Source organism: Burkholderia sp. AU30280, from assembly GCF_020420125.1.
In the GTDB taxonomy this organism is placed as follows: domain Bacteria; phylum Pseudomonadota; class Gammaproteobacteria; order Burkholderiales; family Burkholderiaceae; genus Burkholderia.
In genome coordinates, this window is sequence record NZ_JAIZRY010000002.1 from 1 (window position 1) to 57,671 (window position 57,671).

General features: G+C 64.9%; 48 protein-coding genes, 1 tRNA gene and 2 rRNA genes (1 of these 51 running past the window's edge). 36 read left to right on the forward strand and 15 right to left on the reverse strand.

The features are described 5' to 3' along the window. The first annotated feature begins 18 nt into the window (after positions 1-18). From LGN17_RS04120 to LGN17_RS04135, 4 genes are all read left to right on the forward strand, one after another. A 23S ribosomal RNA gene (locus LGN17_RS04120) occupies positions 19-2,900 on the forward strand. Positions 2,901-3,053: 153 nt separating this feature from the next. Continuing rightward, positions 3,054-3,166, forward strand: a 5S ribosomal RNA gene (gene rrf / locus LGN17_RS04125). A 446-nt stretch (positions 3,167-3,612) separates the two neighbouring features. Beyond that, positions 3,613-5,688 carry a molybdopterin-dependent oxidoreductase gene (locus tag LGN17_RS04130; RefSeq protein WP_226195289.1) on the forward strand — a complete coding sequence of 692 codons (2,076 nt, stop codon included), beginning with the start codon at positions 3,613-3,615 and terminating at the stop codon, positions 5,686-5,688. A gap of 136 nt (positions 5,689-5,824) precedes the next feature. Next, a complete protein-coding gene (locus LGN17_RS04135) occupies positions 5,825-7,498 on the forward strand; it encodes a long-chain fatty acid--CoA ligase (protein WP_226195290.1) in 1,674 nt (557 codons plus the stop codon). Positions 7,499-7,771: 273 nt separating this feature from the next. On the opposite strand, the gene LGN17_RS04140 is transcribed toward LGN17_RS04135, so the two are convergent. Continuing rightward, positions 7,772-8,923 carry a porin gene (locus LGN17_RS04140; RefSeq protein ID WP_226195291.1) on the reverse strand — a complete coding sequence of 384 codons (1,152 nt, stop codon included), beginning with the start codon at positions 8,921-8,923 and terminating at the stop codon, positions 7,772-7,774. A 276-nt stretch (positions 8,924-9,199) separates the two neighbouring features. On the opposite strand from LGN17_RS04140, the gene coq7 reads away from it, so the two are divergent. From coq7 to lpxC, 18 genes are all read left to right on the forward strand, one after another. After that, complete coding sequence (coq7, locus tag LGN17_RS04145; RefSeq protein WP_226195292.1) at positions 9,200-9,826, forward strand: 2-polyprenyl-3-methyl-6-methoxy-1,4-benzoquinone monooxygenase; 627 nt, start codon at positions 9,200-9,202, stop codon at positions 9,824-9,826. Between the two features lie 386 nt (positions 9,827-10,212). Beyond that, complete coding sequence (mraZ, locus tag LGN17_RS04150; RefSeq protein ID WP_006487094.1) at positions 10,213-10,641, forward strand: division/cell wall cluster transcriptional repressor MraZ; 429 nt, start codon at positions 10,213-10,215, stop codon at positions 10,639-10,641. Between the two features lie 23 nt (positions 10,642-10,664). Beyond that, a complete protein-coding gene (rsmH, locus tag LGN17_RS04155; RefSeq protein WP_226195293.1) occupies positions 10,665-11,606 on the forward strand; it encodes a 16S rRNA (cytosine(1402)-N(4))-methyltransferase RsmH in 942 nt (313 codons plus the stop codon). Continuing rightward, entirely contained in the window at positions 11,603-11,944 is a 342-nt protein-coding gene (ftsL, locus tag LGN17_RS04160; RefSeq protein WP_226195294.1) for a cell division protein FtsL, read from the forward strand. The genes rsmH and ftsL overlap by 4 nt, the downstream gene beginning before the upstream one ends. After that, positions 11,941-13,788 (forward strand): peptidoglycan D,D-transpeptidase FtsI family protein, encoded by a 1,848-nt coding sequence (locus LGN17_RS04165; RefSeq protein WP_226195295.1) that lies wholly within the window; start codon positions 11,941-11,943, stop codon positions 13,786-13,788. The genes ftsL and LGN17_RS04165 overlap by 4 nt, the downstream gene beginning before the upstream one ends. After that, the gene (locus LGN17_RS04170; RefSeq protein WP_226195296.1) at positions 13,785-15,323 is read left to right on the forward strand and encodes a UDP-N-acetylmuramoyl-L-alanyl-D-glutamate--2,6-diaminopimelate ligase; all 1,539 of its coding nucleotides are present in this window, start codon (positions 13,785-13,787) and stop codon (positions 15,321-15,323) included. Before LGN17_RS04165 ends, LGN17_RS04170 begins: the two co-directional genes overlap by 4 nt. Then, positions 15,320-16,726, forward strand: a complete 1,407-nt coding sequence (locus LGN17_RS04175) for a UDP-N-acetylmuramoyl-tripeptide--D-alanyl-D-alanine ligase (RefSeq protein ID WP_226195297.1) — start codon at positions 15,320-15,322, stop codon at positions 16,724-16,726. Before LGN17_RS04170 ends, LGN17_RS04175 begins: the two co-directional genes overlap by 4 nt. A gap of 16 nt (positions 16,727-16,742) precedes the next feature. Further along, complete coding sequence (gene mraY / locus LGN17_RS04180; protein ID WP_006477019.1) at positions 16,743-17,912, forward strand: phospho-N-acetylmuramoyl-pentapeptide-transferase; 1,170 nt, start codon at positions 16,743-16,745, stop codon at positions 17,910-17,912. Between the two features lie 28 nt (positions 17,913-17,940). Beyond that, positions 17,941-19,455, forward strand: a complete 1,515-nt coding sequence (gene murD, locus LGN17_RS04185) for a UDP-N-acetylmuramoyl-L-alanine--D-glutamate ligase (RefSeq protein WP_226195298.1) — start codon at positions 17,941-17,943, stop codon at positions 19,453-19,455. Further along, positions 19,452-20,735 (forward strand): putative lipid II flippase FtsW, encoded by a 1,284-nt coding sequence (gene ftsW, locus LGN17_RS04190; RefSeq protein ID WP_175955527.1) that lies wholly within the window; start codon positions 19,452-19,454, stop codon positions 20,733-20,735. The genes murD and ftsW overlap by 4 nt, the downstream gene beginning before the upstream one ends. Next, positions 20,732-21,835, forward strand: coding sequence for an undecaprenyldiphospho-muramoylpentapeptide beta-N-acetylglucosaminyltransferase (murG, locus tag LGN17_RS04195; protein ID WP_226195299.1), 1,104 nt, complete (start codon positions 20,732-20,734; stop codon positions 21,833-21,835). The genes ftsW and murG overlap by 4 nt, the downstream gene beginning before the upstream one ends. Next, on the forward strand, positions 21,832-23,229 hold the full coding sequence (murC, locus tag LGN17_RS04200) for a UDP-N-acetylmuramate--L-alanine ligase (protein ID WP_226195300.1): 1,398 nt from the start codon (positions 21,832-21,834) through the stop codon (positions 23,227-23,229). Before murG ends, murC begins: the two co-directional genes overlap by 4 nt. Position 23,230: 1 nt before the next feature. Next, the gene (locus LGN17_RS04205) at positions 23,231-24,172 is read left to right on the forward strand and encodes a D-alanine--D-alanine ligase (RefSeq protein ID WP_011350841.1); all 942 of its coding nucleotides are present in this window, start codon (positions 23,231-23,233) and stop codon (positions 24,170-24,172) included. Positions 24,173-24,191: 19 nt separating this feature from the next. After that, positions 24,192-24,944, forward strand: coding sequence for a cell division protein FtsQ/DivIB (locus LGN17_RS04210; RefSeq protein ID WP_226195301.1), 753 nt, complete (start codon positions 24,192-24,194; stop codon positions 24,942-24,944). Between the two features lie 26 nt (positions 24,945-24,970). Then, entirely contained in the window at positions 24,971-26,203 is a 1,233-nt protein-coding gene (gene ftsA, locus LGN17_RS04215; RefSeq protein ID WP_006487138.1) for a cell division protein FtsA, read from the forward strand. Positions 26,204-26,394: 191 nt separating this feature from the next. Then, positions 26,395-27,591, forward strand: a complete 1,197-nt coding sequence (gene ftsZ, locus LGN17_RS04220; RefSeq protein ID WP_011350843.1) for a cell division protein FtsZ — start codon at positions 26,395-26,397, stop codon at positions 27,589-27,591. A gap of 188 nt (positions 27,592-27,779) precedes the next feature. Further along, positions 27,780-28,286 (forward strand): peroxiredoxin, encoded by a 507-nt coding sequence (locus tag LGN17_RS04225; protein WP_175955803.1) that lies wholly within the window; start codon positions 27,780-27,782, stop codon positions 28,284-28,286. Positions 28,287-28,526: 240 nt separating this feature from the next. Continuing rightward, entirely contained in the window at positions 28,527-29,444 is a 918-nt protein-coding gene (gene lpxC / locus LGN17_RS04230; RefSeq protein ID WP_011350845.1) for a UDP-3-O-acyl-N-acetylglucosamine deacetylase, read from the forward strand. A gap of 86 nt (positions 29,445-29,530) precedes the next feature. On the opposite strand, the gene LGN17_RS04235 is transcribed toward lpxC, so the two are convergent. Further along, a complete protein-coding gene (locus LGN17_RS04235) occupies positions 29,531-30,007 on the reverse strand; it encodes a DUF721 domain-containing protein (RefSeq protein ID WP_175955535.1) in 477 nt (158 codons plus the stop codon). A 256-nt stretch (positions 30,008-30,263) separates the two neighbouring features. Here LGN17_RS04235 and secA point away from each other — a divergent pair, with 256 nt between their 5' ends. From secA to LGN17_RS04255, 4 genes are all read left to right on the forward strand, one after another. Further along, positions 30,264-33,062, forward strand: a complete 2,799-nt coding sequence (gene secA, locus LGN17_RS04240; RefSeq protein ID WP_226195302.1) for a preprotein translocase subunit SecA — start codon at positions 30,264-30,266, stop codon at positions 33,060-33,062. A 144-nt stretch (positions 33,063-33,206) separates the two neighbouring features. Beyond that, a complete protein-coding gene (gene argJ, locus LGN17_RS04245) occupies positions 33,207-34,448 on the forward strand; it encodes a bifunctional glutamate N-acetyltransferase/amino-acid acetyltransferase ArgJ (protein WP_175971411.1) in 1,242 nt (413 codons plus the stop codon). A gap of 19 nt (positions 34,449-34,467) precedes the next feature. Continuing rightward, the gene (locus tag LGN17_RS04250) at positions 34,468-35,337 is read left to right on the forward strand and encodes an ATP-binding protein (protein ID WP_175955549.1); all 870 of its coding nucleotides are present in this window, start codon (positions 34,468-34,470) and stop codon (positions 35,335-35,337) included. Beyond that, complete coding sequence (locus LGN17_RS04255) at positions 35,334-35,792, forward strand: NUDIX domain-containing protein (RefSeq protein WP_175955551.1); 459 nt, start codon at positions 35,334-35,336, stop codon at positions 35,790-35,792. The genes LGN17_RS04250 and LGN17_RS04255 overlap by 4 nt, the downstream gene beginning before the upstream one ends. Positions 35,793-35,852: 60 nt before the next feature. On the opposite strand, the gene LGN17_RS04260 is transcribed toward LGN17_RS04255, so the two are convergent. The 9 genes from LGN17_RS04260 to LGN17_RS04300 form a co-directional block, all read right to left on the reverse strand. Continuing rightward, the gene (locus LGN17_RS04260) at positions 35,853-36,053 is read right to left on the reverse strand and encodes a DNA gyrase inhibitor YacG (RefSeq protein WP_226195303.1); all 201 of its coding nucleotides are present in this window, start codon (positions 36,051-36,053) and stop codon (positions 35,853-35,855) included. Between the two features lie 25 nt (positions 36,054-36,078). Then, positions 36,079-36,834 (reverse strand): cell division protein ZapD, encoded by a 756-nt coding sequence (gene zapD / locus LGN17_RS04265; protein ID WP_039353119.1) that lies wholly within the window; start codon positions 36,832-36,834, stop codon positions 36,079-36,081. Positions 36,835-36,941: 107 nt separating this feature from the next. After that, complete coding sequence (gene coaE / locus LGN17_RS04270) at positions 36,942-37,550, reverse strand: dephospho-CoA kinase (protein ID WP_226195304.1); 609 nt, start codon at positions 37,548-37,550, stop codon at positions 36,942-36,944. A 1-nt stretch (position 37,551) separates the two neighbouring features. Continuing rightward, positions 37,552-38,463 (reverse strand): prepilin peptidase, encoded by a 912-nt coding sequence (locus LGN17_RS04275; RefSeq protein ID WP_226195305.1) that lies wholly within the window; start codon positions 38,461-38,463, stop codon positions 37,552-37,554. Positions 38,464-38,508: 45 nt separating this feature from the next. Next, positions 38,509-39,720, reverse strand: coding sequence for a type II secretion system F family protein (locus LGN17_RS04280; RefSeq protein WP_226195306.1), 1,212 nt, complete (start codon positions 39,718-39,720; stop codon positions 38,509-38,511). Then, positions 39,717-40,994 carry a GspE/PulE family protein gene (locus LGN17_RS04285; protein WP_226195307.1) on the reverse strand — a complete coding sequence of 426 codons (1,278 nt, stop codon included), beginning with the start codon at positions 40,992-40,994 and terminating at the stop codon, positions 39,717-39,719. Before LGN17_RS04285 ends, LGN17_RS04280 begins: the two co-directional genes overlap by 4 nt. Positions 40,995-41,077: 83 nt before the next feature. Further along, complete coding sequence (locus tag LGN17_RS04290; RefSeq protein ID WP_226195308.1) at positions 41,078-42,370, reverse strand: HlyC/CorC family transporter; 1,293 nt, start codon at positions 42,368-42,370, stop codon at positions 41,078-41,080. A gap of 141 nt (positions 42,371-42,511) precedes the next feature. Next, positions 42,512-42,588 (reverse strand) — tRNA-Pro (locus tag LGN17_RS04295). Positions 42,589-42,766: 178 nt separating this feature from the next. Continuing rightward, positions 42,767-43,762 carry a polyprenyl synthetase family protein gene (locus tag LGN17_RS04300; protein WP_175955563.1) on the reverse strand — a complete coding sequence of 332 codons (996 nt, stop codon included), beginning with the start codon at positions 43,760-43,762 and terminating at the stop codon, positions 42,767-42,769. A gap of 210 nt (positions 43,763-43,972) precedes the next feature. Here LGN17_RS04300 and rplU point away from each other — a divergent pair, with 210 nt between their 5' ends. The 4 genes from rplU (at position 43,973) to proB (ending at position 47,080) form a co-directional block, all read left to right on the forward strand. Beyond that, positions 43,973-44,284, forward strand: a complete 312-nt coding sequence (gene rplU / locus LGN17_RS04305) for a 50S ribosomal protein L21 (RefSeq protein ID WP_006025184.1) — start codon at positions 43,973-43,975, stop codon at positions 44,282-44,284. A gap of 24 nt (positions 44,285-44,308) precedes the next feature. After that, positions 44,309-44,572: a 50S ribosomal protein L27 gene (gene rpmA / locus LGN17_RS04310; protein WP_006476999.1), complete on the forward strand. Its 264-nt coding sequence runs from the start codon at positions 44,309-44,311 to the stop codon at positions 44,570-44,572. 187 nt (positions 44,573-44,759) lie between these two features. Further along, positions 44,760-45,872, forward strand: coding sequence for a GTPase ObgE (gene obgE, locus LGN17_RS04315; protein ID WP_175955565.1), 1,113 nt, complete (start codon positions 44,760-44,762; stop codon positions 45,870-45,872). A gap of 89 nt (positions 45,873-45,961) precedes the next feature. Then, positions 45,962-47,080 (forward strand): glutamate 5-kinase, encoded by a 1,119-nt coding sequence (gene proB / locus LGN17_RS04320; protein WP_175971404.1) that lies wholly within the window; start codon positions 45,962-45,964, stop codon positions 47,078-47,080. A 95-nt stretch (positions 47,081-47,175) separates the two neighbouring features. On the opposite strand, the gene LGN17_RS04325 is transcribed toward proB, so the two are convergent. Beyond that, entirely contained in the window at positions 47,176-47,784 is a 609-nt protein-coding gene (locus LGN17_RS04325; RefSeq protein ID WP_226195309.1) for a CNP1-like family protein, read from the reverse strand. A gap of 13 nt (positions 47,785-47,797) precedes the next feature. Beyond that, positions 47,798-48,445, reverse strand: a complete 648-nt coding sequence (locus LGN17_RS04330) for an RNA pyrophosphohydrolase (protein ID WP_034182660.1) — start codon at positions 48,443-48,445, stop codon at positions 47,798-47,800. 218 nt (positions 48,446-48,663) lie between these two features. On the opposite strand from LGN17_RS04330, the gene LGN17_RS04335 reads away from it, so the two are divergent. Together LGN17_RS04335 and LGN17_RS04340 are read left to right on the forward strand one after the other, a co-directional pair. Beyond that, positions 48,664-50,400: a proline--tRNA ligase gene (locus LGN17_RS04335; RefSeq protein WP_226195310.1), complete on the forward strand. Its 1,737-nt coding sequence runs from the start codon at positions 48,664-48,666 to the stop codon at positions 50,398-50,400. Between the two features lie 21 nt (positions 50,401-50,421). Continuing rightward, entirely contained in the window at positions 50,422-51,024 is a 603-nt protein-coding gene (locus LGN17_RS04340; protein WP_009688453.1) for a MarC family protein, read from the forward strand. 93 nt (positions 51,025-51,117) lie between these two features. Here LGN17_RS04340 and LGN17_RS04345 read toward each other — a convergent pair whose 3' ends face one another. After that, complete coding sequence (locus LGN17_RS04345) at positions 51,118-51,669, reverse strand: hypoxanthine-guanine phosphoribosyltransferase (RefSeq protein WP_175955572.1); 552 nt, start codon at positions 51,667-51,669, stop codon at positions 51,118-51,120. 94 nt (positions 51,670-51,763) lie between these two features. Next, a complete protein-coding gene (ffh, locus tag LGN17_RS04350; RefSeq protein WP_124455327.1) occupies positions 51,764-53,131 on the reverse strand; it encodes a signal recognition particle protein in 1,368 nt (455 codons plus the stop codon). An 89-nt stretch (positions 53,132-53,220) separates the two neighbouring features. On the opposite strand from ffh, the gene LGN17_RS04355 reads away from it, so the two are divergent. The 4 genes from LGN17_RS04355 to LGN17_RS04370 form a co-directional block, all read left to right on the forward strand. Next, positions 53,221-54,114 carry an inner membrane protein YpjD gene (locus tag LGN17_RS04355; protein WP_085042265.1) on the forward strand — a complete coding sequence of 298 codons (894 nt, stop codon included), beginning with the start codon at positions 53,221-53,223 and terminating at the stop codon, positions 54,112-54,114. Positions 54,115-54,127: 13 nt separating this feature from the next. Then, positions 54,128-54,439, forward strand: coding sequence for a PP0621 family protein (locus tag LGN17_RS04360; protein WP_226195311.1), 312 nt, complete (start codon positions 54,128-54,130; stop codon positions 54,437-54,439). Next, positions 54,436-55,026, forward strand: a complete 591-nt coding sequence (ampD, locus tag LGN17_RS04365; RefSeq protein WP_175955586.1) for a 1,6-anhydro-N-acetylmuramyl-L-alanine amidase AmpD — start codon at positions 54,436-54,438, stop codon at positions 55,024-55,026. The genes LGN17_RS04360 and ampD overlap by 4 nt, the downstream gene beginning before the upstream one ends. A gap of 451 nt (positions 55,027-55,477) precedes the next feature. Next, positions 55,478-57,671: the 5' portion of a ribonucleoside-diphosphate reductase subunit alpha gene (locus LGN17_RS04370; protein WP_226195312.1), read on the forward strand. The gene runs 800 nt beyond the window's last position; the window shows 2,194 of its 2,994 coding nt (coding positions 1-2,194); the start codon lies at positions 55,478-55,480; its stop codon lies off the right edge, out of view.

Sequence of the window (57,671 nt, forward strand, 5' to 3'; positions counted from 1 at the left end):
GAGACAGACTCGTTATAGGGTCAAGCGAACAAGTGCATGTGGTGGATGCCTTGGCGATCACAGGCGATGAAGGACGCGGTAGCCTGCGAAAAGCTACGGGGAGCTGGCAAACGAGCTTTGATCCGTAGATGTCCGAATGGGGAAACCCGGCCCTTTTGGGTCATCCTAGACTGAATACATAGGTCTAGTGAAGCGAACGCGGTGAACTGAAACATCTAAGTAACCGCAGGAAAAGAAATCAACCGAGATTCCCAAAGTAGTGGCGAGCGAAATGGGATGAGCCTTGCACTCTTTATTTGTATTGTTAGCCGAACGCTCTGGAAAGTGCGGCCATAGCAGGTGATAGCCCTGTAGGCGAAAACAGTATGAAAGAACTAGGTGTGCGACAAGTAGGGCGGGACACGTGAAATCCTGTCTGAAGATGGGGGGACCATCCTCCAAGGCTAAATACTCGTGATCGACCGATAGTGAACCAGTACCGTGAGGGAAAGGCGAAAAGAACCCCGGGAGGGGAGTGAAATAGATCCTGAAACCGCATGCATACAAACAGTCGGAGCCTCGCAAGGGGTGACGGCGTACCTTTTGTATAATGGGTCAGCGACTTACGTTCAGTAGCAAGCTTAACCGTATAGGGCAGGCGTAGCGAAAGCGAGTCCGAATAGGGCGTTCAGTTGCTGGGCGTAGACCCGAAACCAAGTGATCTATCCATGGCCAGGATGAAGGTGCGGTAACACGTACTGGAGGTCCGAACCCACTAACGTTGAAAAGTTAGGGGATGAGCTGTGGATAGGGGTGAAAGGCTAAACAAACTTGGAAATAGCTGGTTCTCTCCGAAAACTATTTAGGTAGTGCCTCGTGTCTCACCTTCGGGGGTAGAGCACTGTCATGGTTGGGGGGTCTATTGCAGATTACCCCGCCATAGCAAACTCCGAATACCGAAGAGTGCAATCACGGGAGACAGACATCGGGTGCTAACGTCCGGTGTCAAGAGGGAAACAACCCAGACCGCCAGCTAAGGTCCCCAAATATAGCTAAGTGGGAAACGAAGTGGGAAGGCTAAAACAGTCAGGAGGTTGGCTTAGAAGCAGCCACCCTTTAAAGAAAGCGTAATAGCTCACTGATCGAGTCGTCCTGCGCGGAAGATGTAACGGGGCTAAGCTATATACCGAAGCTGCGGATGCGTGCTTTGCACGCATGGTAGGAGAGCGTTCCGTAAGCCTGCGAAGGTGCGTTGAAAAGCGTGCTGGAGGTATCGGAAGTGCGAATGCTGACATGAGTAGCGATAAAGGGGGTGAAAGGCCCCCTCGCCGTAAGCCCAAGGTTTCCTACGCAACGTTCATCGGCGTAGGGTGAGTCGGCCCCTAAGGCGAGGCAGAAATGCGTAGCTGATGGGAAGCAGGTCAATATTCCTGCACCATTGTTAGATGCGATGGGGGGACGGATCGCGGAAGGTTGTCCGGGTGTTGGAAGTCCCGGTCGCTGCATTGGAGAAGGCGCTTAGGCAAATCCGGGCGCAGGATTCAAGGGTGTGGCGCGAGCTCCTTAGGGAGCGAAGCAATTGGAAGTGGTTCCAAGAAAAGCCTCTAAGCTTCAGTCTAACGATGACCGTACCGCAAACCGACACAGGTGGGCGAGATGAGTATTCTAAGGCGCTTGAGAGAACTCGGGAGAAGGAACTCGGCAAATTGGTACCGTAACTTCGGGATAAGGTACGCCCTTGTAGCTTGACTGGCCTGCGCCAGGAGGGTGAAGGGGTTGCAATAAACTGGTGGCTGCGACTGTTTAATAAAAACACAGCACTCTGCAAACACGAAAGTGGACGTATAGGGTGTGACGCCTGCCCGGTGCCGGAAGATTAAATGATGGGGTGCAAGCTCTTGATTGAAGTCCCGGTAAACGGCGGCCGTAACTATAACGGTCCTAAGGTAGCGAAATTCCTTGTCGGGTAAGTTCCGACCTGCACGAATGGCGTAACGATGGCCACACTGTCTCCTCCCGAGACTCAGCGAAGTTGAAGTGTTTGTGATGATGCAATCTACCCGCGGCTAGACGGAAAGACCCCATGAACCTTTACTGTAGCTTTGCATTGGACTTTGAACCGATCTGTGTAGGATAGGTGGGAGGCTATGAAACCGGAACGCTAGTTTCGGTGGAGCCGTCCTTGAAATACCACCCTGGTTTGTTTGAGGTTCTAACCTTGGCCCGTGATCCGGGTCGGGGACAGTGCATGGTAGGCAGTTTGACTGGGGCGGTCTCCTCCCAAAGCGTAACGGAGGAGTACGAAGGTACGCTAGGTACGGTCGGAAATCGTGCTGATAGTGCAATGGCATAAGCGTGCTTAACTGCGAGACCGACAAGTCGAGCAGGTGCGAAAGCAGGTCATAGTGATCCGGTGGTTCTGTATGGAAGGGCCATCGCTCAACGGATAAAAGGTACTCTGGGGATAACAGGCTGATACCGCCCAAGAGTTCATATCGACGGCGGTGTTTGGCACCTCGATGTCGGCTCATCTCATCCTGGGGCTGTAGCCGGTCCCAAGGGTATGGCTGTTCGCCATTTAAAGAGGTACGTGAGCTGGGTTTAAAACGTCGTGAGACAGTTTGGTCCCTATCTGCCGTGGGCGTTGGATATTTGAAGGGGGCTGCTCCTAGTACGAGAGGACCGGAGTGGACGAACCTCTGGTGTACCGGTTGTCACGCCAGTGGCATCGCCGGGTAGCTATGTTCGGAAGAGATAACCGCTGAAAGCATCTAAGCGGGAAACTCGCCTTAAGATGAGATATCCCTGGGGACTAGATCCCCTTGAAGGGTCGTTCGAGACCAGGACGTTGATAGGTCAGGTGTGTAAGCGCAGTAATGCGTTCAGCTAACTGATACTAATTGCCCGTAAGGCTTGATCCTATAACAAGTCTGCCTTATAGATCTGCGCCGTGTGTAAGCACTGGCTGCGATCCAAAGCGACGAGTTGGATTCTCGTGTGTGATACACACAACCTAAATTACTGCTTCTTCCAAGATTGGTTGTGCTGCGAAGTCAGCACAACAACCCCCTTTGCCTGATGACCATAGCGAGTCGGTCCCACCCCTTCCCATCCCGAACAGGACCGTGAAACGACTCTACGCCGATGATAGTGCGGATTCCCGTGTGAAAGTAGGTAATCGTCAGGCTCCCTAAGCCAGAAACCCCCGCCCGAAAGGCGGGGGTTTTTGCATTGGCGCGAAGGAAATGCTCGGCGATCGGGATGGACGGCCTGGCTAGAGCTTCCACATTACCTCTCCCAAGAGTAACCACTCGTGGATCCCGGTTCGCCAATTGCCCCGTATCATTCGTGTTCCATTGGTCTATTGATCGTATCTCCGATCAAAGCTGCAATTTCTCCCCCTATTTATCGGTTACCGCGCATCGCGCGAGATCCGCTGTCCATCGCCGACAATGAATGTCCGGTCGGCCATGCAAGTCCCTGCAGGCGCCGCACCGAACCACCGAACCACCGAAACTCCCCCAATTCCTCCCATCGCCTTTCAGCCAAATACCTCAGAACCCGTACGAAATGAACGCTTTATTCGGCGTGTCCACGTAAAATTTGTGAATCCCCATCTCGGCACTTAAAACGATGAACGCCGCCATTCAGGTAGCCCGGGCCGTTTGCCCGCACGATTGTCCGGACACGTGCGCAATGCGCGTGACTGTCGAAAACGGCAAGGCGATCAAGGTCACGGGCGATCCCGACCATCCGCCGACACAAGGCGTGTTGTGCACGAAAGTCAGCCGATACGCCGATCGCGTTCATCACCCCGACCGCCTCACCGTCCCGCTCAAGCGCATCGGCGCGAAAGGGGAAGGGCATTTCGTACCGATCAGCTGGAACGAGGCATTCGATGAGATCGGCCTTCGTCTCGGCGAAATCGCGGCGCGCGCACCCGAAGCGATCGTGCCGTACAGCTATGCGGGGACGATGGGGCTTGTGCAGGGGGAGGGTATCGCCCAGCGGTTCTTTCACAAGCTTGGTGCCTCGCGGCTCGAGCGCACGATTTGTGCAGCGGCCGGTGCAGCAGGGTTGCGTTACACCTATGGCGGTAGTCTCGGCATGCATCTCGAGCATTTCGAGGAAAGCGAACTGATTCTGATTTGGGGAGCAAACCCGATCGCGTCGAGCCTGCACTTCTGGACGCGCGCGCAGGAAGCGAAGCGCCGAGGCGCACGCCTTGTCGCCATCGATCCGTACCGTTCGCTGACAGCGGAAAAGTGTCACCAGCACATCGCGTTGAAACCAGGCACCGACGGCGCATTCGCACTCGGCATGATGCATGTGCTGATTACCGAAGACCTGCTCGATCACGACTACATCGCCAGCCATACGCTCGGCTTCGACGCGCTCAAGGGGCGGGCGATGTCCTATCCGCCGGAACGCGTTGCGCAGATCTGCGGTATCGACGTGTCGGAACTGATCGACCTTGCGCGTCGCTACGGTGCTACCCGCAAGGCATCGATCCGCCTCAACTACGGCATGCAGCGCGTCCGCGGCGGCGGCAACGCCGTCCGCGCGATCGCAAGCCTGCCGGCGTTGACGGGCGCGTGGCGGGATCGGGCCGGCGGGCTGCTGCTGTCGTCGTCGGAATTCGCACCGGTCAACCAGGCGGCGCTGCTGCGTCCGGATTTGATGCCGGGTTGGCCTCACAAGCTGCCGCGCATCATCAACATGAACGCGATCGGCGACGCGCTTTTGCACCCGGGCGATGCAACGTTCGGGCCGAAGGTCGAAGCAGTGATCGTGTACAACTCGAACCCGGTGGCGGTCGCGCCGGACTCCTCGAAGGTCGCGGCGGGGTTCGCGCGTGACGATCTGTTCACGGTCGTTCTCGAGCATTTCAAGACGGATACCGTCGATTTCGCCGACATTGTGTTGCCGGCAACCACGCAGCTCGAGCATCTGGACATCCACAAGTCGTACGGCCACACCTACGTGATGGCGAACCTGCCGTCGATTCCTCCGGTGGGAGAGGCGCGGCCGAATACGGAGATCTTCCGCGGCATCGCGCGCAGCATCGGGCTGGAAGAACCCGCGCTTTATCACAGCGACGAAGAGGTCGCGCGTGCGGCGCTCCGCTGGGACGATCCGGTGCTCGACAGCGACTGGGACACGCTGAAGCGCGCCGGCTGGCTGAAGCTCAAGCTGCCGGAGGCGCCGTTCGCGAACGGCGGTTTCCGTACGCCGTCCGGCAAGTGTGAGTTCCACAGCCCGCGGCTCGAGCAGATGGGCGTGGATCCCGTGCCCGATTACCTGCCGCCGTTCGAATCGGCCGAGGCCGCACCCGAGCTCGCCGCACGCTATCCGCTCGCCATGATTTCTCCGCCGGCGCGCCACTTCCTGAACAGTACGTTCGTGAACGTCGACAGCCTGCGGCATACCGAAGGTGAGCCGCATCTCGACATGCACCCGTCTGACGCCGATGCACGCGGCATCGCTGAAGGTGACGTCGTTCGCATTTTCAACGACCGCGGATCGATGCAGGCGCGCGCGAGAATTACCGATCGCGCACGCGCAGGGCTCGTCGTCGGGCTATCGATCTGGTGGAAGAAGCTGTCACCGGACGGCAGAAACGCGAATGAAGTGACGAGCCAGGCGCTCACCGATCTTGGCAATTCGGCGACGTTCTACGATTGTCTTGTGGAAGTTGAACGCACTTGATCGGATATCACCGTATGATCGGACGATTTTCCACGGAAGTTCGAAGTGGACATCTAACCCTGTTGTCTCGGGACGAGCGAGCCGTTACGATGCGTTTTAGCACGACCATTCGAAAATCTGTGAGGAGACGGGCAGTATGGATAAAATTTGGCTGAAATCGTACCCGCCCGGCGTTCCAGCCGAAATTGACGCGTCTCCTTATCCCTCTGTCCCCGACCTGCTCGACGAAAGCTTCCGGCAGTACCGCGACCGTACGGCGTTCGTCTGCATGGGCAAGGGCATCACGTACGGCGAACTCGACACGCTGTCGCGCCGGTTCGGTGCGTGGCTGCAATCGCGCGGGCTCGCGCGCGGGGCGCGCGTCGCGATCATGATGCCGAACGTGCTGCAATACCCCGTGGCGATCGCCGCGGTACTGCGCGCGGGCTACACCGTCGTCAACGTCAACCCGCTCTATACGCCGCGCGAGCTCGAGCATCAGTTGAAGGACAGCGGTGCGGAGGCGATCGTCATCCTCGAGAATTTCGCGTCGACGCTGCAGGCCGTCATCGCGAATACGGGCGTCAAGCACGTCGTCGTCGCATCGATGGGCGATCTGCTGGGCATCAAGGGATGGCTCGTCAACTACGTCGTGCGCAACGTCAAGAAGATGGTGCCTGCCTGGCAGTTGCCGTCGTTCACGCGCTTCAAGGCCGCGCTGTCGGAAGGTGCACGCCAGGCATTCAAGGCGCAGAAGATCGGCCCCGATGACGTCGCGTTCCTGCAGTACACGGGCGGTACGACCGGCGTGGCCAAGGGGGCGACGCTGCTGCACCGGAACATCGTGTCGAACGTGTTGCAGGCGGGTGCCTGGCATCATCCGGCTCACGAGAAGTTTCCGGAGGTGAAACAGTTCGTGACCGTTGTCGCGCTGCCGCTGTATCACGTGTTCGCGCTGACCGTCTGCGGTTTCCTGACGCTGCGTACGGGCGGCATGGGCATCCTGATCCCGAATCCGCGCGACATCACCGGCATGATCAAGGAACTGAAGGGCTACCAGATCTCGACGATCCCGGCGGTCAACACGCTGTACAACGCACTGCTGAACCACCCCGAATTCAATCAGCTCGACCTGTCGAAGCTCGTGATCGCCAACGGCGGTGGCATGGCGATCCAGGAAGGTGTCGCGAAACGCTGGTACGAAAAGACCCATACGGCGATCATCGAAGGCTACGGGCTGTCCGAAACGTCGCCGGTGGCGACTTGCAACCCGGTGACGGCGACCGAGTACAGCGGGACGATCGGCTTGCCGCTGCCGTCGACCGAAGTGGCGATTCGCGACGATGCGGGCAACGATGTCGCGCTCGGCGAACCCGGCGAAATCTGCATCCGCGGGCCGCAGGTGATGGCCGGCTACTGGAACCGGCCGGACGAGACCGAGAAGGTCATGTTCGCGGACGGCTTCTTCAAGACGGGCGACGTCGGCGTGATGGATGCGCGAGGTTACGTGAAGATCGTCGACCGGAAGAAGGACATGATCCTCGTATCGGGCTTCAACGTGTATCCGAACGAAGTCGAGGACGTGGTCGCGTCGCATCCGGGCGTGTTCGAGGTGGCGGCGGTCGGCGTGCCCGACGAGCATTCCGGCGAAGCCGTGAAGCTGTTCATCGTGAAGAAGGACCCGGCGCTCACCGACAAGGACATCCTCGCCTACTGCAAGGAGCGGCTCACCGGCTACAAGCGGCCGAAGCTGGTCGAGTTCCGTACGGAACTGCCGAAAACGAACGTCGGCAAGATCCTGCGGCGCGAACTGCGCGACGGACGCGCATAACGGCGGTCGATCGGAACGAAAAGCCCGGCTTGTGCCGGGCTTTTCGTTTGCGGTGCGGCCCGGACGAGGCTGTTTCCGAACGAGTTCGCGTCCGGAATGGCCTTGTGGCGGTGGCAGTGCGTTTCGACGCAGCAGAGACGGCACGGTGCCCCGCGAACAGCGGGTCGCAGCCGGTACGATTCGCCGCGCGCCAGATTGGCAACGGCATCGACCGGAAAAGAAAAAGGCGCCCGAAGGCGCCTTCAATATGCAGCGGCTTGTCAGGCAAGCCGATTAGAACTTGTGACGGATGCCGACGCGTGCTGCGACCTGGTTGGCGGAGCTCGAACCCGCGAGACCGTTGATCGCTGCCGTTGCCTTCAGGACGTCGCCGTCCGAGTCGAGCACGTTGCCCGATGCATGCTGGTACACGCCGATCGCGTAGACGTCGGTGCGCTTCGACAGGAAGTAGTCGACACCCACCGAGCCTTGATGGTACTTGGCTGCCGAGTTGCCGTCGATCTTGCTGCCTTGCGTGTAGTCGTACGCTGCGCCCAGAATCAACGCCGGGGTCAACTGATACTTGAAGTTGATTTCGCCGTTGTTGAACGTCGCCGTCTGGTTCACGAACGGGCCTGCCGAGAAGCCCTTGAACTTGACGTTCGAGTACGTCGCGCCGATCGTCGCTGCGCCGAACGTGTAGGCGCCGCCGGCACCGATGACCTGGTACGTGTTCGCGTTGTTCGCGTACGCGCCGTAGACCGGCGACGAGACCGACGAAGACGTGGAACCGTTGTTGAACATGCCGCCGAACTGGTTCGGCGTACGTGCGTTCAAGTAACCGACACCCAAGACCAGCGGGCCGTTGTTGTAGCCTGCGCCGAGCGACCAGACCTGGTTCTTCGAGAACTGGCCTGCCTGACCGCCGAAGCTGTACAAGCCGCCGAACGTGAAGCCGCCGTAGCTCTGGCTCGTGAACTTGACCGCATTGTTCACGCGATAGGCGTTGTTGAAGTTGTCGAGGTCACCAGGGTGAGCGGCGATGTAGCCACCCCATTGGTCACCTGCCTCGAGCGGGCCGACGAAGTCGACGACGGAGTCGTACTGGCGACCCAGCGTGACGGTACCGTACTGACTCGACAGGCCGACGTAAGCCTGGCGACCGAACATCAGGCCGCCCTGACCGAGCTTGCCGCTGTTCACGTCGAAACCGTTTTCGAGGGTGAAGATCGCCTTCAGGCCGCCACCGAGGTCTTCGGTGCCGCGCATGCCGAAGCGGCTGCCTTGCATCACGCCGCTGGCCATGCTGTAGAGGTGCTTGCCGCCTGCGTTGTTGTTGAAGAGCAGGCCTTCATCGATGATGCCGTAAAGCGTCACGCTGCTTTGCGCATGGGCTGCGCCAGCGAACGCGCCCAGCGCGACGAGCGCGAGAAGCGACTTTTTCATTAACGGATCTCCAAAATTCACTGAATTTTTCTGGCGGGGCGGATAGTTATGTTCTGTCGACGGGCCCCAGCAACTTCGCAAGAAGTCGCACGTAATGTAGCAAAACCGTTTTTTGCCACAAAGCGAAATGCCGCAGCTCAAGGTCGCCATGTTTCCTTTATGCAACAATGGTTAAAATCACGGGTTAACCGCAATTTCCGCTGAATAATCAAGTCGGTTACGCAGCGGACTCGTGCCCTTGCCGCTCGCGGCAGCACCTGCAGCCAGGAGAACAGGATGGTGTTTGATGAACTGATCAGCGAATTCGATCGCGGCCTGCGATCGCTGACCGGCATTAGCCGGATGAGCCGGCCGGTGCCTGCGCCGGCAGAGGCGCCGACCGTCGAGCTGACGCCGGCGGAGCGTACGCATGCCGCCGGGCTGATGCGCGTGAACCACGTCGGCGAGGTGTGCGCGCAGGCGCTCTACCAGGCGCAGAAGCTCACTGCGCGCACGGCGTCGGCGAAGGCAATGTTCGAAGAGGCCGCGCGCGAGGAGGAGGACCACCTCGCGTGGACCGCACACCGCCTGAAGGAACTCGACTCGCGCCCGAGCCTGCTGAACCCGCTCTGGTATGCAGGTTCGCTCGCGATCGGCGTGGCGGCCGGCGCGCTCGGCGACAAAATCAGCCTCGGCTTCATGGCCGAGACCGAGCGGCAGGTCGAGAGCCATCTCGAAGGCCACATGTCCGAGTTGCCGGCGGCCGATACCGCGTCGCGTGCGATCGTCGACCAGATGCGTATCGACGAAGTGAAACACGGCAAGGCCGCGGCCGACGCTGGCGGGATCGAACTGCCGCTGCCCGCGCGAATGCTGATGCGCGCTGCGTCGAAAGTCATGACGAGCACTGCGTACTATCTGTAAGATTCGCACCGGGGCGATGCGTGACGTCGCCCCGGTTCCCCGCCGCTGATACCGCCCGTTTATTCCGCGTTTTCCCGCCCCCGAAAGCCCCGTCCGCACACCCGTCTGGCCCGTCTTTCTCACGTATCACCTTCACAAGTTGCACTAGCTCATTCATTTATAACGATTTTTGGAATGAGGGGGCGCATGAGCATGTGCGCGTAAGTCCTTGTTCTAACTAACAAAATTCGTCAAAAAAGCGGGCCGCTCCCTTGACCGTGCCACACCCTTCCTCTAAAGTGGGAAGCAGTGTGAGAAAGTGTATTTTTGTGTGATTTGGCGGGCTATTCCGGCTAAATTCTCAGCATGGAGCGGGTGCTTCGGTGCCCTGAACGGGAGAGCGGAAAGTGTTCCAAGGGGCGTCGGCGCTGACGCTCGATGCGAAAGGGCGGATGTCGGTGCCGGCTCGCTATCGCGAAGCGCTGCAAGGACAGGCAGAAGGACGGGTGACTGTGACCAAGCACCCGGACGGCTGCCTGTTGCTGTTTCCGCGCCCCGAATGGGAAGTATTCCGCGCCAAGATCGCCGCGCTGCCGATGGACGCGCACTGGTGGCGGCGCATTTTTCTCGGCAATGCGATGGATGTCGATCTCGACAGCGCGGGCCGGATTCTCGTATCGCCCGAGCTGCGCATGGCAGCCGGACTGGAAAAGGAAGTCATGTTGTTGGGAATGGGTAGTCACTTCGAGCTGTGGGATTCGCAGACCTACAACGCGAAGGAGCAGGCAGCGATGGCGCAGGGCATGCCCGATGCGCTGAAGAATTTCACGTTCTGATTGCGGTGACGGAGACGCCCGCGATGGGAAACGAATTGCAGCATCGGACCGTGTTGCTGGACGAAGCGGTCGAGTCGCTCGTGACGCGACCGGACGGCATCTATGTCGACGGCACGTTCGGGCGCGGCGGCCATAGTCGTGCGGTGCTCGCGCGGCTGGCGTCGGCCGGGCGGCTGATCGCGTTCGACAAGGATCCGAGGGCGATCGAGACGGCGCAGGGCATCGAGGATGCGCGCTTCTCGATCGTGCATGACAGCTTTGCATCGATGCGCGACGCGCTTGCGGCGCGCGGCGTCGAGAAGGTGTCGGGTGTGTTGCTTGACCTGGGCGTGTCCTCGCCGCAGGTGGACGATCCGGCGCGCGGCTTCAGCTTCCGCGCCGATGGTCCGCTGGACATGCGGATGGATCCGACGCGCGGCGAGTCGGCGGCGGAATGGCTCGCACGGGCTTCGGTGCAGGAATTGACGGAGGTGATACGGGATTATGGGGAAGAACGGTTTGCTTTTCAGATTGCAAAGGCGCTTGTTGCTCGCCGGGCAGAGTCCGACCGTCTTGGGCCTCTCGACACCACGGGCGAGCTTGCCCAAATCGTGGGTCACGTCGTCAAAACCCGTGAGAAGGGCAAGGATCCGGCAACCCGCACCTTTCAGGCTATACGGATTCACGTCAATCAAGAGCTTGCGGACCTGCAAGTCGTACTAGACGCGGCACTGTCGTTGCTGGAGCAAGGGGGGCGGCTGGTGGTCATCAGCTTTCATTCACTCGAGGACCGGATCGTCAAGCGATTCATGCAGGCGCACGCGAGTGCGCCCGCGGTCGATCGTCGCCTGCCGATCCGTGCGGTCGACCTCCCGAGCCCGCCGCTCAAGATCATCAGCCGCCAGTTTCCGAGTGAAGCGGAAGTTGCCGCGAATCCGCGCGCCCGCTCGGCCGTGATGCGCATTGCGGAGCGCGTCACGCCATGAGCCGCTTCAATATCTTCCTGCTGATCATCGTGATGGGTTGCGCGTTGTCGGTCGTCAATTCGACGAACCAGCAGCGCCAGATCTTCATCCAGCTGCAGCGTGCGCAGTCGCAGGAGCGTCAGCTCCAGCAGGACTACGCGCAGCTTCAATATCAGCAGAGCGCGCTGTCGAAGACGTCGCGCATCGAGCAGCTTGCGAACGATTCGCTGAAGATGCAGCCGATCACGACCGGCCGCACGCAATACCTGACGCTGCCGCCGGGCGCCGCGAAGGCGATCGATGCACCGATCCCGGCCTCGGCGGACACGGCTGGCAAGGGCAAGGGGGGCACGCGATGAAACCGTCCCAGAAGCGCCAGAACGTGAAGTTCTCGTCGAGCCCCGTGCTGGGCGTGCATCTGCCGATGTGGCGCTCGAAGCTCGTCGTGTTCCTGCTGTTCATGGCGTTCGTCGCGCTGGCCGCGCGTGCGTTCTGGATCCAGGGGCCCGGCAACGCGTTCTACCAGAAGCAGGGCGAAAGCCGCTACCAGCGCACGCTCGAGCTGCCGGCGACGCGCGGCAAGATTCTCGACCGTAACGGGCTCGTGCTCGCGACGAGCCTGCCCGTGCGCGCGATCTGGGCGATTCCCGACGCAGTGCCGGACGATCTCGACGCCGACAAGGTCAACCAGCTCGGCAAGCTCCTCGGCATGACGCCGAAGGAACTGCGCGTCAAGCTGTCGGAAGACAAGGGCTTCGTCTACGTCAAGCGCCAGGTGCCGATCGAAGTCGCGGACAAGGTCGCCGCGCTCGACATTCCCGGCATCTATCAGCGCAACGAATACAAGCGGTTCTATCCGGAAGGCGAGATCACCGCTCACCTGATCGGCTTCACGAACGTCGAGGACGAAGGGCAGGAGGGCGTCGAGCTGGGCGACCAGAAGATGCTGTCCGGCACGTCGGGCGTGCGTCGCGTGATCAAGGACCGGATGGGGCACATCGTCGAGGACGTCGCCGAGCAGATTCCGCCGCACAACGGCACGGACGTCGACCTGTCGATCGACAGCAAGATCCAGTACATCGCGTACGCGAACCTGAAGGCCGCCGTCGAGAAGTTCAAGGCGAAGGCCGGCGCGGCGATGGTCGTCGACGTGCGCACCGGCGAGGTGCTCGCACTCGTCAACTACCCGACGTACAACCCGAACGACCGCTCGCGCATGACGGGCGAACAGTTGCGCAACCGGATCATGACCGACGTGTTCGAGCCGGGCTCGATCATGAAGCCGTTCACGGTGTCGCTCGCACTCGACCTGCACCGCGTGACGCCGAACACGCTCGTCGAGACGGGCAACGGGCATTTCGTGCTCGACGGCGCACCGATCACCGACGACGCGGGCTTCGGCACGCTGACGGTCGGCGGCGTGATCCAGAAGTCGAGCAACATCGGCGCGACGAAGATCGCGATGACGATGCGGCCCGAGGAAATGTGGAATATGTATACGAGCATCGGCCTCGGCCAGGCGCCGAAGGTCGGATTCCCGGGCGCGGTGGCCGGCCGCCTGCGTCCGTGGAAGAGCTGGCGCCGCATCGAGCAGGCGACGATGTCGTACGGCTACGGCCTGTCGGTGTCGCTGTTCCAGCTCGCGCGCGCCTATACGGCGATCGCGCACGACGGCGAGCTCATGCCGGTGACCATTTTCAAGACCGACCCCAACCAGCCGGTCGTGGGTACGCAGGTGTTCAACCCGACCACCGCGCGCGAAGTGCGCGCGATGCTCGAAACGGTGGTGGCGCCGGGCGGCACGTCGCCCGATGCGGCCGTGCCGGGCTATCGCGTCGGCGGCAAGAGCGGTACCGCGTACAAGCATGAAGGTCACGGCTACACGCGCAAGTACCGCGCGTCGTTCGTCGGGATGGCGCCGATGCCGAATCCGCGCATCGTTGTCGCGGTGTCGGTGGACGAGCCGACCGCCGGCAGCCACTTCGGCGGCCAGGTGTCAGGCCCCGTATTCTCGGCGATCGCCGGCGACACGATGCGTGCGCTGAACGTGCCGCCGAACATGCCGATCAAGCAGCTCGTCGTGTCTGACGATTCGCCGGCAGCACCTTCCGCGACGGGGCCGCAAAAGCTGGCCGCGGGTGGCGGTGCAAAGCATATGATCGTGTCCAGCACGACGCGTAATTCACCAGGAGTTGTTCGATGAGCGCCGCTCGCAGTTCCCATCCGGCGCATCAGCAGATCGCAGCCGCGCTTGCGTGGCTGCGTCAGCATGTGGCCCCTGCAGCGCAACTGCATGCCGACACGCGCAGCCTCAAGGCTGGCGACGTGTTTGTCGCGTATGCAGTCGACGGGGCAGACAATCGTGCCTTCATGGCCGACGCCGTCGCGCGCGGTGCGGCCGCCGTGTTGTATCAGCCGGAAGGGCTGGCCGCTGCGCCGGCCGTTCCTGTCGCGCTTGCGGTGCCTGCGCTCGACCAGCTCGCCGGCGAGATCGCCAGCGGCTGGTATGGTGATCCGAGCGACAGCCTGCTCACGGTGGGTGTGACCGGGACGAACGGCAAGACCTCGTGTACGCAATGGATCGCTACCGCGCTGACGGCGCTGCATCAGCCGTGTGCAGTGATCGGCACGCTCGGCACCGGGATGCCCGGCCAGCTCGTGCCGACCGGCTTCACGACCCCCGATGCGTCGCAATTGCAGCGCAGCCTTGCGCAATTGCGCGACGCCGGCGCGAAGGCCGTGGCGATGGAGGTGTCGTCGCACGCGCTGCATCAGGGGCGCGTGAACGGTACGGCCTTCGACGTCGCAGTGTTTACGAACCTCACGCAGGATCACCTCGACTATCACGGCACGTTCGATGCGTACGAGGCCGCGAAGGCGAAGCTGTTCGCGTGGCGCGGCCTGCGTGCGGCGGTCGTCAACCGCGACGATGCAGCCGGACAGCGCCTGCTCGAGAAACTGGCTGGCCGCGTGCGCACGATCGCGTATGGGATCGGCGACGCGCCGGCGCCGGACGCCGATCGCGAACTGGTCGCGCTCGACGTGCGCGCCACCGCGACCGGCACGGCGTTCCGCCTGCGTTCGTCGTGGGGCGACGCGGACGTCGAGGTCGGCACGCTCGGCACGTTCAACGTCAGCAACCTGCTCGCGGTGCTCGGCTCGCTGCTCGCGGCCGACGTGTCGTTCGACGCGGCGCTCGCCGAGATCGCACGGCTCGAGTCCGTCAACGGCCGGATGCAGCGGCTCGGCGGCCGGCTGCAGAACGACGAACCGCTCGTCGTGATCGACTACGCACACACGCCCGACGCGCTCGAAAAGACGCTCGACGCGCTGCGCCCGATCGCCACGGCACGCGGCGGCCGGCTCGTCTGCATGTTCGGCTGCGGCGGCGATCGCGATGCGACGAAGCGTCCGCTGATGGGCGCGATCGCGGAGCGGCTCGCCGATGAAACCGTCGTCACGAGCGACAACCCGCGCAGCGAGGATCCGCAGCGCATCATCGACCAGATCGTCGCGGGCATGACCGCGCCCGATCACGCACGCCGTATCGAGGATCGCGCGAGCGCGATCCTGCAGGCCGTGCGCGGCGCCGCACGCGAGGATGTCGTCGTGCTGGCCGGCAAGGGCCACGAGGCCACGCAGGAAATCATGGGCAAGAAGCGCACGTTCTCCGACCAGGATCACGCGCGGCTCGCGCTGGCAGCGCGCGCGACGCACGGCAAGGGAGGCGCCGAATGACGATGCTCAGTCTCGGCGAAGCCGCCCGCCTGATCCCTGGCGCAACCGTCCACGGCGACGCGGGCGTCACGTTCGACCGCGTGTCGACGGACAGCCGCACGGCCGGCCCCGGCGACCTGTTCGTCGCATTGAAAGGCGAGCGCTTCGATGCGCACGACTTCCTCGGCGACGTCGCTGCGCGCGGTGCCGCCGCGGCGCTGGTTGCGCACGTGCCGGCGGGCGTCGCCATGCCGGCGATCGAAGGCGGCGAGACGCGTGCCGCACTTGGCGCGCTCGCACACGGCTGGCGCAAACGATTCGCGCTGCCGCTCGTCGCGGTGACGGGCAGCAACGGCAAGACGACCGTCAAGGAAATGATCGCGTCGATTTTCGCGGCGGCGGTCGGCGCCGACGCGCGGCTCGCGACGGCCGGCAACCTGAACAACGATGTCGGCCTGCCGCTGACGCTGCTGCGCCTGTCGGCCGCGCATCGTCTCGCGGTGATCGAGATCGGGATGAACCATCCGGGCGAAACCGAAGTCCTCGCGCGCCTTACCGCGCCGACGGTCGCGCTCGTCAACAACGCGCAACGCGAGCATCAGGAATTCATGGCGACGGTCGAAGCCGTCGCGCTCGAACACGCGGCCGTGATTCACGCGTTGCCGCCGGACGGCGTTGCGGTGTTCCCGGCCGACGATGCATACGCGGGCATCTGGCGCGTCGCGGCGACCGGCAACCGGATCCTCGATTTCGCGCTGCACGATGCCGAACGGCAGAACGGCGCGCAGGTCACGGGCCGCCTGCACGGCGGCGAACTCGCGATCGACACGCCCGCGGGCACCGTCGCGGTTCGGCTGCGCGCGCTCGGCGAGCACAACGCGCGCAACGCGCTGGCCGCGACGGCTGCGGCGCTGGGCGCCGGCGTTGCGCTGTCGGCGATCAAGCAGGGCCTCGAATCGTTCGAGCCGGTCAAGGGCCGGCTGCAGGTGAAGCAGGCGATTGCAGGCAGCCTCGCGGGTGCAACGGTCGTCGACGATACGTACAACGCGAATCCCGATTCGATGCGTGCCGCGATCGACGTGCTCGCCGTGCAACCGGCACCGCGCGTGCTGGTGATCGGCGACATGGGCGAGGTCGGCGACGAAGGGCCGGCCTTTCATCGCGAGGTCGGCGCCTACGCGCGCGAGCGCGGGATCGACGCGCTGTTCGCGCTCGGCGACGCGTCGCGCGATGCCTGCACGGCATACGGCGACACGGCCCGCCATTTCGGCGACGTCGGCACGCTGGTCGAAGCCCTGCTCGCGGCGGGCTACGGTGCGCAGGCGACGCTGCTCGTGAAGGGCTCGCGGTACATGAAGATGGAGCGCGTGGTCGACGCGCTGACGAACCAACCCGCGGCGGGCACGGCGCCCGCTGCACACTGAGTAGAAGGAAGGAAGCATGCTGCTGGCGCTGGCGCAATGGCTGCAAGGAGACGCAAGCTTTTTGCGCTTGTTCACGTACCTCACGTTCCGGGCGGTGATGGCCACCATCACAGCGCTGGGGATCGGGCTCGTGTGCGGACCGTGGGTGATCCGCAAGCTGACGCAAATGAAGGTCGGTCAGGCCGTGCGCAAGGACGGTCCGCAGACGCATCTGGTCAAGTCCGGCACGCCGACGATGGGCGGCGTGCTGATCCTGATCGGCATCGCGGTCGCGACGCTGCTGTGGGGCGACCTGACGAACCGTTTCATCTGGATCGTGATGCTCGTCACGTTCGGTTTTGGCGTGATCGGCTGGGTCGACGATTACCGCAAGGTCGTCCACAAGGACCCGCGCGGAATGTCGTCGCGCGAGAAGTATTTCTGGCAGTCGGTGATCGGGCTGTTCGCGGCCGTCTACCTCGCCTTCAGCGTGTCCGAGGCGAACAACGTGCGCGTGTTCGACCTGTTCATGGCGTGGGTGCGCAGCGGCCTGTCGATGGGACTGCCGGCACGCGCCGACCTGATGCTGCCGTTCCTGAAGTCGATCAGCTACCCGCTCGGCGTGTGGGGCTTCATCGTGCTGACGTACTTCGTGATCGTTGGCGCGAGCAACGCGGTGAACCTGACCGACGGCCTCGACGGCCTCGTGATCATGCCGGTCGTGCTGGTCGGTGCGTCGCTGGGTGTGTTCGCGTACGTGATGGGCAGCGCGGTCTATTCAAAATACCTGCTGTTCCCGCACATTCCCGGCGCGGGCGAACTACTGATCTTCTGTTCCGCGATGGGTGGGGCAGGGCTCGCGTTCCTCTGGTACAACACGCACCCCGCGCAGGTGTTCATGGGTGACGTCGGCGCGCTGGCGCTCGGCGGCGCGCTCGGCACGGTCGCGGTGATCGTGCGCCAGGAAATCGTGCTGTTCATCATGGGCGGCATCTTCGTCGCGGAAACGCTGTCGGTGATGCTGCAGGTTTCGTGGTTCAAGTACACGAAGAAGCGCTACGGCGAAGGGCGGCGTCTGCTGAAGATGGCGCCGCTGCATCACCATTTCGAATTGTCCGGCTGGAAGGAAACGCAGGTGGTCGTGCGTTTCTGGATCATCACGCTGATGCTGTGCCTGTTCGGTCTGACCACCCTCAAGCTGCGGTAAAGGAAAGGTAACAAGGATGTCTGGCGAGATGTTTGGAGATCGGCAACGGCCGATGGTGCTCGTACTGGGGCTCGGGGAATCGGGTCTCGCGATCGCGCGATGGTGCGCGAGGCACGGGTGCCGGCTGCGCATTGCCGATACCCGCGAGGCGCCGCCGAACCTTGCCGCGCTGCAGGCCGAAGGCATCGATGCGGAATTCGTCGGCGGCGCGTTCACGCCCGCGTTGCTCGACGGCGGCGTCGAGCTCGTCGGGCTGAGCCCCGGACTGTCGCCGCTCGAACCGGCACTCGCGGCGCTGGTCGCGGCCGCGAACGAGCGCGGCGTCGCGGTGTGGGGCGAGCTGGAATTCTTCGCGCAGGCGCTGCGTGCGCTCGGCACGAGCGGTTACCAGCCGAAGGTGCTCGCGATCACGGGCACCAACGGCAAGACCACGACGACGAGCCTTACCGGCCTGCTGTGCCAGCGCTCGGGCAAGAAGGTCGCCGTCGCGGGCAACATCAGCCCCGCGATGCTCGACCGGCTCGCCGGCGCGATCGACGAAACCGCATTGCCCGACGTGTGGGTGCTCGAACTGTCGAGCTTCCAGCTCGAGACCGCGCGCACGTTCGCGCCCGATGCGGCCGCGATCCTCAACATCACGCAGGACCACCTCGACTGGCACGGCAGCTTCGATGCATACGCGCAGGCAAAGGGCCGGATCTTCGGCGCGACGACCACGCGCGTGCTGAACCGCGACGATGCGGCCGTCATGAAGTTCGCGCCGGCAGCCGGCGCGGCCGATGCGCCGCGCACGGTCACGTTCGGCCTGAACGAACCGGTGCAGGACGGCGACTACGGGCTGTCGCGCGACAACGGCATCGCGTGGCTGGTCGAAGCCGTCGATCGCGATGCGCCGGATGAAGCTGCGACGACGACCCGCCGGCGCAAGCGCGATGCCGCGCATACGCCCGACATCGTGCAAAAGCGCCTGATGCCGGCCGACGCGCTGCGCATTCGCGGCCTGCACAACGCGGCGAACGCGCTGGCCGCATTCGCGCTCGCACGCGCGATCGACCTGCCGGCCGCGCCGCTGCTGCACGCGCTGCGCGAGTACCGCGGCGAAGCGCATCGCGTCGAAGTGATCGCGACGATCGACGACGTGGACTACGTCGACGACAGCAAGGGCACGAACGTCGGCGCGACGGTTGCCGCGCTCGACGGTCTTGCGCAGAAGATCGTGCTGATCGCGGGCGGCGATGGCAAGGGTCAGGATTTCGCACCGCTGGTTGCGCCGGTCGCGCGCTGGTGCCGCGCGGTGATGCTGATCGGTCGCGATGCGCCGGCGATCCGCGACACGCTCGCCGAAACGGGCGTGCCGCTCGCCGACCACGCGACGCTCGAAGGCGCGGTGCACGCGGCGGCCGACCTCGCGGAGCCGGGCGATGCGGTGCTGCTGTCGCCCGCCTGCGCGAGCCTCGACATGTTCAGGAACTACGCCCATCGCGCGGATGTGTTCCGCGCGGCGGTCGACGAAATCGCCATCGACAAAGGAGCGACGCCATGAGCTGGTCAGATCGCATCGTCTCCCGTTTTAACGATCGTCGCGACACCGGCGGCAATGCCGCGGGCGGCCGCGTCGCGTCGGCCACGCGCGCCGCGACCGGCGGCCTCGCGAGCGTCGTCAATGGCGTGCGCCCGAGTCGCTCGCGGATGCTCGACTTCGACTACTCGCTGCTGTGGGTCGCGATCGCGCTGCTCGGGCTCGGCGTCGTGATGGTGTATTCGGCGTCGATCGCGATGCCCGATTCGCCGAAATACGCGTCGTATCACGATTACGCGTTCCTGATGCGCCACTGCATCTCGCTCGTCGTCGCGTTCATCGCGGCGGTGATCGCGTTCCGCGTGCCGGTGTCGACGTGGGACAAATACGCGCCGCAGCTTTTCCTGATCGCGCTCGTCGGCCTCGTGATCGTGCTGATCCCGCACGTTGGCAAGGGCGTGAACGGTGCGCGCCGCTGGATTCCGCTCGGCATCACGAACATGCAGCCGTCGGAAATCATGAAGCTCGCGGTGACGATCTACGCGGCGAACTACACGGTGCGCAAGCAGGAATACATGCAGAGCTTCGCCAAGGGCTTTCTGCCGATGGCGTTCGCGGTCGGCCTGGTCGGTGCGCTGCTGCTGCTCGAGCCGGACATGGGCGCGTTCATGGTGGTCGCGGCGATCGCGATGGGCGTGCTGTTCCTCGGCGGCGTGAACGGCAAGCTGTTCGGCGGCCTCGTTGCGACCGCGATCGGCACTTTCACGATGCTGGTGTGGCTGTCGCCGTGGCGTCGCGAGCGGATCTTTGCGTACCTCGATCCGTGGGACGAGCGCTACGCGCAGGGCAAGGCGTACCAGCTCACGCACTCGCTGATCGCGTTCGGCCGTGGCGAGTGGTTCGGCGTCGGCCTGGGCGGTAGCGTCGAGAAGCTGAACTACCTGCCGGAAGCGCATACCGACTTCATCCTCGCGGTGATCGGCGAGGAGCTCGGTTTCGTCGGCGTGCTGGTCGTGATCTTGCTGTTCTACTGGATCGTGCGCCGCGCGTTCGAGATCGGCCGCCAGGCGCTCGCGCTCGATCGCACGTTCGCGGGCCTGATGGCGAAGGGTATCGGTATCTGGTTCGGTGCGCAGACCTTCATCAACATGGGCGTGAACCTCGGGCTGCTGCCGACCAAGGGCCTGACGCTGCCGCTCGTGAGCTACGGTGGCTCGGGCATTCTGCTGAACTGCGTCGCGCTCGCGGTGCTGCTGCGGGTCGACTACGAAAACCGGGTGCTGATGCGCGGAGGGAAGGTATGACCGCGTCGCAACGCACACTGATGGTGATGGCAGGCGGCACCGGGGGCCACGTGTTCCCCGGGCTCGCAGTCGCGCACCGGATGGAAGCGGCGGGCTGGCGCGTCGTGTGGCTCGGCAATCCGGCCGGGATGGAAGCGACGCTCGTGCCGAAGCACGGTATTCCGATGGAATACGTGCGGTTCGGCGGGCTGCGCGGCAAGGGCCTGAAGACCAAGCTGACGCTGCCGTTCAACCTGCTGCGCGCATGCGGGCAGAGCCTCGCCGCGCTGCGGCGCGTGCGGCCCGATGTCGTGCTCGGGATGGGCGGCTACATCACGTTCCCGGCGGGCGTGATGACCGCGCTGTCGGGGCGTCCGCTCGTGCTGCATGAACAGAATTCGATCGCGGGCCTGACGAACAAGGTACTCGCGAAATTCGCGAAACGCGTGCTCGTCGCGTTCCCCGGCGCGCTGCCGCACGCGGAATGGACGGGTAATCCGATTCGCGCGGAACTTGCCGGCACGGAAGCGCCCAAAGCACGCTATGCATCGCGCAGCGGCCCGCTGAACGTGCTGGTCGTCGGCGGCAGCCTCGGCGCGGCCGCGCTGAATGAAGTCGTGCCGCGCGCGCTGGCGATGCTGACGCCGGGCGAACGCCCGCGCGTCGTGCACCAGGCCGGCGCGAAGCACATCGAAGCGCTGAAGGCGAATTACGAAGCGGCCGGTTTCGCGGCCGGCGAAGACGTGCGGCTCGTGCCGTTCATCGACGACATGGCGGCCGCGTATGCGGCGGCGGATCTCGTGATCTGCCGGTCGGGTGCGATGACGGTGTCGGAGATCGCGGCGGTGGGCGTGGCGGCGCTGTTCGTGCCGTTCCCGTACGCGGTCGACGATCACCAGACGAGCAACGCCGCGTTCCTCGCCGATGCGGGCGCGGCCGTGCTGGTGCAACAACGCGACCTGTCGGCGGAACTGCTTGCCGACTGGCTGCGCGGCCAGTCGCGGGCATCGCTCGCGGAGATGGCGGAACGTTCGCGCTCGCTGGCGAAGCCCGAGGCCACCGACGAAGTCGCGCGCGTGTGCGCGAAGGCGGCCGGCGCGAACCTGGAAGAACTGCAATGAAACACATCGTCAAACACATTCATTTCGTCGGGATCGGCGGCGCGGGCATGAGCGGCATCGCCGAAGTGCTCGTCAACCTCGGCTACGAGGTCAGCGGCTCGGACCTGTCGCGCAACGCAGTGACGGATCGTCTCCAGGCGCTCGGCGCACGGATCGCGATCGGCCACGACGCGGCGAACATCGAGGGCGCGAACGCGGTCGTCGTGTCGACGGCCGTGCGCTCGGACAATCCGGAAGTGCTGGCCGCGCGCGCGAACCGCGTGCCGATCGTGCAGCGCGCGGTGATGCTGGCGGAGCTGATGCGCCTGAAGCAGGGCATCACGATCGCCGGCACGCACGGCAAGACCACGACGACGAGCCTCGTCGCGAGCGTGCTCGCGGCGGGCGGGCTCGATCCGACCTTCGTGATCGGCGGGCGCCTGATCAGCGCCGGCGCGAACGCGCGGCTCGGCACGGGCGACTTCATCGTCGCCGAGGCCGACGAGTCGGACGCGTCGTTCCTGAACCTGTATCCGGTGATCGAAGTCATCACGAACATCGACGCCGACCACATGGACACCTACGGCCACGATTTCGCGCGGCTCAAGCAGGCGTTCATCGAATTCACGCAGCGCCTGCCGTTCTACGGCAGCGCGGTCGTGTGCGTCGACGATCCGAACGTGCGGCAGATCATCCCGTTCATCTCGAAGCCGGTCGTGCGCTACGGACTGTCACCGGACGCGCAGGTACGCGCGGAAGACATCGATGCGCGCGACGGCCGCATGCATTTCACGGTGATCCGTGAAGGGCGCGCGCCGCTCGCGATCGTGCTGAACCTGCCGGGCCTGCACAACGTGCAGAACGCGCTCGCGGCGATCGCGATTGCGACGGATCTCGGCGTGGCGGACGACGCGATCCAGCAGGCGCTGGCGGAATTCAACGGCGTCGGCCGGCGCTTCCAGCGCTACGGCGAGGTACCGACCGCGGACGGCGGCCGGTACACGCTGATCGACGACTACGGCCATCACCCGGTCGAGATGGCCGCGACGATCGCCGCCGCGCGCGGTGCGTTTCCGGGCCGCCGCCTCGTGCTGGCGTTCCAGCCGCACCGCTACACGCGCACGCGCGACTGCTTCGACGACTTCGTCAACGTGCTGTCGACGGTCGACGCGCTGGTGCTGACGGAAGTCTACGCGGCGGGCGAGGCAGCGATCTCGACCGCGAACGGCGACGCGCTGTCGCGCGCGCTGCACGAGGTGGGGAAGGTCGATCCGGTGTTCGTCGCGACGGTCGACGACGTGCCGGACGCATTGGCGAAGGTCGCGCAGAACGGCGACGTGGTGATCACGATGGGCGCGGGTTCGATCGGCGGCGTGCCGGCGAAGGTAGCGCAGCACACTCAACAGAAGGCATGACATGAGCGGGATTGATCCGAAACGTTTCGGCAAGGTGGCGGTGTTGTTCGGCGGCGAATCCTCGGAGCGCGAGGTGTCGCTCACGTCGGGCAAGCTCGTGCTGCAGGGCCTGCGCGACGCGGGCATCGACGCGCACCCGTTCGACCCGGCCGAGCGCCCGCTGGCGGCGCTGAAGGATGAAGGGTTCGTGCGCGCGTTCAACGCACTGCACGGCGGCTACGGCGAGAACGGCCAGATCCAGGGCGCGCTCGATTTCTACGGCATTCGCTACACGGGCAGCGGCGTGCTCGGATCGGCGCTCGGCCTCGACAAGTTCCGCACGAAGCTCGTGTGGCAGCAGACGGGCGTGCCGACGCCGCCGTTCGAGACGGTGCTGCGCGGCGACGACCTCGCGGCGCGCGCGACGGACATCGTCGCGAAGCTCGGCCTGCCGCTGTTCGTGAAGCCGGCGAGCGAAGGCTCGAGCGTCGCGGTGCTGAAGGTGAAGACGGCCGACGCGCTGCCGGCCGCGCTCGCGGAAGCCGCGACGCATGACCCGATCGTGATCGTCGAGAAGAGCATCGAAGGCGGCGGCGAGTACACCGCATGCATCGCCGGCGATCTCGACCTGCCGGTGATCAAGATCGTGCCGGCCGGCGAGTTCTACGACTATCACGCGAAGTACATCGCCGACGATACGCAATACCTGATTCCGTGCGGGCTGCCCGCCGACAAGGAAGCGGAGCTCAAGCGCGTCGCGCGCCGGGCGTTCGACGTGCTCGGCTGCACCGACTGGGGCCGCGCGGATTTCATGCTCGACGCCGACGGCAACGCGTACTTCCTGGAAGTGAACACCGCACCGGGCATGACCGACCACTCGCTGCCGCCGAAGGCCGCGCGCGCGGTTGGCATCAGCTATTCGGAGCTGGTCGTGAAGGTGCTGTCGCTCACGCTCAACGACTGACGCAGGAACGGAACGACGTATGTGGAACAACGTTCGCCAACTCAACCTTGCCGCCAGCGCGCTTTACGCGCTGTTGCTGCTCGTGTTGGCGGCGGCCGGTTGCTACTGGCTGATCCAGCGCCCGACGTTCGCGCTGCGGGAAATCCGGATCGACGGCGACACCGAGCACATCAATTCGCCGACGGTGCGCGCGGGCGTGGTCGGCCGGCTGAAGGGCAATTTCTTCACGGTCGATCTCGACGCCGCGCGCACCGCGTTCGAGCAGATGCCCTGGGTGCGCCATGCGAGCGTGCGCCGGGTGTGGCCGAATGCGCTGGCTGTCACGCTCGAGGAGTACAAACCGCTCGGGACCTGGGGCAGCGACCAGCTCGTGAGCGTCGACGGCGAGCTGTTTACCGCGAACCAGGGCGAACTGGACAAGGAACTGCCGGCGTTCGATGGCCCGGAGGGCAGTGCGAAGGAAGTCGTCACGCGGTATCGCGACTTCGGGAAATGGTTTGCGCCGCTGAAGGCGGCGCCGGAAGAAGTGACGCTGTCGGCGCGGTACGCGTGGACGGTGAAGCTGTCGAACGGCATGCAGGTCGAGCTGGGCAAGGAACGCAACAGCGAATCGCTGCATGACCGGAGCCAGCGCCTGGTCGCCGCATGGCCGGCCGTCACGGAGCGTTGGGGCAACGACATCGAGTACGCGGACCTGCGCTATCCGAATGGATTCGCGATTCGCGCGGCAGGCATGCGGTTCCTGACCGATACCGACAAGCGCAAGAAGTAACGAGAGATCACACGCAAGAGCACTTTATGAGCAAAGACTACAAGGATCTGCTGGTTTCCCTCGACATCGGCACGTCGAAGGTGGTGGCCATCGTCGCCGAGCTGAAGGGCGAGGGCCACTACGAGGTGATCGGTCTCGGCCAGAGCGAGTCGAAGGGTCTGAAGAAAGGTGTGGTGGTCAACATCGAGGCCACCGTGCAGTCGATCCAGCGCGCGCTCGAGGAAGCCGAGCTGATGGCCGACTGCAAGATCACCAACGTGTTCACGGGGATCGCGGGCAGCCACATCCGCAGCTTCAACTCGAGCGGGATGGTTGCGATCAAGGACAAGGAAGTCACGCAGACCGACGTCGCGCGCGTGATCGAGACTGCGAAGGCGATCAACATCCCGACCGACCAGCAGGTGCTGCACATCCTCACGCAGGAATTCATCATCGACGGCCAGGAAGACGTGCGCGAGCCGATCGGCATGAGCGGCATCCGGCTGGAAGTGAAGGTGCACATCGTGACGGGCGCGGTGAGTGCCGCGCAGAACATCGTCAAGTGCGTGCGCCGCTGCGGGCTCGAAGTGAACGACCTGATCCTGCAGCCGCTCGCATCGTCGCTGGCTGTGCTGACGGAAGACGAGAAGGATCTCGGCGTGGTGCTGGTCGACATCGGCGGCGGCACGACGGACATCGCGATCTTCGCCGAAGGCGCGATCCGTCACACCGCGGTGATTCCGATCGCCGGCGACCAGATCACGAGCGACATCGCGATGGCGCTGCGCACGCCGACGCCGGACGCGGAAGACATCAAGGTCGGCTACGGGATCGCGAAGCAGGCGCTCGCCGATCCGGACGAGATGGTGGAAGTACCGGGCCTCGGCGAACGCGGCCCGCGCACGCTGTCGCGCCAGGCGCTCGCAGCCGTGATCGAGCCGCGCGTCGAGGAACTGTTCTCGCTCGTGCAGCAGGTCGTGCGCGAATCCGGTTACGAAGAACTGCTGAGCTCCGGCGTGGTCATTACCGGCGGTGCCTCGATGATGCCCGGCATGGTCGAGCTCGGCGAAGACATTTTCCTGAAGCCGGTGCGCATCGGGGCGCCGGAGTATGCAGGCGGCCTTTCCGACGTCGTGCGCAACCCGCGCTACTCGACGGCGATGGGGTTGCTCGTCGAAGGCAGTGCCCAGCGCATGCGCGGTCGCAAGGTCGCCGTGCAGTCCGGCAACGCGGGACAGGTGTTCTCGCGGATGAAGGAATGGTTCCTGAGCAATTTTTGAGTATTTCCACGGCTCGGCATGCCGAGCCTGCCCCCGAGGGGGCCAAGAAAACCTGGGGCGGCCCGGCGTTTTCTCGAGGACGAACCGAATCGAAATTCGCGCTGGTGCCGGCGGCTGGCGCGCGACAGGGGGTTGCCCGATCTCCTGCCGAATAACGGCCGAGTAGCAGTCATTCTCTTGACGGAGGCAACATGGAATTCGAAATGCTGGAAACCGAGACCAACGGCACCATCATCAAGGTGGTCGGCGTTGGCGGCGCTGGCGGCAATGCCGTCCAGCACATGATCAACCGCGGCGTGCAGGGCGTCGACTTCATCGTGATGAACACGGATGCGCAGGCGCTGTCGCGTTCGCGTGCATCGTCGGTGATCCAGCTCGGCAACACGGGTCTGGGCGCTGGCGCGAAGCCGGAAATGGGCCGTGCGGCAGCGGAAGAAGCGCGCGAGCGCATCGCCGACGCACTGCGCGGCGCGCACATGGTGTTCATCACGGCCGGCATGGGCGGCGGTACGGGCACGGGCGCGGCACCGGTGGTCGCGCAGATCGCGAAGGAGATGGGCATCCTGACGGTGGGTGTCGTCAGCAAGCCGTTCGAATTCGAAGGCGGCAAGCGCATGCGCGTCGCTGAAGCCGGTTCGCAGCAACTGGAGGATCACGTCGACTCGCTGATCGTCGTCCTGAACGACAAGCTGTTCGACGTGATGGGCGACGACGCCGAGATGGACAAGTGCTTCCAGTGCGCGGACGACGTGTTGAACAACGCGGTCGCGGGCATCGCTGAAATCATCAATGTCGATGGCCTCGTGAACGTCGACTTCGAAGACGTGAAGACGGTGATGGGCGAGCAGGGCAAGGCGATGATGGGCACGGCGACGGTCGCCGGCGTCGATCGCGCGCGCCTCGCGGCGGAACAGGCCGTGGCGAGCCCGCTGCTCGAAGGCGTCGATCTGTCGGGCGCGCGCGGCGTGCTGGTCAACATCACGTCGAGCCGTTCGCTGCGCCTGTCGGAAACGCGCGAAGTGATGAACACGATCAAGAGCTACGCGGCGGAAGATGCGACGGTGATCTTCGGTGCGGTGTACGACGATGCGATGGGCGATGCACTGCGCGTGACGGTCGTGGCGACGGGTCTGGGCCGTGCGGCGAAGAAGCAGCAGTCGGCACCGATGACGCTGCTGCGTACGGGTACGGACAACCAGCCGGTCAGCGCGGTTTCGCACGGCTATGCACCGACGCATCACGTCAGCACGGCAGACTACGGCGCGCTCGATACGCCGGCGGTGTGGCGCAATTCGCGCGAAACCGCGGCATCGCACGTGCAGGCGCTGCAGGAGAAGGGTGTCGACACGTACGACATCCCGGCTTTCCTGCGCAAGCAGGCTGACTGACGCAAACACAGGCGAAGCCGCGGCGAATCTGCCGCGGTATCGCCGGCGTGACGGATGCTACGGACCATGACAGGCCGCGTCGGCTGCGACGCCGGGCCGGGAAACGTGCCCTCTCCGCACAAGCGGGGCGGGATGGGCCATGCTGTCCGCAACACGCTGAAAAACCGTATCGCTATGAGGGACCAGCCATGATTCAAGTGGGCGACGCGCTGCCCGACGCGCAACTGTTCGAGTACATCGACGACGCGCGCGAAGGGTGCACGCTGGGGCCGAACGCCTGCAGCGTGCGCGACCAGGTTGCGGGAAAGCGGGTGGTGATCTTCGGATTGCCGGGCGCTTTCACGCCGACCTGCTCGGCGCAGCATGTGCCGGGCTATGTCGAACACGCCGAGCAATTGCGCGCGGCGGGCATCGACGAGATCTGGTGCGTGTCCGTCAACGACGCATTCGTGATGGGCGCATGGGGACGTGATCTGCACACCGCGGGCAAGGTGCGCATGATGGCGGACGGTAGCGCGGCTTTCACTCATGCGCTGGGGCTGACGCAGGATTTGTCCGCGCGTGGCATGGGAATTCGTTCCCTGCGCTACGCGATGGTGATTGACGGCGGTGTGGTCAAGACGCTGGCCGTCGAGGCGCCGGGCAAATTCGAAGTGAGCGATGCGGCGAGTGTTCTCGCGACGTTGACGCCCTGATCGTGCGGTGCGCCGTTGCCTTCCGGCAACGCTGCTCACCGGCCTCAGGGCAGTTGTAACACGGGCTGATGACCGGAAACGCCTCCGTTCCGGGCATCGGCCCGTCCCGTATCGGCGTGGGTAAACAGGCGAAACAGATTGATACGCAGTTTCAAACGACGCTGAATAGGGAATTACGCTATAATCTGCCCTATCGAATATAACTCCTGATTGATATCTTCAATCACGACGAAGAACATCATGTTGAAGCAGCGCACCATCAAATCCATCGTGAAGACCGTGGGTATCGGTGTCCACTCGGGCCGCAAGATCGAGCTGACGCTCCGTCCTGCCGCGCCGGGCACGGGCATCGTCTTCTCGCGTGTCGACCTTCCCACGCCCGTCGACATTCCCGCGGCGGCGACGTCGATCGGCGATACGCGGCTCGCGTCGGTGCTGCAGAAGGATGGCGTGCGCGTGTCGACCGTCGAGCACCTGATGTCGGCGTGTGCCGGCCTCGGCATCGACAACCTCTATGTCGACGTGACAGCCGAGGAAATCCCGATCATGGACGGCAGCGCGGCGACCTTCGTGTTCCTGATCCAGTCCGCCGGGATCGAGGAGCAGAACGCGCCGAAGCGCTTCGTCAAGGTGAAGAAGACGGTCGAAATCCGCGACGGCGACAAGTTCGCGCGTCTCGACCCGTACTTCGGCTTCAAGCTGAAATTCTCGATCGACTTCCGTCACCCGGCCGTCGACAAGACCGGCCAGGAACTCGAGGTCGATTTCGCGAATACGTCGTATGTGCGTGAGATCGCGCGTGCACGTACGTTCGGCTTCGCACACGAGGCCGAGATGCTGCGCGAGATGGGTCTCGCCCGGGGCGGCAGCATGGAAAACGCAATCGTGCTCGACGAGTACCGCATCCTGAACAACGACGGGCTGCGCTACGACGACGAGTTCGTGAAGCACAAGATGCTCGACGCGATCGGCGACCTGTACGTGATCGGCCATCCGCTGCTGGCGTCGTACACGGCGTACAAGTCGGGCCACGGGCTGAACAACGCGCTGCTGCGCGAACTGCTCGCGAACGAGGATGCGTACGAGATCGTCACGTTCGATGATCCGCAAGCCGCGCCGAAGGGTTTCGCGTTCGACATGCAGACGGCCTTCGCCTGACCTGCGTTCCGCGCAAATAATAAAAAAGCAGCCTTCGGGCTGCTTTTTTGTTGGCCGGGCACTTGCGCGGCTGGTAGCACATGCCATTAGCGCGGCTTAGCACCGTGCCGGGCCGCCATCCGCGCGAGCGCGGCCTGAAGCGGTGACGGTTCGAGATGGTCGGCCAGGTCGCGCAACGCCGACGCGCCGACCGACGTCATCCGCGCCTGCTTCACGTGCGGCGGCTCCGGCGCATCCTTCGGGCGCACCCGTACGCGCAGCGTCGAGACCGGCCAGCCGCGCTTTTGCAGATCGCCGAGCAGCCGCGGCTCGACCTGCCGCAGCCGCGCGGCCAGTGCGTTGTGCGCAGCAAAGAGGGTCAGGGTCCCGTCCTTCACGAAGCCGGGCTCGACGTGGTTCGCCAGGTAGTCGGGCAGGAGCGCGGCAAGATCGCGCTGCAGCGACGCGATTTGCTCGACGCCGGCGCGCAGCGCCGCGAATGCGTCGGTACGGCCGAGCACTTCGGATACGGGTTGCGGGCGATATGCGGCGGACGGGCCGAAACGCTTGGAAAATCGATTCATCGAGGCATTCTTCGGGCGCGCACGCGCGCGGACGTTGACGCCGATTGTACCCGCGCGGGCCCGGGCACGGGCGGCTTTCGCCCCGTGGGCCCGGCCATTGGCGCATAGTGTCCGTCCGGCCGAGACACGGGCGCACGCGTCCCCGCGTGCTAAAATTCGACGTTTGAGTCCACTAATTCGCTAAGCCGCCGAGGCTCGGGCGTCGGGGCGCGCAATTCGCGCCGGGCGCCGGTGCTGCGACGCAGGATCCGATCCGATGACAACCGGTTTTCTCCAGAAAATTTTTGGCAGCCGCAACCAGCGGCTCGTCAAGCAATACCAAAAGACCGTCGCGACGATCAATGCGCTCGAAACGCAGATCGAGAAGCTGACGGACGACCAGTTGCGCGGCAAGACGGACGAATTCCGCCAGCGGGTCGCGGCCGGCGAGTCGCTCGACAAGCTGCTGCCCGAGGCATTCGCGGTCTGTCGCGAGGCCAGCCGTCGCGTGCTGAAGATGCGGCACTTCGACGTGCAGATGATCGGCGGCATGGTGCTCCACTACGGCAAGATCGCGGAAATGCGCACAGGCGAGGGCAAGACGCTCGTCGCGACGCTGCCCGTGTACCTGAATGCGCTGGCCGGCCGCGGCGTGCACGTGGTGACCGTCAACGATTACCTCGCGCAGCGCGACGCCGAATGGATGGCGCGCCTCTACAACTTCCTCGGTCTGTCGGTCGGCATCAACCTGTCCGGCATGGAGCACGACCAGAAGCAGCAGGCCTACGCGGCGGACATCACGTACGGCACGAATAACGAGTTCGGCTTCGACTACCTGCGCGACAACATGGTCTACGAGACCGACGCGCGCGTGCAGCGGGCGCTGAACTTCGCGGTCGTCGACGAAGTGGACTCGATCCTGATCGACGAGGCACGTACACCGCTGATCATTTCGGGTCAGGCCGAGGATCACACCGAGCTGTACGTGCGGATGAACGCACTGCCGCCGCTGCTCGAGCGCCAGATCGGTGAAGAGAAGGCCGACGGCACGGGCGTCGAGAAGCCGGGCGACTACACGCTCGACGAGAAGGCGCGTCAGGTGTTCCTGACTGAATCGGGCCACGAGAAGGCGGAGCGCTTGCTCGCCGAATGGGGCCTGATCGGCGAGGGCGAGAGCCTGTACGCACCGCAGAACATCACGCTGATGCACCACGTGTACGCGGCGCTGCGCGCCCACACGCTGTTCCACAAGGATCAGCACTACGTCGTACAGAACGGCGAGGTGGTGATCGTCGACGAATTCACGGGCCGCCTGATGGCCGGCCGCCGCTGGTCCGACGGCCTGCACCAGGCCGTCGAGGCGAAGGAGCACGTGAAGATCCAGAGCGAGAACCAGACGCTCGCCTCGATCACGTTCCAGAATTACTTCCGGATGTACGCGAAGCTGGCCGGCATGACCGGTACCGCCGACACCGAAGCGTACGAATTCAACGAGATCTACGGTCTCGAGACGGTCGTGATCCCGACCAACCGTCCGCCGAAGCGGATCGACAAGCAGGACCAGATCTACAAGACCGCCAAGGAGCGCTACGACGCGGTGATCCGCGACATCCGCGACTGCTACGAGCGCGGCCAGCCGGTGCTGGTCGGCACGACGTCGATCGAGAATTCCGAGCTGCTGTCGCACCTGCTGAAGCAGGCAGGGCTGCCGCACGAGGTGCTGAACGCGAAGCAGCACGAGCGTGAAGCGGCGATCGTCGCGGAAGCCGGCCGTCCGCGCGCGATCACGATCGCGACCAACATGGCCGGCCGCGGCACCGACATCGTGCTCGGCGGCAACGTCGAGAAGCAGGCCGGCTTCATCGAGGCCGACGAAACGATCCCGGCCGACGAAAAGGCGCGCCGGATCCAGAAGCTGCACGACGAGTGGGAAACGCTGCACGAGCAGGTGAAGGCCGCGGGCGGCCTGCACATCATCGGCACCGAGCGCCACGAATCGCGCCGGATCGACAACCAGCTGCGCGGCCGTGCGGGCCGCCAGGGCGATCCGGGCTCGTCGCGCTTCTACCTGTCGCTCGACGACCCGCTGCTGCGCATCTTCGCGGGCGACCGCGTGCGCTCGATCATGGATCGCCTGAAGATGCCGGAAGGCGAGGCGATCGAGGCAGGCATCGTCACGCGCTCGATCGAATCCGCGCAGCGCAAGGTCGAAGCGCGCAACTTCGACATCCGCAAGCAGCTGCTCGAATACGACGACGTGTCGAACGACCAGCGCAAGGTGATCTACCAGCAACGTAACGAGCTGCTCGAAGCGCACGACATCACCGAGACGATCACCGCGATGCGTCATGGCGTGATTACCGAAGTCGTCCGCCAGTTCGTGCCGGAAGGCAGCATCGAAGAGCAGTGGGACGTGCCCGAGCTCGAGGAAGCGCTGCGCAACGACTGGCAGCTCGACCTCGCGATCCAGGAAATGGTGAACGAGTCGTCGTCGATCACGGCCGAGGAGATCCTCGACGCGGTGATGACGGCCGCCGACGAGCAGTACGAGGCGAAGGTCGCGATGGTTGGCCGCGAATCGTTCAGCGCGTTCGAGCGCTCGGTGATGCTGCAGACGGTCGACCGCCTGTGGCGCGAGCACCTCGCGGCGCTCGACCACCTGCGCCAGGGCATCCACCTGCGCGGCTATGCGCAGAAGAACCCGAAGCAGGAATACAAGCGCGAAGCGTTCGAGCTGTTCGCCGCGATGCTCGAGGCGATCAAGCAGGAAGTCACGCGCATCGTGATGAACGTGCAGATCCAGTCGCCGGAGCAGCTCGAGCAAGCCGCCGAGCAGATCGAGGAGCGTGGCGGTCATCTCGAGAACGTCGAGTACCAGCACGCCGATTACGCCGAAGCCGGTGCGCCGGTGGCGAACGTCGCGGCTGCCGCCGCGGCCACCGCGACGGCCGACATGGTCGGTAGCGCGATGACGCACAGCGGCCCAGGCGGCGAGATGCCGAAGGTCGGCCGCAACGACCCGTGCCCGTGCGGCAGCGGCAAGAAGTACAAGCAATGTCACGGGAAGCTGTCATGATCGACGGCGGCGCGCGTCACGCGTGCCGCTTCGTTCGCAGCTTCGAGTGAGTGATGTGAGTTGCGGCGGCCCGCGCGTGCGGCCGCCGGTTCTTCCAATCGATGCCGGCGTATGCCGGCATTTTCCATCCGGCAGGTGTGCCCCATGGCTGTCAATTTTCCGTCGATCGATCCCGCCCAACTGCATCCCGTCGCCGGCGTCACGCTCGGCTGGGCGGAAGCGAATATCCGCAAGCCGAATCGTAAGGACGTGCTGGTCATTTCCGTCGACGAAGGCGCGACGGTCGCGGGCGTATTCACCGAAAACCGTTTCTGCGCAGCGCCGGTCACCGTCTGCCGCGAGCACCTGGCGAAGGTGCGTGCAGGCGGCGCGGGCATTCGCGCGCTCGTCGTGAATACTGGCAATGCGAACGCGGGCACCGGCGAGCCAGGCCTCGTGAACGCGCGCGCAACCTGCACGGAACTCGCGCGCCTCGCGGGCATCGAGCCGGCGCAGGTGCTGCCGTTCTCGACCGGCGTGATCCTCGAGCCGCTGCCGATCGATCGCCTGAAGGCCGGGTTGCCGGCTGCGCTCGCGAACCGCAAGGCCGCGAACTGGTTTGACGCCGCGCAGGCGATCATGACGACGGACACGCTGCCGAAGGCCACGTCGCGCCAGGTGACGATCGACGGCCACACGGTCACGCTGACGGGCATCAGCAAAGGCGCGGGCATGATCAAGCCGAACATGGCGACGATGCTCGGTTTCCTCGCATTCGACGCGAACGTCGCGCAGCCGGTGCTCGACACGCTCGTGAAGGAAGTGGCCGACCGCTCGTTCAACTGCATCACGATCGACGGCGACACGTCGACGAACGACTCGTTCATCCTGATCGCGTCGGGCAAGAGCACGCTGCCGGCGATCACGTCGACCGATTCGCCGGCCTATGCGGCGCTGCGCGATGCGGTGACGGAAGTCGCGCAGGTGCTGTCGCAACTGATCGTGCGCGATGGCGAAGGTGCGACGAAATTCATGACGGTGCAGGTCGAAGGCGGCAAGAGTGTCGCGGAATGCCGCCAGATTGCTTACGCAATCGGCCATTCGCCGCTCGTGAAGACGGCCTTCTACGCATCCGACCCCAACCTCGGCCGGATTCTCGCGGCGATCGGCTATGCGGGCGTCGCGGATCTCGACGTCGACAAGATCGACCTCTACCTCGACGACGTGCTCGTCGCGCAGGCGGGCGGGCGCAACCCGGCCTACCAGGAAGAGGACGGCCAGCGCGTGATGAAGCAGAGCGAAATCACGATCCGCGTGCTGCTCGGCCGCGGCGACGCGCAGGCCACCATCTGGACGTGCGACCTGTCGCACGACTACGTGAGCATCAACGCGGATTACCGCTCCTGATCGGGAGTGCCCGAACGACATGGACAAGCTTGAACAGTTTCTGACGCGCGCCGAAGCGCTGCTCGGCCGTCTCGAGGGGATGCTGCCGCCCGCGCCGGCAGCGGTCGACTGGAATGCCGCCCACGCGTTCCGCTGGCGCACGCGCCAGGGGCGCGGCTATCTGCAGCCGGTGCCGGCCGTTTCGTCGATCACGCTCGATGATCTGCACAACATCGATCGCCAGAAAGGGCTGATCGAACAGAACACGCGGCAGTTCGTGCAGCAGAAGCCGGCCAACAACGTGCTGCTCACCGGCGCGCGCGGTACCGGCAAGTCGTCGCTGATCAAGGCGTGCCTGAACGCGTATGCGAAGGACGGGCTGCGCCTGATCGAAGTCGACAAGGACGACCTGCACGATCTCGGCGACATCGTCGATCTGATCTCGCAGCGTCCGGAGCGGTTCATCGTGTTCTGCGACGACCTGTCGTTCGAGGAGGGCGAGTCGGGCTACAAGGCGCTGAAGGTCGCGCTTGACGGCTCGATCGCCGCGCAGTCGGACAACGTGCTGATCTACGCGACGTCGAATCGCCGCCATCTGCTGCCCGAGTACATGAGCGACAACGAGACGTACAAGCATCTCCCGGATGGCGAGATTCACCCCGGCGAGGTCGTCGAGGAAAAGATCTCGCTGTCGGAGCGCTTCGGCCTGTGGGTCAGCTTCTATCCGTTCAAGCAGGATGACTACCTCGACATCGTCGGGCACTGGCTGCGTCATTTCGGCTGCCCGGATGCGGAGATCGAATCCGCACGCGGCGACGCGCTCGTGTGGGCGCTCGAGCGCGGCTCGCGGTCGGGACGCGTCGCGTGGCAGTTTGCGCGCGACTGGTCGGGCCGCAAGGAGCAGGCATGAGCGCGGATCTCGCACAAGGCGCGGCGCGCGCGCCCGATGGCCGCAAGGTGACGGAAGTCGCGGTCGGCGTGATGGTGCAGCCGGACGGCCCGGTCGGCCGCTGCCGCTACCTGCTCGCGCAGCGGCTGCAAGGCAAGCCGTATGAAGGCTACTGGGAGTTTCCGGGGGGCAAGCTGGAGGCTGGCGAAAGCGTCGAGGACGCGCTTGCGCGCGAACTGCACGAGGAACTCGGTATCGAAGTCACGGCCAGCCATCGCTGGCACACGCTCGAGCACGATTATCCGCATGCGTACGTGCGGCTGTATTTCTGCAAGGTGACGGGTTGGACGGGCGAGCCGCACAGCAAGGAAGGGCAGGCGTTCGTGTGGCAGCAACTGCCGGTCGACGTCGCGCCGTTGCTGCCGGCCGCGCTGCCGGTGCTGGAATTGCTCGAGAAGGAAGCCGCGTCGAACTGACGCCACCATGGCCTGCCGGAAAGGCGGGCCATATCACTAGCGGGCGGTGCCGCGCGCCGCTTAGCTGTCTCGACGGTTGTCCGCGCCGTCCTCCTCCGACGAGGGGCCCTCGTCGGAGGATCCACCGATCCGGTACTTTTCCGCGGCCCATGCGCCGAGGTCGAGCTGTTTGCAGCGGGCCGAGCAGAACGGGCGGAACTGATTTTCGGGCGTCCAGCGCACTTCGGCGCCGCACGACGGGCATTTCACAACGGTAGTCATACGAAAGCGATCCGGCCCGCGGCCGTTACAGATTGCACAGTGTCAGATGGAACGGCACGTCGATGTCCACCGCGCGCGGCCGCACATCGCCGTCCTGCATGGTGAACCGTACCCACAGCATGTATTTGTTGGCGCTCGCTTCGGGAATGACGCGCAGCTCCGGCGGCACGCGCACCTGCATCAATTGGTACGTGCGGCCGGACAGCATCTGCTGGTAACTGCCTTGCATCGCCATGACCTTCGACGCCTGGCCCGATTCGCGCGCGAGCCGCAGCACGATCGTCACGGCGTCGCGCAGCGGCAGCATCGGCAGGATCCACTTCGCGATGTCCTGGCGCCGCTGCTCGGCGGGCCATTGCTGCCATGCGTAGTACGACGGCAGGTCGAACTTGCACGTGCCGCCGGGAATCACCGCACGGCTGCGGATGCTGGCGAGCCACTCGTTGTCGACGAGGTGCTGCCCGGTCTTGCCCTGCATCTGCGCGAGATTCGCGAGCGTCTGCTCGATTTCGCCGAGCACGGCTTCGAGCGCGTTCTGCTCGATGCCCGGATTGCCGCGAAAGGGGGCGAGCGTCTGGCGCTGACGTTCGAGCTCCTTCATCAGATCCGATTTCAGGTCCGCGCGGCCCGTTACCTCGGCGATTTCGAACAGCGTCGTCAGCGCGACGTGGTGTTCACGCGGGTCCTCCTGAGCCAAAAAGAACGCGAAGCGCTCGAAGAGATCTTCGAGGCGCAACAGCGTGCGAATTCGCTCGTTGAACGGATACTCGTAAAGAATCAAGCGCGCTCGCCTCTTGGGTAGGAATTGAAACAATGCAGGACATTCTAATGCTCACTCTCTACCATAGCAACGCGCCAATTTCGTACACCATCACGATCGCGTGATGCTCAGTGCGCAGCGGCCGCGAACCCGAGATAGCGTTGGTGCAGTGCGTCGACCTGCGCGGCGAGCGTATCGGGTGTCGTCGCGTCGTTGACGATCACGTCGTCGGCCGCCGCGAGACGGGCTTCGCGCGTCGCCTGTTTCGCGATGATCGCTTCGACCTGCTCGCGCGTGAAGCCGTTGCGCCGCATCACGCGCGCAATCTGCGTTTCGACCGTGCAATCGACGACGAGCACACGATCGCTGCGCGCCTTCCAGTTGCCAGACTCGACCAGCAGCGGCACAACGAACATCACATACGGGCCTTGCGCTTCGCGCGCTTCGCGATCGGTCTCCGCGCGGATCAGCGGGTGCGTGATTGCTTCGAGGCGCCGGCGCGCGGCGTCGTCGCTGAAAATCAGTGCGCGCATCTTCGCGCGATCGAGCGAGCCGTCGGCGGCAACGAAGCCGCGGCCGAAGGCCTGTTCGATCGCGGGCATCGCGAGACCGCCCGGCGCGGTGATGCGATGGGCGATCAGATCGGTATCGACCAGCGACGCGCCGCGGGCGCCGAACAGATCGGCGACGGTCGTCTTGCCGCTGCCGATGCCGCCGGTCAGTCCGATTGCGAACATGTCAGCCTCCGAGCGCCGAATAGAAAGGGGTGCCGAAAAACAGCGTCGCGACGCCGCCTGCCGCGAGGAACGGGCCGAACGGAATCGGCTCCTCGAAGCGCATGCGGCCGCGCCAGGTCGCAATGAGCCCGACGATCGCGCCCGTCACCGCAGCGAACAGCACGACCTGCGGCAATGCGGCCCAGCCCATCCATGCGCCGAGCGCGGCGAGCAGCTTCAGGTCGCCGAAACCGATGCCCTCGATGCCCCGCAGCCATTTGAACAGCCAGTAGATCGACCACAGGAACAGGTAGCCGGCCATGGCCCCGATCACGGCCGAGCGCAGCGACGTGAATGTTCCGCCGAGGTTCAGCACGAGCCCGGCCCAGAGGAGCGGCAGCGTCATCGAGTCGGGCAGGTAGCCGGTCCGGATATCGATTGCGCTCATCGCGAGCAGCGCGGCGCACAGCGCAAACGCGGCAAGCGCGGCGACGGTCGGGCCGAATGCCGCGAGCGAGCCGGCGGCGAGCAGCGCGCACGCGAGCTCGACGAGCGGATAGCGGATGCCGATTGCGTGGCCGCAGCGCCGGCAGCGCCCGCGCAGCATCAGATAGCTGACGAGAGGGATGTTTTCCCATGCGCGCAGCACGTGGCCGCAATGCGGGCAGGCGCTGCGCGGGCGCCACAGATCGTAGCGCGGCGGGTAGCCGTCGTCGGGCGGGGCGCTCGCGTTGCCGGTCGCCTCATCGATCTCGGCCTGCCACGCGCGCTGCATCATCACGGGCAGCCGGTGCACGAGCACGTTCAGGAAGCTGCCGACGCAAAGGCCGATGGTGACCGCGAACGCATACTGCAGCGCGGGCGGCAGCATCGCCAGCGCGAGCAGCGTGCTCTCGGGCGAATCGGTAACGGCGTACAGGGGCGCTGGCATCATGAGGCTCAAGGTTCGGACTAAAAGGCGACAGATTCGGTTGCGATGCTACACCACGTTGCCGAGCTGAAGGATGGGCAGGTACATCGCGATCACGAGACCACCGACGAGTGCGCCCAGTACGATCACGATCAGCGGTTCGCCGAGCGCGGCGAGTGCATCGAAACGTGCGTCGAGCTGGCGTTCGCACAACGCGGCGATGTCGGCGAGCATCGTGTCGAGCGCACCCGTCTCCTCGGCGACGGCGATCGGTTGCACGACGTCGTCCGGAAAGCAGCCGGCCGACTGCATCGCGTCCGCGAGGCGTGCGCCGCGCAGCACGCGGGCTGCGATATGCGCAGTGGCGTGCTCGAACACCGGATGGCCGGCGGTGCGCTCGAGCGTGGCAAAGGCGTCGGCGAGCGGCACGCCGGCGCCGAGCAGCGTCGCAAGCGAGCGGCACCAGCGTGCGGCCGCGTACCGGCTGAGCGCACCACCCGCGAGCGGCGCGTGCAGCAGGTGCCGCGCGACAGCGTGGCGCAGCGGTGCAGACCGCCGCAGCGCGTGATGTGCTGCCAGCCCGGCTGCGGCCGCACCGGCAGCGAGCACGCCGCCCCACGCCGACAGCGCGGAGGACAGCGCGAGCAGCGCGCGGGTCGGTGCCGGCAGTGCGGCGCCAAAACCGTCGAAGATCTGGCGGAACGTCGGTACCACCCACACCATCAACGCGGCCGAGATCGCGAGCCCGAACAGGATGACGGCCGCCGGGTAGGCGAGCGTGGCCCGCGCCTTGCGCCACTGCGCGTCGGTGCGCTCGCGGTGCTCCGCGACCCGGGTCAGCACGATGCCGAGCGAGCCGGACGCTTCGCCAACTTCGATCAGCTGGCGATACAGCGTGCCGAACTGGGAGGGATAGCGTGCGAGTGCATCGGCGAAGCGTCGGCCGCCGACGATCTCGCGGGCGAGACCCGCGGCGATGCGCGGCAGGCCGTCGCGTGGCCGCGTGCGCGCGAGCATCTCGAGCGACGGCGCGAGCGGCAACCCGGCCTGCAGCAGGCTTGCGAGCTGGCGCGTGAAGCGCGTGACATCCCGCGCGTTGGCCGTTGGCGGCCGGGCCGGCCCGCGGACGTCGAGCGACAGTACGGCGATGCCGTCGCGTGCGAGCGCGGCACGTGCGCTCGCCGCGTCGAATGCGACGACGGTGCCGCGGCGCGACGTGCCGTCGCGACGGCGGCCGCGCCACGCGAAGCGGGTTTCACGCGGCGGCGTGCGCATGCTCATGTTGCAGGTGTCGCGGCGAGGGCTTCCGCGATGCTCGTCGTGCCGTCGTGGACGCGCGCGAGCGCCGCGTCGCGCAGACTGCGCACGCCTTCGGCCGCCACGCATTGCGCGAGTTCGCCGACACTCGCCCGTGCGACGATGCGTTCCGCCAGCCCGGGCGATACCGGCATGGTCTGATGCAGGCCGACACGGCCGCGATAGCCGATGCCGTGACAGGCCGGACAGCCGCGCGCGACGAACGGCCGCCATCCGGCTGCGAGGGCAGCCGGGTCGCAGCCGGTTTCGCGCAGGACGGGCACCGGTGCGTCCGAGTGCACGCGGCAGGCGGTACACAGCCGCCGGACGAGGCGTTGCGCGGTGACGAGGTGCAGCGCGGCCGCGAGGTTGTACGGTGCGACGCCGATGTCGAGCAGTCGCGCGACGGCGGCCGGCGCATCGTTCGTGTGCAGTGTCGACAGCACGAGATGGCCGGTCTGCGCGGCCTTGATCGCGACGTCGGCCGTCTCCGCATCGCGAATCTCGCCGACCATGATGATGTCCGGATCCTGCCGCAGCAACGCACGCAGTGCTGTCGCGAACGTGAGCCCCGCCTTTTCGGCGACACCGACCTGGCTGATGCCGTCGAGCTGGATCTCGGCGGGATCCTCGACCGTGCAGACGTTGTGTGCGTCGCGATCGAGCATCTGCAGCGCGCAGTAGAGCGACAGCGTCTTGCCGCTGCCGGTCGGACCCGTGACGAGCACGAGACCGTGCGGTGCGCGTATCGCGGCCTCCATCGCGGCCGCCTGCTGCGCGTCGAAGCCGAGGCGGGCGAGCGTGAGGTCGGGTGGCAGCGTCTCCAGGCGCCGCAGCACGAGCTTTTCACCGAACAACGTGGGCAGGGAGCTGACCCGGTAGTCGCCGCGCGTACCGCCGTCGATCACGATGCGCAGCCTGCCGTCCTGCGGGAGCCGCCGCTCGGCGATGTCCATGCGCGCGAGCACCTTGATCCGTGTGACGAGCGCGTCGCGCAGATGAAGGGGCGGCCGCGCATGTTCGTGCAGCACGCCGTCGATGCGAAGGCGGATGCGCCAGCCGGCTTCGAATGGTTCGACGTGGATGTCGGATGCGTCGCGCACGCGAGCCGCGTGAAGGGTATCCGTCAGCAACCGCACGGCCGGCGCATCGTCGAGCTGGGCCGCGTCGAGCGTGCGCGGTGCGGTGGCGGACGACGCATCGGAGTGAGCGGGCGGCGGCTGCGCGCGCAGCGGCGCCCCGGGAGGAGGGAAATGCATGTGAGCCGGCGCGCTGGCCGCCTGTTGACCGTGACCAGCAGATGGTCGCGCGTCGCGGGCGGCGCCGGCAGTCAGCCGTTCGGCTAGCGCGCGGTGACGCGTGCGGTGCGCGAGCCGCGCGGCTTGAAGAGCTTGACGGTGCGCACGGCCTGATCGTCGCTGCGCATCACTTCAAGCATCACATCACCGATTTTCAGGCACACGTCGTCTTCCGGAATTTCCTCGAGGATTTCGAGCACCAGGCCGTTCAGCGTCTTCGGCCCGTCGGTCGGCAGCTTCAGGTGCAGCCAGCGATTCAGTTCGCGCAGCGGCATGCTTGCCGAGACGATGCATTCACCGTTCTCGTCCCAGCCGCCCGCGCGTTCGCTGCGCGGCATCGACGTCGTGAATTCGCCGATCAGCTCTTCGATGATGTCTTCGGGCGTGACGAGCCCTTCGAGCTCGCCGTACTCGTTGACGACGAGCGCGGTCCGCTGCCGCGTTTCCTGGAAAAACTGGAGTTGCTGGACCACCGGCGTGCCGGACGGCACGTAGTACGGCTCGGCGAGCAGCGTGCGTAGCGTCTCGCGGTCGAACTCCTGGTTGTGCAGCGCGGTCAGCGTCTTGCGGACGTGCAGCACGCCGAGCACCTTGTCGATGTCGCCTTCATAGACGACGAGCCGGTTGTGATAGCAGGTTTCGAGCTGGTGCAGGACGTCGTCGAGCGGCGCGTAGAAGTTGAGCGACTCGATCTGGCGGCGCGGCACCATCACGTCGTCGACCGTGATGTTCTCGAGGTCGAACAGGTTGAGCAGGATGCTGCGGTGCTTGGTCGGCATGAAACTGCTCGACTCGAGCACGATGGCCCGCAGTTCGTCGGCCGACATTCGCTGGTCGCGACCCTTCTTCGTGTTGATGCGCAGCACCCACAGCACGCCGTTCGCGAGTGCGTTGACGAACCAGACGACCGGCTTGAACACGCGCATCAGCGGCGCGATCACGAGGCTCGCGGGCAGCGCGATGCGTTCGGGGAACGTCGCGCCGACGATCTTCGGCGCGATTTCGGCGAACACGATGATCAGGAACGCGACGATGCCGGTCGCGATCGACAGCGCGAGGTTGTTGCGGCCGAACGTATGCAGCGCGAGCGACGTCGTCAGGACCGGGATGATCGTGTTGAACAGGTTGTTGCCGATCAGGATCACGCTGAGCAGCAGGTCAGTGCGCGTCAGCAGCCCTTGCGTGGTTTTCGCGCCGAGTGCGCCCTGGCCGGCGAGATGCTTCAGCCGATGGCGGTTGAGCGCCATCATCGCGGTCTCGGAAATCGAAAAGAAGCTGGAACAGAGGAGAAGCAGGAAGACGGCGCCGATTTGCGCCCATAAGGGAATTTGGTCCACGCGTTGGAAGGGCAGTGAAGGACAGGGATGGAAGGAATATAGCAGAGGCCGGCGGCTGCGATGTGTCGTGCGCGACACGAGGGCCTGCGGCGGCCGGGCAAAAAAAAAACCGTGCACGAAGTGCACGGTTTTTTACAAATCTGGTCGGGGTGAGAGGATTCGAACCTCCGGCCTCTACGTCCCGAACGTAGCGCTCTACCAGGCTAAGCTACACCCCGATTTGGACTCTTCCGACTCCGCAGTTTTCTTCAAGACCGCTGCGTCGTCGAGCAAGAACATAACTATAACGACGTTTCTTTAAAAAGGGAAGGCCTTGGAGAAGAAATTTTTCGAGACAGGTGATTTTCCCGTGTCGAACATGCGTAGCAGCCCGTGGCGGCGACGCATGGCATGGACTTACGACTGTCGCGACGTCGAGTACGAGCACAACGCGAGCAGGCTTTCCTTGTAGATCGAATCGGGGAACGCGACGATTGCCGCCGCCGCCGCCTGTGCTTCCTGGCGTGCGCATTCGAGCGTGTGGTCCAGTGCGCCGGAGCGTGTGATCGCTTCGAAAATCGTGTCGAAGCGATCGGTGCCACCCTGTTCGATCGCCTCGCGTGCCAGCGCCGACTGTTCGGGCGTGCCGCGTTCGATCAGATAGATCAGCGGCAGCGTCGGCTTGCCTTCGCGGAGATCGTCGCCGGCATTCTTGCCCATTGCCTCGACGGTGCCCGCGTAGTCGAGCCAGTCGTCCATGATCTGGAACGCGGTACCGATCCGGCGGCCGTATTCGGCGGCGGCAGCCTCGGTCGGCGCATCGGCGCCTGCGAGTACCGCGCCCAGGCGCGCCGACGCCTCGAACAGCTTGGCCGTCTTGTAGCGGATCACCTGCATGTAGCGCGTTTCGTCGACGTCCGCGTCGTGCATGTTGAGGAGCTGCAGTACCTCGCCTTCGGAAATGATCGTCGTCGCTTCGGACAGGATCTCCATCACGCGCATCTTGCCGACCCCGACCATCATCTCGAACGAGCGCGAGTAGAGGTAGTCGCCTACCAGCACGCTCGCTGCGTTGCCGAACAGCGCATTGGCGGTCTGGCGGCCGCGGCGGAGCTCGGATTCGTCGACGACGTCGTCATGCAGCAGCGTGGCCGTGTGGATGAACTCGACGACGGCGGCCAGCACATGCCGCTGGTGCGACGTCTCGCCAAGCGCGCCGGCGACGAGCAGCAGCAATGCCGGGCGCAGCCGCTTGCCGCCCGCGCCGATGATGTATTCGGCGATCTGGTTGATCAGCAGCACATCGGACGCGAGGCTTTGCCGGATAACGCGATTCACCTGCTCCATGTCACTGGTGATCGGAGCGAGCAGATGGGCGGCGCTGAGGGTGGGGGAGGCGGTGGACGACGACATGATGATGGAATTGGGTGATGCGGCGGATTATAAGTCGAATCCGAGATATCCCGGTCTGTCACACGTGCCGCAGCCTTGAATTTGGCCGTTTGGCCGAGGCCCGCGCGCGGCAATCGTCAATCGGTTTTGACTCCGGTGCTAACCCCATGTATAATCACGTGTTTTCCGCGCGTGGTGTGCGGAAAAATTGGATCCAGAGTGAGGTTCTCAATGTACGCGGTCATAAAAACCGGCGGCAAGCAGTACAAGGTTGCCGTTGGCGAAAAACTCAAAGTAGAACAGATACCGGCTGACATTGACGCTGAAATCACGCTCGACCAGGTTCTCGCAGTGGGCGAAGGCGAATCGATTAAGTTCGGTACGCCGCTGGTCAGTGGGGCTTCCGTCAAGGCCACCGTTGTGTCGCACGGTCGTCATGCCAAGGTCACCATCTTCAAGATGCGTCGCCGGAAGCACTACCAAAAGCACGGCGGCCACCGCCAGAACTACACTGAGCTGCGCATCGACGCGATCAACGCGTAAGCGCCTCGGTAAAGGAGCAATCAGATGGCACACAAAAAGGCAGGCGGCTCTTCCCGGAACGGCCGCGACTCCGAGTCGAAACGTCTCGGCGTGAAAGTGTACGGCGGCCAGGCAATCAATGCCGGCGGCATCATCGTGCGTCAGCGCGGTACGCGCATGCACGCAGGCGAGAACGTCGGCATGGGCAAGGATCACACCCTGTTCGCGCTGGTCGACGGTCACGTCAAGTTCGCGACGAAGGGCGCGGACAAGAAGCATCTGGTCATCGTTGTCCCGGCGGCTGCCTAAATTCAGGCACCCAAGGGCTTCGTAGCCGAAAGGCCCCGCAGTCTTCGCGGGGCCTTTTTTATTTGGTCGACGGGCGCGTGTGCGTTCAGGCGACCATCGCGCAACCGGCGTACGATCGGCCGAACGGCAGATTGTTCAAGCGCGCCGGCGCGCGGCACAATAGCGGAAATACTGGGCGGAGTGACGAATGAAGTTCATTGACGAAGCACGAATCGAAGTCATCGCCGGCGACGGAGGCGATGGCAGTGCGTCGATGCGCCGCGAGAAATTCGTCCCGTTCGGCGGGCCGGACGGCGGCGACGGCGGCCGGGGCGGTAGCGTGTACGCGATCGCCGACCGCAACATCAACACGCTGATCGACTACCGTTACGCGAAGAAGCATCTGGCACGCAACGGCGAAAACGGGCGCGGCTCGGATTGCTACGGCAAGGGCGGCGACGACGTCACGCTGCGCATGCCGGTCGGCACGATCATCAGCGACATGGATACCGGCGAGCTGATCGCCGACCTGACCGAGCACGACCAGCAGGTGATGCTTGCGCAGGGCGGCGCCGGCGGGCTCGGCAACCTGCATTTCAAGTCGAGCACGAACCGCGCGCCGCGCCAGAAGACGGACGGCAAGCCCGGCGAGCGTCGCATGCTGAAGCTCGAGCTGAAGGTGCTCGCCGATGTCGGCCTGCTCGGCATGCCGAACGCGGGCAAGTCGACGTTCATTTCGTCGGTGTCGAACGCGAGGCCGAAGATCGCCGACTACCCGTTCACGACGCTCGCGCCGAATCTCGGCGTGGTGCGTGTCGGTCCGAGCAAGAGCTTCGTGATCGCCGACATCCCGGGGCTGATCGAGGGCGCCGCCGAAGGCGCGGGCCTTGGCCATCAGTTCCTGCGCCACCTGCAGCGCACGGGCGTGCTGCTGCATCTCGTCGATCTCGCGCCGTTCGACGAAAGTGTCGATCCGGTTGCGGAAGCGAAGGCGATCGTCGGCGAACTGCGCAAGTACGACGAGGCGCTCTACGAGAAGCCGCGCTGGCTCGTGCTCAACAAGCTCGACATGGTGCCGGAAGACGAGCGCAAGGCGCGCGTCGCGGATTTCCTCGAGCGCTTCGAGTGGGATGGCCCCGTGTTCGAGATCTCGGCACTGACGGGGCAGGGTTGTGAAGCGCTGTGCTATGCGATCTACGACTATCTCTCCGAACATTCGGACGCGCATCGCGCGGCGGAGGCGGAAGATCTCGCGGCAGACGTGCGTTTCCGCGACGCGCCGCCTGCCAAGGGCGATGCAGCGCCGGGCGACGACGCCTGAACGGTTCCGAGCGCGCCGGGCTTGCGGCCCGGCGTCGGCGTTCAATCGCGCCCGGCCGGGCAGGCATCAGATACAGGAGACAGTGCAGGATGCGTTCGATCATCGCGGATTCGAAGCGATTGGTGGTGAAGGTGGGCTCCAGCCTCGTGACCAACGACGGCAAGGGGCTCGATCATGCGGCAATCGGCCGTTGGGTGGCCCAGATCGCCGCATTGCGCGCCCAGGGCAAGGAAGTCGTGCTCGTCAGCTCGGGCGCGATTGCCGAAGGGATGCAGCGGCTCGGCTGGAGCAAGCGGCCGCGGGAAATCGACGAGTTGCAGGCTGCCGCCGCAGTCGGCCAGATGGGGCTCGCGCAGGTCTATGAGAGCCGCTTCGCCGAGCACGACATCCGCACCGCGCAGATTCTGCTGACGCATGCCGACCTGGCGGACCGCGAGCGTTACCTGAATGCGCGTTCGACGATGCTGACGCTGCTGCGGCTTGGGGTCGTGCCGATCATCAACGAGAACGACACGGTCGTCACCGATGAAATCAAGTTCGGCGACAACGACACGCTCGGCGCGCTCGTTGCAAACCTGATCGAAGGCGATGCACTGATCATCCTGACCGATCAGTCGGGGCTGTTCACGGCCGATCCGCGCAAGGATCCGGGCGCGACGCTCGTTGCGGAAGCCAATGCAGGCGCGCCGGAACTTGAGGCGATGGCCGGCGGCGCGGGCTCGAGCCTCGGCCGCGGCGGGATGCTGACGAAGATCCTCGCGGCGAAGCGCGCGGCGCACAGCGGCGCGAACACCGTGATCGCGAGCGGCCGGGAGGCCGACGTGCTCGTGCGTCTGGCGGCGGGCGAGGCGATCGGCACGCAACTGATCGCACGTACCGCGCGGATGGCGGCGCGCAAGCAGTGGATGGCCGACCATCTTCAGGTGCGCGGTCATGTCGTGATCGACGCGGGCGCGGTCGAGAAGCTGACGGCCGGCGGCAAGAGCCTGCTGCCGATCGGCGTGATCGATGTGCAGGGCGCGTTCGCGCGCGGCGAAGTCATCGCGTGTGTCGGCCCCGACGGGCGCGAAGTGGCGCGAGGGCTCACGAACTACAGCAGTGCGGAGACGAAGCTGATTCACCGCAAGCCGAGCGGCGAGATCGAATCCGTGCTCGGCTACATGCTGGAGCCCGAGTTGATCCATCGCGACAACCTGGTGCTGGTGTGACCATTCGTGGCGGTTCCTGCCGTCAAATGAAAAAGCCCGCGTGATGCGGGCTTTTTTATGCGGCGGACTGGGGCGCGGCCGGCGCCGCGCGCCCGTCAGCGCAACTGGCTCATCGCGGTGCGGTGAAACCGGATGTTTTCCAGGATCTGCTGGGTCGAGCCCTGCGGCATCTTGTTCGCGCAGAAGTAGTCCTGATAGAGCGCCGAGTGGTAGGCATTCAGCTCGCCGTTCTCGATGCGCCGCCAGTCGTTCTCGACCGTGCGATCCCAGCCGTCGTGATCCGAATTCAGGCCGGCATACTGGCGCCATTCATAGGTGTCGCAGCGGATCCCCTCGTAGTTCACGTTGCGCGCGCCGGCCGGGCTCGTGATGACGACCGCGTAGCGCACGACGCCATCGGTGCCGACCGCGAGCGACTTCGCATCGACGAAGAACTTGAGCGGCGTGTTCTGCGATACGGTGAACGGAAGCAGGTCGCCCGTTTGCGGCAGCGGCGGCAGCGAGTCGACCGCGTTTTCCTTCCAGGTGCCCTGGCGGTCCAGCAGATACACGAACGCGCTGTCATCCTTGTTGGTGGGCGTCTTCGAATTCGCGCAACCTGCCAGCGTGGCCGCGGCGACAATCGATGCGAGCGCGAGAGCAATCGCTTTCAATATGCATTCCTCGTAAAAAAAGGGCGCGACACCAAGGTCGCGCCCGGTCATGCAGTTTGATTCGTCATTTGCCGACGATCACGTGGGGCGGCATCTCGTCGAGCGTGCCCGCTTCCACTTCGATCTCCGAACAGACTACCGATGTATCGACAATCGTCAGCGTCTGCTGGGCCTGCGCGCCAATGACGCGCGGATAGCGCGACAGACGCGGCCCGCGCGGCTTCTCGGCTCGCTGCGCCGGGCGGCGCAGGAAGCGCGACAGTTCCGTCAGCGCCAACTGATAGACATCCCGCTTGAACTCGATCACCGCATCGAGCGGCACCCAGTACTCGTTCCAGCGCCACGCATCGAACTCCGGGTGGTCGGTCGCGCGCAAGCAAATGTCGCAATCGCGTCCAACCATCCGCAGCAGGAACCAGATCTGCTTCTGGCCGCGGTAATGACCGCGTACTTCGCGTTTAATGAACTTGTCAGGCACCTCATAACGCAACCAGTCGCGGGTGCGGCCGATTATCTTGACGTGTTCCGGATGCAGGCCCGTTTCCTCGTGCAGTTCCCGGTACATCGCCTGCATGGGGGTCTCGCCGTACTTGATCCCACCTTGAGGAAACTGCCAGGAATGCTCGCGGAGCCGCTTGCCCCAAAACACCTCGTTGCGCGCGTTCAAGAGGATGATGCCGACGTTCGGGCGAAAGCCTTCACGATCCAGCATACAACCACCTTCGAATCCTTTAAAATTGCTTTGATTATAAACAGATAACGGGCGCTGCGCACCGTGACGGAGCGAATCCGCGCGGGGGGCACCGGCTGATTCGTCCCTGATTAGTCTGCTACGTCATCTGCGCCATCGTCGTTCGTCGCGCGCAGCTTTTTCACCTTGAAACTTTTTCGGGCGCCCCGCCTGGGGGCGCCTTTTTTGGAACCGTCCGCATGAAAGCTTCCCGTTTCTTTATCGGCACCCTGAAAGAAGCACCCGCCGACGCAGAGATCGTCAGCCACAAGCTGATGGTGCGCGCCGGCATGATCCGTCGCGTCGCCGGCGGCATCTATAACTACCTGCCGGTCGGCCTGCGTTCGATTCGCAAGGTCGAGGCCATCGTGCGCGAGGAAATGAACCGGGCGGGCGCCATCGAGCTGCTGATGCCGGCCGTGCAACCCGCCGAGCTGTGGCAGGAATCGGGCCGCTGGGAGCAGTACGGCCCCGAGCTGCTGCGCTTCAAGGACCGCAAGGATAACGACTTCGTGATCGGGCCGACGCACGAGGAAGTCATCACCGACATCGCGCGCAACCAGATCAAGAGCTACCGGCAGATGCCGGTGAACTTCTATCAGATCCAGACGAAGTTCCGCGACGAGATCCGCCCGCGTTTCGGCGTGATGCGCGGCCGCGAATTCATCATGAAGGACGCGTACTCGTTCGACAAGGATGCGGCCGGCCTGAACGAGTCGTATCGCAAGATGTACGACGCGTACGTGCGCATCTTCACGCGCCTCGGCCTCGAGTTCCGTGCGGTCGCGGCCGACAGCGGCTCGATCGGCGGCAACTTCTCGCACGAATTCCACGTGATCGCCGACACCGGTGAAGACGCGATCGCGTACTGCCCGACGTCCGAATTCGCGGCGAATGTCGAGGCTGCCGAAGCGCTGCCGCTGATCGCCGAGCGTGCGGCGCCGGCCGAAGCGATGGAGAAGGTCGCGACGCCTGGCAAGGCGAAGTGCGAAGCCGTCGCCGAACTACTGGCCATCCCGCTCGAGCGCACGATCAAGTCGATCGTGCTCGCGACCGACAACGAAGGCGCCGAGCCGACCATCTGGCTCGTGATGCTGCGTGGCGATCACGACCTGAACGAGATCAAGGTGTCGAAGCTGCAGGGCCTGAAGAACCACCGCTTCGCGACCGAGCAGGAAATCGTCGAGTGGTTCGGCACGCCGCCGGGCTATCTCGGCCCGGTCGGCACGAAGAAGCCTGTGAAGGTGATTGCGGATCGCACGGTCGCGAACATGAGCGACTTCGTCGTCGGCGCGAACGAGGTCGACTACCACATCGCCGGCGTGAACTGGGGCCGCGACCTGCCGGAGCCGGACGTCGCCGACGTGCGCAACGTGCAGAAGGGCGATCCGTCGCCGGACGGCAAGGGCGTGATCGACATCTGCCGCGGCATCGAGGTCGGCCACGTGTTCCAGCTCGGCACCAAGTATTCGGAGGCGATGGGTGCGACGTTCCTCGACGAATCGGGCAAGCCGCAGCCGATGCTGATGGGCTGCTACGGCGTCGGCGTCACGCGCATTCTCGGCGCGGCGATCGAACAGAACTTCGACGACCGCGGCATCATCTGGCCCGAGTCGATCGCACCGTTCGAAGTCGTGCTGTGCCCGATGGGCTACGACCGCAGCGAAATGGTGCGCGAGACCGCCGACAAGCTGTACGCGGAACTCGTCGCAGCCGGCATCGACGTGATCCTCGACGATCGCGGCGAGCGCCCGGGCGTGATGTTCGCCGACTGGGAACTGATCGGCGTGCCGCATCGCCTCGTGATCGGCGAGCGCGGCCTGAAGGAAGGCAAGATCGAGTATCAGGGCCGCCGCGACGCCGAAGCGACGCTGCTGCCGGCCGACGCGGCTGCGGCGACGGTCGCGGAGAAGATCCGCGCCGCGCTCGCACGCTAAGCGCGCCGACCGGGGAACGCGGTGGAATACACCTTCCTGTCGGCCACCGTGCTCCTGGTGCTGATCACCGATCCGCTCGGCAACATCCCGCTGTTCATTTCGGCGATGCGGGACGTGCCGCGCGAGCGGCGCGTGAAGCTGATCCTGCGTGAAGTGGGGATCGCGTTCGTGATCCTGCTGTTCTTCATGCTGGTCGGCGACCGCTTCCTGCGGATGATGAGCCTCACCGACCTGTCGCTGCGGCTCGGCGGCGGGATCGTGCTGTTCCTGATCGCGTTGCGGATGATCTTCCCGCACCCGGACGGCGCGCTCGGCAACGATCCGCGCGCGGGTGGCGAGCCGTTCATCGTGCCGCTCGCGATTCCGGCGCTCGCCGGGCCGTCCGCGCTCGCGACGGTGATGCTGCTGACGTCGCAGGGGCCCGGCAAGATGCTCGAGTGGGTCGGCGCGCTGACGGTCACGATGATCGTCTGCGCGGTGACGCTGGTGCTCGCCGAGCGCATCCAGCAATGGATCGGCGAGCGGACCGTCGCGGCGTTCGAGCGGCTGATGGGCCTCGTGCTCGTCGCGATTTCGGTCGAGATGATGCTGGGCGGCATCCGTGCGTTCGTGCACCAGCTGTAGGGCGGGGCGGCGCACACCCAAGACGCCCAAAAAAAGCGGCGCTCCGGGAAACCGGAGCGCCGCTTTCTATTTATATAGTGCGGAGCGGGGCGCTCAGACGTTCGTGGTCAGCGCGCGGATCGTCGGCAGGTTGCGCCAGTAACCTTTCGCATCCATCCCGCAGCCGAACACGTAGCGGTCGGGCACCGAGAAGCCGCAGAAGTCGGGGTGCAGCGGCTTCGCCTTCGCGAGCGTCTTCTCGCAGAGCACGGCCGACATGAAGCGCTGCGCGCCCATGTCGAGGATGCGGTCGCGGATCGCGGCCATCGTCTCGCCTTCGTCGAGGATGTCGTCGAGCACGAGCACGATCCGGTCCTTCACCGATTCGCGCGGCGCGACGCGCCAGTGCATTTCCGGGCTGCCCTGCGTCGTATTGCGATAGCGGGTCAGGTGGATATAGTCGAATTCCAGCGGGAAATCGAGATGCGGCAGCAGCATCCCGGTAAACACCGCGGCGCCGCCCATCACCGAGAGAACGAGCGGGAACGCATCGCCGATCTCGGCGCGGATCGCGTCGGCCATCCGGGAGATCGACGCATTGACGGCGTCGGCCGAGACGATCTCTTCGGAGTGGTTGAAAATGTGGAGGGCTTCTTCGCGGTTCATGTGTTCTGGCGGGCAGTCGGTATACAAATAAGAATGAAGCAGAACGGCCGGCGCGCGCTACAGCAAAAACCCGCGCGCCGGCCGATGGGCGGAATCAGCGCATGCCGGGCATCATGCCCTTCAGGCCGCGCATCATCTTCTGCATGTTGCCGCCCTTCAGCTTCTTCATCATCGTACGCATCTGGTCGTACTGGTTCAGCATCCGGTTGACTTCCTGCACCGGCACGCCCGCGCCGGCCGCAATGCGGCGCTTGCGCGTCGCCTTGATGATCTCGGGTTTCGCGCGCTCGGCGGGCGTCATCGAGCTGATGATGCCTTCCATCCGGCGGATCGACTTCTCGGCCTGGCCCATGTCGGCGCCGGCCGCCGCCTGCTGGAATTGCGCGGGCAGCTTGTCCATCAGCGATGACAGGCCGCCCATGTTCTTCATCTGCGAGATCTGCGCGCGGAAATCGTTCAGGTCGAAGTCGCCGCCTTTCTTGACCTTGTCGGCGAGCTTCTGCGCGGCCTGCACGTCGACGCCGCGCTGCGCTTCCTCGACGAGCGCGAGGATGTCGCCCATGCCGAGGATCCGGTTCGCCATCCGGTCGGGGTGGAACACCTCGAGGCCGTCGAGCTTTTCGGCGACGCCGACGAACTTGATCGGCTTGCCCGTGATGTGACGCACCGACAGCGCGGCGCCGCCGCGCGAATCGCCGTCGAGCTTGGTCAGCACGACGCCGGTGAGCGGCAGCGTGTCGTTGAACGCCTTCGCGGTGTTGACCGCGTCCTGGCCGAGCATCGCGTCGACGACGAACAGCGTTTCGGCCGGCTTCAGCGTGCCGTGCAGCGCGGCGATTTCCTGCATCATCGCCTCGTCGATGCCGAGGCGGCCGGCCGTGTCGACGATCAGCACGTCATGGTAGTGGCGCTTCGCCCAGTCGACGGCCGCGACCGCGATGTCGACGGGCTTCTGGTCCGGCGTGGACGGGAAGAAGTCGGCGCCGACCTGTTCGCTCACCGTTTTCAGCTGCATGATGGCGGCCGGGCGATACACGTCGCACGACACGGTCAGCACCTTCTTCTTGTACTTCTCGCGCAGCAGCTTCGCGAGCTTGCCGGCGGTCGTGGTCTTGCCTGCGCCCTGCAGGCCGGCCATCAGGATCACGGCGGGCGGCGTGACCGCGAGGTTCAGCTCGGCGGCCTTGCCTTCGTAGTCGCCGCCGATCACGGCGGTCAGTTCCTTCTGGACCACGCCGACCAGCGCCTGACCCGGCGACAGGCTGCTGATCACTTCTTCGCCGAGCGCCTTTTCCTTGACCTTGGCGATGAATTCGCGGACGACCGGCAGCGAAACGTCGGCCTCCAGCAGTGCGAGACGCACCTCGCGGAGCATCTCCTGCGTGTTCGCCTCGGTAAGCCGGGCCTCGCCGCGTAGCGTCTTGACGACGCGCGCCATCCGTTGAGTGAGATTGTCGAGCATGGGGAGCGATGGACAGTGGGGCCCGAAGGCGCGGCGGAACCGAACAAAGGGAGCCGTCGCGGGAAGGGGGCCTAGTGTAAACTTCGAACATGGATATTGTACTGTATGCCCTCACCGCATTCCTGTACGGCGGCCTCGCCGTCGCAGGCTGGCGCACGCACCGTCAGGGCGCGACGCCGCTCGTCGCGAGCGTGCCGGCCGTGCCGGTTCCCGCGTCCGCCGCGTCCGGAATGAGCGGGGCCGGCCGCGCGCTGCTGTTTGCCGCGCTCGTCGCGCACGGCGTGCTGCTCCACATGACGATCTTTCCGAACGACGCGATGGTGTTCGGCTTCGCGTTCGCGCTGTCCGCGATGTTCTGGCTCGGCGCCGGCATCTACTGGATCGAGAGCTTCTTCTTCCCGCTCGACAGCCTGCGCCTGCTGGTATTGCCGCTCGCGTGCGGCGCGTCGCTGCTGCCGCTCGTGTTCGGCGGCGTGCGGGTGCTTCCTTATGCCGCAGCACCGCTGTTCAAGCTGCATTTCCTGATCGCGAACATCGCATATGGCCTGTTCGCGATCGCGGCGCTGCACGCGATCCTGATGCTGATGGTCGAGCGGCGCCTGCAGTCGCTGAGGAGCGGCGGGCGCGACGGCTCGACGGGTTGGATCGCGAGCTGGCTCGAGACGCTGCCGCCGCTGCTCACGCTCGAGAAGCTGCTGTTCCGCCTGATCGGCGCCGGCTTCGTGCTGCTCACGCTGACGCTCGCGTCGGGCATCCTGTTCAGCGAGCAGGTCGACGCGCGCGCGTTGCGGCTCGACCACAAGACGGTATTCGCGATCCTGTCGTGGCTGATGTTCGGCGGCCTACTGGTCGCCCGCAAGACGTCGGGCTGGCGTGGCCGTGGTGCCGCGCGCTGGGTGCTCGTGTCGTTCGCCGCGCTGCTGCTCGCGTATGTCGGCAGCCGGTTCGTTTTCGAGGTGCTGCTACACCGTTCCGTGGTTTGAACGCAGGTTTCCGATGCGACAGATTCTTCTCCTGATTCTTCTCTTTTTCGCGGGTTCGTGGATTGCGCGCAAGCTGCGCCAGGCCCAGGAGCACGCGCAGGCGCGCACCGGCCGCGGCGCCGGCCACGACGGTACGCCCGGCGGCGCGGGTGCGGCGCGCCCGAACGGCGACGCGCGGTCGCTGCCCGAGCCGATGGTGCGCTGCGCCGAATGCGGCGTGCATGCGCCGAAGGGCGATGCGGTCGCCGCGGGCGGTGAATACTTCTGCAGCGCCGAGCACGCGCAGCGCCACGCCGCGCGGACAAGCGGCCGCGACGCACGATGAGCGACGCGCCGCTGCTGTCGGTCGACGCGAACGGCTGGGTGCGCGAAGCGCGCCACGCGCCGTCGCCGAACTTCGAGGTGCGGCCCGCTGGCGCGGTGCCGACGCTCGTGGTCGTCCACAACATCAGCCTGCCGCCCGGCGAATTCGGCGGCGATGCGATCGAGGCGCTGTTCCTGAATCGTCTCGACTGCGATGCGCACCCCTATTACCAGAGCCACCTGCGCGGCGTACGCGTGTCCGCGCACTTCCTGATCCGCCGTAACGGCGAACTCGTGCAGTTCGTGTCGTGCGACGAGCGCGCATGGCATGCCGGCTCGTCCGAGTTCTTCGGCCGGCCGCGCTGCAACGACTTCTCGATCGGCATCGAGCTCGAAGGCGCGGACGACGTGCCGTTCGACGACGCGCAGTATGCGATGCTCGCCGTGCTCGGCCGCACGCTCGCGGCACGCTACCCGGTCGACGCATTCGCGGGGCACTCGGACGTCGCGCCGGGCCGCAAGACCGACCCGGGCCCGCATTTCGATTGGCAACGCTTCGCGAGCGATGCCGGTTTTTCCGCCGGATACTTTCCTTTCCGTCAGCACTGATCGCGGGGTTTTTTGACCGGAGAAAGTTTTTTCTCCGACCAATGCCTTGTCGTGTCTGCGCGTGGGCGATGTCAAGACCTCCATCGCAAATTATCCGTTTGGACGTCCTCCGAATGTCCACTATACTTGGTGCCAGTTGAGCAGTTCTGCACTAGATATAGTGTGTGTCGCAGGGGAAACCCGAGCGGCACCGGCCGGCGGGCAACGCCGGCGGACAGGGTTCTCAGGGCGGCGCGTCAGGCCGGGCGGTCCGGGCGTCGCGATCAGCGCAGCGAACTTCGACGGGGCAGGGTATACATGACGAAGCACACGACCGGATCGGTTGTCGCGCATCGACCGAACCGGCTTCCCCGGCGCATCGCTCGCCTCTTACCGCTCGCGCACCGCGTTGCGCAGCGTTCGTTTTAATCCGCGGTTCTCTCCGCACCATCCAACACCAGGAGCTTTGCACATGCAAACCACCGACAACGCGACGTCCCAGTACGAGAGCGCCTCGAGCCGTCCGCTCGGCGGGACCGAACAGGGCGCGAAGGCGCTCGCGCCGCAGGCCACGTTCGCCGATTACAAGGTGATCCGCCGCAACGGCAGCGTCGTCTCGTTCGAACCTTCGAAGATCGCGATTGCGGTGACCAAGGCTTTCCTGGCCGTCAACGGCGGGCAGGGCGCGGCATCGGCGCGCGTGCGCGAGCAGGTCGAGCAACTGACGCAGAACGTCGTGCGCGCGCTCGTGCGCAGCCGCCCGAACGGCGGTACGTTCCATATCGAAGACATCCAGGACCAGGTCGAACTCGCGCTGATGCGCGGCGGCGAGCACAACGTTGCGCGTGCGTACGTGCTGTATCGCGAGAAGCGTCACCTCGAGCGCCAGCATGCGGGCGAGGAAGCCGCGGCAGCCGGCGGCGACGCGAGCACCGGCATCAACGTTGTCGACAACGGCGTCACGCGCCCGCTCGACCTGAACGCGCTGCGTGCACTGATCGTGTCGGCGTGCGACGGCCTCGGCTCTGCGGTTAACCCTGACCCGATCGTCGCGGAAACGGTGAAGAACCTGTACGACGGCGTGCCGATGAGCCAGGTCTACGACTCGGCGATCCTGGCTGCGCGCACGATGATCGAAAAGGATCCGGCATACAGCCAGGTCACGTCCCGCATCCTGCTGCACACGATCCGTCGCGAGATCCTCGGCGAGGAAGTCGTGCAGGCCGAGATGTCGACCCGTTACGCGGAATACTTCCCGCAGTTCCTGAAGCGCGGCGTCGATGCCGGCCTGCTCGACGACAAGCTGCTGCAGTTCGACCTGAAGCGCCTCGGCGAAGCGCTCGACGCGAACCGCGACCTGCAGTTCGGCTACCTCGGCCTGCAGACGCTGTACGACCGCTACTTCCTGCATGTCGACGGCGCCCGCATCGAAATGCCGCAGGCATTCTTCATGCGCGTCGCGATGGGCCTGTCGCTGAACGAGATCGACCGCGAAACGCGCGCGATCGAGTTCTACAACGTGCTGTCCAGCTTCGACTTCATGAGCTCGACGCCGACGCTGTTCAACTCGGGCACGCACCGCTCGCAGCTGTCGTCGTGCTACCTGACGACGGTCGCGGACGATCTCGACGGCATCTATGAAGCGCTGAAGGAAAACGCGCTGCTGTCGAAGTTCGCCGGCGGCCTGGGCAACGACTGGACGCGCGTGCGTGCACTCGGCTCGCATATCAAGGGTACGAACGGCAAGTCGCAAGGCGTGGTGCCGTTCCTGAAGGTCGTCAACGACACGGCTGTCGCGGTCAACCAGGGCGGCAAGCGCAAGGGCGCGGTCTGCGCGTACCTCGAATCGTGGCACCTCGACATCGAGGAGTTCCTGGAACTGCGCAAGAACACGGGCGACGATCGCCGCCGTACGCACGACATGAACACGGCGAACTGGATTCCCGACCTGTTCATGAAGCGCGTGATGGAAGGCGCCGACTGGACGCTGTTCTCGCCGTCGACCTGCCCGGACCTGCACGACAAGTTCGGCGCGGAATTCGAGGCGGCTTACACGGCTTACGAAGACAAGGTCGCGCGCGGCGAGATCAAGCTGTTCAAGAAGATCCCGGCGCAGCAACTCTGGCGCAAGATGCTCGGCATGCTGTTCGAGACGGGCCACCCGTGGATCACGTTCAAGGATCCGTGCAACGTGCGCTCGCCGCAGCAGCACGTCGGCGTCGTTCACTCGTCGAACCTGTGCACGGAAATCACGCTGAACACGAGCGACACCGAAATCGCGGTGTGCAACCTCGGCTCGGTGAACCTCGTCGCCCACCTGGTGAAGCAGGCCGACGGCAGCTACGCGCTCGACCACGACAAGCTGAAGCGCACGATCAGCGTCGCGATGCGCATGCTCGACAACGTGATCGACATCAACTACTACGCGGTGCCGAAGGCGCGTAACTCGAACCTGAAGCACCGCCCGGTCGGCATGGGCATCATGGGCTTCCAGGACTGCCTGCACCTGCTGCGCACGCCGTACGCGTCGGAAGCGGCGGTCGAGTTCGCCGATCGTTCGATGGAAGCGGTCTGCTACTACGCGTACTACGCGTCGACCGAGCTGGCCGAAGAGCGTGGCCGCTACTCGAGCTACCGCGGCTCGCTGTGGGATCGCGGGATCCTCC

Coding starts and splice junctions, on each gene's coding strand:
- LGN17_RS04275 (WP_226195305.1), bottom strand. CDS start 38,463: ATGATGCCAGCGCCCCTGTACGCCGTTACCGATTCGCCCGAGAGCACG.
- murC (WP_226195300.1), top strand. CDS start 21,832: ATGAAACACATCGTCAAACACATTCATTTCGTCGGGATCGGCGGCGCG.
- LGN17_RS04360 (WP_226195311.1), top strand. CDS start 54,128: ATGCGACAGATTCTTCTCCTGATTCTTCTCTTTTTCGCGGGTTCGTGG.
- ffh (WP_124455327.1), bottom strand. CDS start 53,131: ATGCTCGACAATCTCACTCAACGGATGGCGCGCGTCGTCAAGACGCTA.
- coaE (WP_226195304.1), bottom strand. CDS start 37,550: ATGTTCGCAATCGGACTGACCGGCGGCATCGGCAGCGGCAAGACGACC.
- murG (WP_226195299.1), top strand. CDS start 20,732: ATGACCGCGTCGCAACGCACACTGATGGTGATGGCAGGCGGCACCGGG.
- LGN17_RS04335 (WP_226195310.1), top strand. CDS start 48,664: ATGAAAGCTTCCCGTTTCTTTATCGGCACCCTGAAAGAAGCACCCGCC.
- LGN17_RS04140 (WP_226195291.1), bottom strand. CDS start 8,923: ATGAAAAAGTCGCTTCTCGCGCTCGTCGCGCTGGGCGCGTTCGCTGGC.
- LGN17_RS04285 (WP_226195307.1), bottom strand. CDS start 40,994: ATGCATTTCCCTCCTCCCGGGGCGCCGCTGCGCGCGCAGCCGCCGCCC.
- LGN17_RS04250 (WP_175955549.1), top strand. CDS start 34,468: ATGGACAAGCTTGAACAGTTTCTGACGCGCGCCGAAGCGCTGCTCGGC.
- LGN17_RS04345 (WP_175955572.1), bottom strand. CDS start 51,669: ATGAACCGCGAAGAAGCCCTCCACATTTTCAACCACTCCGAAGAGATC.
- rsmH (WP_226195293.1), top strand. CDS start 10,665: ATGGGAAACGAATTGCAGCATCGGACCGTGTTGCTGGACGAAGCGGTC.
- ftsA (WP_006487138.1), top strand. CDS start 24,971: ATGAGCAAAGACTACAAGGATCTGCTGGTTTCCCTCGACATCGGCACG.
- LGN17_RS04325 (WP_226195309.1), bottom strand. CDS start 47,784: ATGACCGGGCGCGACCTTGGTGTCGCGCCCTTTTTTTACGAGGAATGC.
- LGN17_RS04175 (WP_226195297.1), top strand. CDS start 15,320: ATGACGATGCTCAGTCTCGGCGAAGCCGCCCGCCTGATCCCTGGCGCA.
- LGN17_RS04330 (WP_034182660.1), bottom strand. CDS start 48,445: ATGCTGGATCGTGAAGGCTTTCGCCCGAACGTCGGCATCATCCTCTTG.
- LGN17_RS04260 (WP_226195303.1), bottom strand. CDS start 36,053: ATGACTACCGTTGTGAAATGCCCGTCGTGCGGCGCCGAAGTGCGCTGG.
- coq7 (WP_226195292.1), top strand. CDS start 9,200: ATGGTGTTTGATGAACTGATCAGCGAATTCGATCGCGGCCTGCGATCG.
- mraY (WP_006477019.1), top strand. CDS start 16,743: ATGCTGCTGGCGCTGGCGCAATGGCTGCAAGGAGACGCAAGCTTTTTG.
- LGN17_RS04170 (WP_226195296.1), top strand. CDS start 13,785: ATGAGCGCCGCTCGCAGTTCCCATCCGGCGCATCAGCAGATCGCAGCC.
- obgE (WP_175955565.1), top strand. CDS start 44,760: ATGAAGTTCATTGACGAAGCACGAATCGAAGTCATCGCCGGCGACGGA.
- LGN17_RS04300 (WP_175955563.1), bottom strand. CDS start 43,762: ATGTCGTCGTCCACCGCCTCCCCCACCCTCAGCGCCGCCCATCTGCTC.
- rpmA (WP_006476999.1), top strand. CDS start 44,309: ATGGCACACAAAAAGGCAGGCGGCTCTTCCCGGAACGGCCGCGACTCC.
- LGN17_RS04165 (WP_226195295.1), top strand. CDS start 11,941: ATGAAACCGTCCCAGAAGCGCCAGAACGTGAAGTTCTCGTCGAGCCCC.
- LGN17_RS04355 (WP_085042265.1), top strand. CDS start 53,221: ATGGATATTGTACTGTATGCCCTCACCGCATTCCTGTACGGCGGCCTC.
- lpxC (WP_011350845.1), top strand. CDS start 28,527: ATGTTGAAGCAGCGCACCATCAAATCCATCGTGAAGACCGTGGGTATC.
- rplU (WP_006025184.1), top strand. CDS start 43,973: ATGTACGCGGTCATAAAAACCGGCGGCAAGCAGTACAAGGTTGCCGTT.
- LGN17_RS04235 (WP_175955535.1), bottom strand. CDS start 30,007: ATGAATCGATTTTCCAAGCGTTTCGGCCCGTCCGCCGCATATCGCCCG.
- secA (WP_226195302.1), top strand. CDS start 30,264: ATGACAACCGGTTTTCTCCAGAAAATTTTTGGCAGCCGCAACCAGCGG.
- ftsZ (WP_011350843.1), top strand. CDS start 26,395: ATGGAATTCGAAATGCTGGAAACCGAGACCAACGGCACCATCATCAAG.
- murD (WP_226195298.1), top strand. CDS start 17,941: ATGTTTGGAGATCGGCAACGGCCGATGGTGCTCGTACTGGGGCTCGGG.
- argJ (WP_175971411.1), top strand. CDS start 33,207: ATGGCTGTCAATTTTCCGTCGATCGATCCCGCCCAACTGCATCCCGTC.
- LGN17_RS04210 (WP_226195301.1), top strand. CDS start 24,192: ATGTGGAACAACGTTCGCCAACTCAACCTTGCCGCCAGCGCGCTTTAC.
- LGN17_RS04225 (WP_175955803.1), top strand. CDS start 27,780: ATGATTCAAGTGGGCGACGCGCTGCCCGACGCGCAACTGTTCGAGTAC.
- LGN17_RS04255 (WP_175955551.1), top strand. CDS start 35,334: ATGAGCGCGGATCTCGCACAAGGCGCGGCGCGCGCGCCCGATGGCCGC.
- ftsW (WP_175955527.1), top strand. CDS start 19,452: ATGAGCTGGTCAGATCGCATCGTCTCCCGTTTTAACGATCGTCGCGAC.
- ftsL (WP_226195294.1), top strand. CDS start 11,603: ATGAGCCGCTTCAATATCTTCCTGCTGATCATCGTGATGGGTTGCGCG.
- LGN17_RS04280 (WP_226195306.1), bottom strand. CDS start 39,720: ATGAGCATGCGCACGCCGCCGCGTGAAACCCGCTTCGCGTGGCGCGGC.
- ampD (WP_175955586.1), top strand. CDS start 54,436: ATGAGCGACGCGCCGCTGCTGTCGGTCGACGCGAACGGCTGGGTGCGC.
- LGN17_RS04135 (WP_226195290.1), top strand. CDS start 5,825: ATGGATAAAATTTGGCTGAAATCGTACCCGCCCGGCGTTCCAGCCGAA.
- LGN17_RS04205 (WP_011350841.1), top strand. CDS start 23,231: ATGAGCGGGATTGATCCGAAACGTTTCGGCAAGGTGGCGGTGTTGTTC.
- proB (WP_175971404.1), top strand. CDS start 45,962: ATGCGTTCGATCATCGCGGATTCGAAGCGATTGGTGGTGAAGGTGGGC.
- LGN17_RS04130 (WP_226195289.1), top strand. CDS start 3,613: ATGAACGCCGCCATTCAGGTAGCCCGGGCCGTTTGCCCGCACGATTGT.